At 35.9% G+C, this 57,671-nt stretch carries 50 protein-coding genes and 2 pseudogenes (1 of these 52 running past the window's edge); 43 read left to right on the forward strand and 9 right to left on the reverse strand.

Annotated features, from left to right (window positions below):
* Nucleotides 1–180: hypothetical protein (locus Q0093_RS07910; protein WP_297929521.1), on the forward strand; the 180-nt coding region annotated here is incomplete at its 5' end.
* A gap of 304 nt (nt 181–484) precedes the next feature.
* On the opposite strand, the gene Q0093_RS07915 is transcribed toward Q0093_RS07910, so the two are convergent.
* From Q0093_RS07915 to Q0093_RS07935, 5 genes are all read right to left on the reverse strand, one after another.
* Entirely contained in the window at nt 485–1,627 is a 1,143-nt protein-coding gene (locus Q0093_RS07915; RefSeq protein WP_297929524.1) for a hypothetical protein, read from the reverse strand.
* A gap of 28 nt (nt 1,628–1,655) precedes the next feature.
* Nucleotides 1,656–3,542, reverse strand: a complete 1,887-nt coding sequence (locus Q0093_RS07920) for a hypothetical protein (RefSeq protein WP_297929526.1) — start codon at nt 3,540–3,542, stop codon at nt 1,656–1,658.
* A 188-nt stretch (nt 3,543–3,730) separates the two neighbouring features.
* On the reverse strand, nt 3,731–4,123 hold the full coding sequence (locus Q0093_RS07925; RefSeq protein ID WP_297929528.1) for a hypothetical protein: 393 nt from the start codon (nt 4,121–4,123) through the stop codon (nt 3,731–3,733).
* A gap of 189 nt (nt 4,124–4,312) precedes the next feature.
* Nucleotides 4,313–4,639, reverse strand: coding sequence for a helix-turn-helix transcriptional regulator (locus tag Q0093_RS07930; protein WP_297929530.1), 327 nt, complete (start codon nt 4,637–4,639; stop codon nt 4,313–4,315).
* Nucleotides 4,640–4,898: 259 nt separating this feature from the next.
* On the reverse strand, nt 4,899–5,084 hold the full coding sequence (locus tag Q0093_RS07935) for a hypothetical protein (protein ID WP_297929532.1): 186 nt from the start codon (nt 5,082–5,084) through the stop codon (nt 4,899–4,901).
* 208 nt (nt 5,085–5,292) lie between these two features.
* On the opposite strand from Q0093_RS07935, the gene Q0093_RS07940 reads away from it, so the two are divergent.
* The 4 genes from Q0093_RS07940 (at nt 5,293) to Q0093_RS07950 (ending at nt 7,923) form a co-directional block, all read left to right on the forward strand.
* Nucleotides 5,293–5,751, forward strand: coding sequence for a hypothetical protein (locus tag Q0093_RS07940; protein WP_297929534.1), 459 nt, complete (start codon nt 5,293–5,295; stop codon nt 5,749–5,751).
* An 80-nt stretch (nt 5,752–5,831) separates the two neighbouring features.
* Nucleotides 5,832–6,086 (forward strand): hypothetical protein, encoded by a 255-nt coding sequence (locus Q0093_RS14865; RefSeq protein WP_367175058.1) that lies wholly within the window; start codon nt 5,832–5,834, stop codon nt 6,084–6,086.
* A 68-nt stretch (nt 6,087–6,154) separates the two neighbouring features.
* Nucleotides 6,155–6,952 carry a hypothetical protein gene (locus tag Q0093_RS07945; protein WP_297929536.1) on the forward strand — a complete coding sequence of 266 codons (798 nt, stop codon included), beginning with the start codon at nt 6,155–6,157 and terminating at the stop codon, nt 6,950–6,952.
* A 50-nt stretch (nt 6,953–7,002) separates the two neighbouring features.
* Nucleotides 7,003–7,923, forward strand: a complete 921-nt coding sequence (locus Q0093_RS07950) for a DUF4209 domain-containing protein (protein WP_297929537.1) — start codon at nt 7,003–7,005, stop codon at nt 7,921–7,923.
* Nucleotides 7,924–8,181: 258 nt separating this feature from the next.
* Here the strand turns inward: Q0093_RS07950 and Q0093_RS07955 are convergent, their stop codons facing one another.
* Nucleotides 8,182–8,460 (reverse strand): hypothetical protein, encoded by a 279-nt coding sequence (locus tag Q0093_RS07955; protein ID WP_297929539.1) that lies wholly within the window; start codon nt 8,458–8,460, stop codon nt 8,182–8,184.
* Nucleotides 8,461–8,546: 86 nt separating this feature from the next.
* Between Q0093_RS07955 and Q0093_RS07960 the strand changes: the two are divergent.
* Nucleotides 8,547–8,798 (forward strand): annotated as a pseudogene (locus Q0093_RS07960) (hypothetical protein); the annotation flags it as partial.
* Between the two features lie 92 nt (nt 8,799–8,890).
* On the opposite strand, the pseudogene Q0093_RS07965 reads toward Q0093_RS07960, so the two are convergent.
* A pseudogene (locus Q0093_RS07965) lies at nt 8,891–9,510 on the reverse strand (metallophosphoesterase); the annotation flags it as partial.
* Nucleotides 9,511–9,697: 187 nt separating this feature from the next.
* On the opposite strand from Q0093_RS07965, the gene Q0093_RS07970 reads away from it, so the two are divergent.
* The 32 genes from Q0093_RS07970 (at nt 9,698) to Q0093_RS08125 (ending at nt 49,044) form a co-directional block, all read left to right on the forward strand.
* The gene (locus Q0093_RS07970; RefSeq protein WP_297929541.1) at nt 9,698–9,907 is read left to right on the forward strand and encodes a helix-turn-helix transcriptional regulator; all 210 of its coding nucleotides are present in this window, start codon (nt 9,698–9,700) and stop codon (nt 9,905–9,907) included.
* A gap of 15 nt (nt 9,908–9,922) precedes the next feature.
* On the forward strand, nt 9,923–10,363 hold the full coding sequence (locus tag Q0093_RS07975; RefSeq protein WP_297929543.1) for a hypothetical protein: 441 nt from the start codon (nt 9,923–9,925) through the stop codon (nt 10,361–10,363).
* Nucleotides 10,350–14,018 carry a DUF6079 family protein gene (locus Q0093_RS07980; RefSeq protein WP_297929545.1) on the forward strand — a complete coding sequence of 1,223 codons (3,669 nt, stop codon included), beginning with the start codon at nt 10,350–10,352 and terminating at the stop codon, nt 14,016–14,018. Before Q0093_RS07975 ends, Q0093_RS07980 begins: the two co-directional genes overlap by 14 nt.
* 9 nt (nt 14,019–14,027) lie before the next feature.
* Nucleotides 14,028–16,661, forward strand: coding sequence for a DNA methyltransferase (locus tag Q0093_RS07985; RefSeq protein WP_297929547.1), 2,634 nt, complete (start codon nt 14,028–14,030; stop codon nt 16,659–16,661).
* Nucleotides 16,662–16,666: 5 nt separating this feature from the next.
* Nucleotides 16,667–19,435 (forward strand): DEAD/DEAH box helicase, encoded by a 2,769-nt coding sequence (locus tag Q0093_RS07990; protein ID WP_297929548.1) that lies wholly within the window; start codon nt 16,667–16,669, stop codon nt 19,433–19,435.
* The gene (locus Q0093_RS07995; RefSeq protein WP_297929550.1) at nt 19,428–20,894 is read left to right on the forward strand and encodes a PglZ domain-containing protein; all 1,467 of its coding nucleotides are present in this window, start codon (nt 19,428–19,430) and stop codon (nt 20,892–20,894) included. The genes Q0093_RS07990 and Q0093_RS07995 overlap by 8 nt, the downstream gene beginning before the upstream one ends.
* 1 nt (nt 20,895) lies before the next feature.
* Complete coding sequence (locus Q0093_RS08000) at nt 20,896–21,510, forward strand: hypothetical protein (RefSeq protein ID WP_297929552.1); 615 nt, start codon at nt 20,896–20,898, stop codon at nt 21,508–21,510.
* Between the two features lie 31 nt (nt 21,511–21,541).
* The gene (locus Q0093_RS08005; RefSeq protein ID WP_297929553.1) at nt 21,542–22,561 is read left to right on the forward strand and encodes a hypothetical protein; all 1,020 of its coding nucleotides are present in this window, start codon (nt 21,542–21,544) and stop codon (nt 22,559–22,561) included.
* A gap of 865 nt (nt 22,562–23,426) precedes the next feature.
* The gene (locus Q0093_RS08010; protein WP_297929555.1) at nt 23,427–24,869 is read left to right on the forward strand and encodes a lipopolysaccharide biosynthesis protein; all 1,443 of its coding nucleotides are present in this window, start codon (nt 23,427–23,429) and stop codon (nt 24,867–24,869) included.
* On the forward strand, nt 24,866–25,693 hold the full coding sequence (locus Q0093_RS08015; RefSeq protein ID WP_297929557.1) for an acyltransferase: 828 nt from the start codon (nt 24,866–24,868) through the stop codon (nt 25,691–25,693). Before Q0093_RS08010 ends, Q0093_RS08015 begins: the two co-directional genes overlap by 4 nt.
* Before the next feature lie 11 nt (nt 25,694–25,704).
* Entirely contained in the window at nt 25,705–26,589 is an 885-nt protein-coding gene (locus Q0093_RS08020) for an SP_1767 family glycosyltransferase (RefSeq protein WP_297929559.1), read from the forward strand.
* Nucleotides 26,590–26,593: 4 nt separating this feature from the next.
* Nucleotides 26,594–27,553 (forward strand): glycosyltransferase family 2 protein, encoded by a 960-nt coding sequence (locus Q0093_RS08025; RefSeq protein ID WP_297929561.1) that lies wholly within the window; start codon nt 26,594–26,596, stop codon nt 27,551–27,553.
* Nucleotides 27,550–28,728, forward strand: coding sequence for a glycosyltransferase (locus tag Q0093_RS08030; RefSeq protein WP_297929563.1), 1,179 nt, complete (start codon nt 27,550–27,552; stop codon nt 28,726–28,728). The genes Q0093_RS08025 and Q0093_RS08030 overlap by 4 nt, the downstream gene beginning before the upstream one ends.
* A gap of 12 nt (nt 28,729–28,740) precedes the next feature.
* Entirely contained in the window at nt 28,741–29,526 is a 786-nt protein-coding gene (locus Q0093_RS08035; protein ID WP_297929565.1) for a capsular polysaccharide synthesis protein, read from the forward strand.
* Between the two features lie 19 nt (nt 29,527–29,545).
* The gene (locus tag Q0093_RS08040; protein ID WP_297929567.1) at nt 29,546–30,808 is read left to right on the forward strand and encodes a glycosyltransferase family 4 protein; all 1,263 of its coding nucleotides are present in this window, start codon (nt 29,546–29,548) and stop codon (nt 30,806–30,808) included.
* A complete protein-coding gene (locus Q0093_RS08045) occupies nt 30,805–31,305 on the forward strand; it encodes a DapH/DapD/GlmU-related protein (protein ID WP_297929569.1) in 501 nt (166 codons plus the stop codon). The genes Q0093_RS08040 and Q0093_RS08045 overlap by 4 nt, the downstream gene beginning before the upstream one ends.
* Nucleotides 31,306–31,386: 81 nt before the next feature.
* Nucleotides 31,387–32,619, forward strand: coding sequence for an O-antigen ligase family protein (locus Q0093_RS08050; protein WP_297929571.1), 1,233 nt, complete (start codon nt 31,387–31,389; stop codon nt 32,617–32,619).
* 31 nt (nt 32,620–32,650) lie between these two features.
* The gene (locus Q0093_RS08055) at nt 32,651–33,757 is read left to right on the forward strand and encodes a glycosyltransferase (protein ID WP_297929573.1); all 1,107 of its coding nucleotides are present in this window, start codon (nt 32,651–32,653) and stop codon (nt 33,755–33,757) included.
* 13 nt (nt 33,758–33,770) lie between these two features.
* Nucleotides 33,771–34,790: an acyltransferase gene (locus Q0093_RS08060; protein WP_297929575.1), complete on the forward strand. Its 1,020-nt coding sequence runs from the start codon at nt 33,771–33,773 to the stop codon at nt 34,788–34,790.
* A gap of 1 nt (nt 34,791) precedes the next feature.
* A complete protein-coding gene (locus Q0093_RS08065) occupies nt 34,792–35,931 on the forward strand; it encodes a glycosyltransferase (RefSeq protein WP_297929577.1) in 1,140 nt (379 codons plus the stop codon).
* Nucleotides 35,924–36,721, forward strand: coding sequence for a hypothetical protein (locus Q0093_RS08070; RefSeq protein ID WP_297929579.1), 798 nt, complete (start codon nt 35,924–35,926; stop codon nt 36,719–36,721). The genes Q0093_RS08065 and Q0093_RS08070 overlap by 8 nt, the downstream gene beginning before the upstream one ends.
* Before the next feature lie 3 nt (nt 36,722–36,724).
* Nucleotides 36,725–37,279 carry a putative colanic acid biosynthesis acetyltransferase gene (locus tag Q0093_RS08075; protein ID WP_297929580.1) on the forward strand — a complete coding sequence of 185 codons (555 nt, stop codon included), beginning with the start codon at nt 36,725–36,727 and terminating at the stop codon, nt 37,277–37,279.
* A 10-nt stretch (nt 37,280–37,289) separates the two neighbouring features.
* Nucleotides 37,290–38,189, forward strand: a complete 900-nt coding sequence (locus Q0093_RS08080; RefSeq protein WP_297929582.1) for a glycosyltransferase family 2 protein — start codon at nt 37,290–37,292, stop codon at nt 38,187–38,189.
* 4 nt (nt 38,190–38,193) lie between these two features.
* Nucleotides 38,194–39,276 carry an acyltransferase gene (locus Q0093_RS08085; RefSeq protein ID WP_297929584.1) on the forward strand — a complete coding sequence of 361 codons (1,083 nt, stop codon included), beginning with the start codon at nt 38,194–38,196 and terminating at the stop codon, nt 39,274–39,276.
* Between the two features lie 79 nt (nt 39,277–39,355).
* Complete coding sequence (locus Q0093_RS08090) at nt 39,356–40,411, forward strand: acyltransferase family protein (RefSeq protein WP_297929585.1); 1,056 nt, start codon at nt 39,356–39,358, stop codon at nt 40,409–40,411.
* Between the two features lie 19 nt (nt 40,412–40,430).
* Complete coding sequence (locus tag Q0093_RS08095; RefSeq protein WP_297929587.1) at nt 40,431–41,432, forward strand: acyltransferase family protein; 1,002 nt, start codon at nt 40,431–40,433, stop codon at nt 41,430–41,432.
* Between the two features lie 10 nt (nt 41,433–41,442).
* Entirely contained in the window at nt 41,443–42,222 is a 780-nt protein-coding gene (locus Q0093_RS08100) for a glycosyltransferase family 2 protein (protein ID WP_297929601.1), read from the forward strand.
* Between the two features lie 853 nt (nt 42,223–43,075).
* Nucleotides 43,076–44,188, forward strand: coding sequence for an MraY family glycosyltransferase (locus Q0093_RS08105; protein WP_297929589.1), 1,113 nt, complete (start codon nt 43,076–43,078; stop codon nt 44,186–44,188).
* Nucleotides 44,189–44,594: 406 nt separating this feature from the next.
* Nucleotides 44,595–45,638, forward strand: a complete 1,044-nt coding sequence (locus Q0093_RS08110; protein WP_009319454.1) for a mannose-1-phosphate guanylyltransferase — start codon at nt 44,595–44,597, stop codon at nt 45,636–45,638.
* An 8-nt stretch (nt 45,639–45,646) separates the two neighbouring features.
* Nucleotides 45,647–46,783: an adenylyltransferase/cytidyltransferase family protein gene (locus Q0093_RS08115; RefSeq protein WP_009319453.1), complete on the forward strand. Its 1,137-nt coding sequence runs from the start codon at nt 45,647–45,649 to the stop codon at nt 46,781–46,783.
* Nucleotides 46,784–46,879: 96 nt separating this feature from the next.
* Complete coding sequence (gene gmd / locus Q0093_RS08120) at nt 46,880–47,956, forward strand: GDP-mannose 4,6-dehydratase (protein WP_022390150.1); 1,077 nt, start codon at nt 46,880–46,882, stop codon at nt 47,954–47,956.
* Nucleotides 47,956–49,044: a GDP-L-fucose synthase gene (locus tag Q0093_RS08125; RefSeq protein ID WP_297929590.1), complete on the forward strand. Its 1,089-nt coding sequence runs from the start codon at nt 47,956–47,958 to the stop codon at nt 49,042–49,044. The genes gmd and Q0093_RS08125 overlap by 1 nt, the downstream gene beginning before the upstream one ends.
* 246 nt (nt 49,045–49,290) lie before the next feature.
* Here Q0093_RS08125 and Q0093_RS08130 read toward each other — a convergent pair whose 3' ends face one another.
* Nucleotides 49,291–50,295, reverse strand: coding sequence for a hypothetical protein (locus Q0093_RS08130; protein ID WP_022390148.1), 1,005 nt, complete (start codon nt 50,293–50,295; stop codon nt 49,291–49,293).
* On the reverse strand, nt 50,295–51,983 hold the full coding sequence (locus Q0093_RS08135; RefSeq protein ID WP_297929591.1) for a DUF5689 domain-containing protein: 1,689 nt from the start codon (nt 51,981–51,983) through the stop codon (nt 50,295–50,297). Before Q0093_RS08135 ends, Q0093_RS08130 begins: the two co-directional genes overlap by 1 nt.
* Nucleotides 51,984–52,614: 631 nt before the next feature.
* On the opposite strand from Q0093_RS08135, the gene Q0093_RS08140 reads away from it, so the two are divergent.
* The 5 genes from Q0093_RS08140 to kdpB all read left to right on the forward strand — a co-directional run.
* A complete protein-coding gene (locus Q0093_RS08140; protein ID WP_009319448.1) occupies nt 52,615–53,175 on the forward strand; it encodes a 30S ribosomal protein S16 in 561 nt (186 codons plus the stop codon).
* Nucleotides 53,176–53,470: 295 nt separating this feature from the next.
* Entirely contained in the window at nt 53,471–54,817 is a 1,347-nt protein-coding gene (locus tag Q0093_RS08145) for a sigma-54 dependent transcriptional regulator (protein WP_297929592.1), read from the forward strand.
* Between the two features lie 291 nt (nt 54,818–55,108).
* Nucleotides 55,109–55,189 (forward strand): K(+)-transporting ATPase subunit F, encoded by an 81-nt coding sequence (gene kdpF / locus Q0093_RS14870; RefSeq protein WP_081705664.1) that lies wholly within the window; start codon nt 55,109–55,111, stop codon nt 55,187–55,189.
* A gap of 21 nt (nt 55,190–55,210) precedes the next feature.
* Nucleotides 55,211–56,923, forward strand: coding sequence for a potassium-transporting ATPase subunit KdpA (gene kdpA, locus Q0093_RS08150; RefSeq protein WP_122304115.1), 1,713 nt, complete (start codon nt 55,211–55,213; stop codon nt 56,921–56,923).
* A 13-nt stretch (nt 56,924–56,936) separates the two neighbouring features.
* Nucleotides 56,937–57,671, forward strand: the start of a protein-coding gene (gene kdpB / locus Q0093_RS08155; protein ID WP_022389980.1) for a potassium-transporting ATPase subunit KdpB. 1,302 nt of this gene lie beyond the right edge of the window; 735 of the gene's 2,037 nt are visible here — the first part of the coding sequence; it begins with the start codon at nt 56,937–56,939; its stop codon lies off the right edge, out of view.

Genomic DNA, 57,671 nt, shown 5'->3' on the forward strand with positions numbered 1-57,671 from the left:
AAGTTTGGTAAGGACTCTCCGACGGTTTTCATTTATCGTTTCAGCGGGATACCAGCATCATCGTATCCCCGATGTTCTATCAAACGTTCGTCGGAAAATGTCTCCAAGAGTATAGAATGCTCCAATGCCCGAAGTATGGACACACGACATTCTCTCAAGGCATTTTATGCCTCGATCTGATACGGTTGTCCAGTTGTTCATTCTTCTTTGCAGCATTGTAAGCTTTATGTTTTTATTCAATTGGGGCTGCAAAATTACGGATTTTCTTGAGGACCAGCAAATTTCTTTAGAATAGAAATATACCCATACAAGGTATTCGTAAATTTGCAGCATAAATCTTAATTATAAATTATTGATATTATATTTATATATGTAATCTTAAGTCAAAAGCTATTATAATTTATTATAGACGACAAGACGTTTCAAAATAATAACACGTCGAGTCTTAACCTTTCACTTTAAAATAACTTCCACTCGTGCATATTTATTTTTCAATAATTTTCGCTTCTATAGTAACCTCATCTGGTTTCATTTTCGATTTATCATGAACCTCTATTGTTTCTATGTGTTCCTCTACTATCGGATCTACATTGATAGTCAGGTATCCTTCTTTCTGATAGTCCTCACAAAGGAACCGCCAGATTAAAGGTAACCGCTTTATCCCATCTGCAGGAATTATACTCATCTGGAAATCTCGATAGTCCTTCTGTACAAAAACGGAATTTTTAGGTATATACTCTAACTGATTCTTATATGTTTGGAACACCTCTCTCCTCGCATCCCTTCCAGCATTAATCTGTGCTTTCGCCGCTTCATCTATACCAAAAGCATTGCAATAATAAAAATTGTCATCAATTTTGACAATATCTTCTGACCGGAAAGACACAACAAGCTTTGGTGTTTTAATAACAGTCTTCCCGATGTTTTCAATTCTTATACCTAGTTTACACCATCTTTTATCAACTTTAGTTGGTCTGTTCCATGACATAATTGATGCGCCAAAGTTCACAGCCTTCAAATCTTTTAACTGTGCTTGGCAAATTTGTTCTAATGGAGTCAATTCTTTATACTCATAATGTTTAATAACCCTAATATATTCTGGATGGACGGTTATTTCCGCCTTCCCACCAAAAGACACAGAAACATCTGTAGTATCCTTAAACTGACAGTTGTTCACATACCAATTATAAGTCGTTTTATATCGCTCCAATTGGTCAACAATATCTTCCCATGATGCAATATCAACAGCGAATAGCCCCTTCTCCCTATTTTCAACGTCTTTCTTTCTAATGTACCCTTCTATTTTTGCATCTTTATTCGCTGTAGTAGCAAAAACCAGCAACTTTAATTTAGGCTCAAAGCCTAGCGCCTTTTCTATTTCTGTATCAATCTCTCCTTCTGTTAATTGAGCATTCGTATAGTCATCCTTACCTTTGCACTGGATACCACAATATCCGCCATATTTTTCAACATACGAAAACACATCAACACCATGCTGATTTTGACCTTGGCGGCCATGTCGTTTAATAGAATCTTCACAAGACCATATTTCGCCCCACAATAGTTTGCAGAGTTTTTCAAAGTCTTGCCAATTACTTGGCTTTTTCAATTGAGTTTGTGCTATCATAAAAAACATATTCCTCGTTTAATGATTTTTATTTCATGCCAAATAGCTCACCCAATGTTTTCTGCGGCTTTATAGTCACATCTTGAGCTTCATAAGTATCATCAATAATGAATCTTACATATCCAGAAAAATCATTGGGAGTCGAAAATCGCAATACTGTCCCCAATATCAATTCATATATAGGTTCATTATATCCTTGAAAATTCTCAATATTACTGCAGATTGCTTTTCCCTTTTTTATTGGCTTAAGTTCCTTATTGTTCTCTATGGGTAATAATGTTACTAAAGGAATCTCGTTCTTTTTCATCACAAAAAAGCACTTAATATCCAACAAGACATTTAGAAGAACTGAAATATATGGCAATTCATCTATTTTTTCTGTAGCAATAATAGCATAATTTCCATTAAGTCCCATATCTTTTAGAACATTCGGAATCTGCTTTCTTGGCACTTTAAAATCGCCTAATCGCTTAAGGCTACACAAACAACGCAGGTATTTGTAAGCTATATCACTCCAGTAATTTGAAAAATGCACATATGGAATGCAACGACAGTCTATATCCTTAAAACTACCGTAATTGATTGTTTCCAAATTAAATGATCTGATAACATTAATGGATAATGTTTTTCCGTTTGCATATTCATTAGAATATTGAAGTATACTTTCTATCCTGCTAGCTTCAGTCTCTATACCATTAAACAACTCCTGATATTTCTGAATATTTACCACTGGATGTTCTTCTTTATCTTTCTTATCCATCTCACATTGCTGCTGGTATTTATTCAAAAGATTTTCAACTTCTGCCTTATCTACAAATCTTAACCTTGGAATATTTATAAACACCTTAGTATCATACCAAAAACCGACTTCATCCAACATCATTCTCATCATTTGAGCATCCCGTTCATTATCATTGAGTTTTAATGGTGATGCAGGTAAACTAAATAATTGCGTATTATCAGCCCCTCTTCCTTCAAGAGACCATAATCTGATGACTAATAGGCTTAGGTATTTTAATGCATCTCTGAAGAAATACTTATTATCTTTAACGCCACTCATTTGATCGTGATAGTAAAAGCCTTGTTGATAGAAATAGGTGAAGTCTGTACACATTTTATCTATCAGTTCCAACATGACTACAATCTCACTAAAAGAACTGGGTATTAGACCGTAATATTCAGGTTCAGAATGAGTTAAGAAAAATACATCATTTAGCCAATTGATTCTTCCATAATGTAACAGCATCCCACCAATCATGACATGACGCACCATAAACATTTGCTTGTCATGTCTTAAAGGAGAATCATAACTAACAAAATGGTATTTCATAGAGGCATAACTATCTGCGTATTGCCAATATTGGTTAAACCATGTATGATTGTTAAACTCTATAGCATCATTCAACAGGATCCACATCAGTTGATGGGATTGTAAACTAAGCCGTGAAGCAGATGTTTGATTATAAAATATTGAAGTTATTTCATTGTTGCCATATAAAAAATGATGCCCATCATCCATACGGATATATTCCTTCAATTTTCGTACGATATTAACAGTCACCTCATCATAGAAAGCGGGTGGTTTAATAGTATCAATTTTTTGATCAAATTGGTCTCCTTGCTGTTGTTGGATATATGAAAAAACTTTACTTAAACTTTTGACGTACAAATCCAAATTGTGCTGAGCATCCGCATAGATAGCTATATCAAGAATCTCCATAACATTGTTTGGGTCAATTTGTTCTCCTTCAACTCTTTTTAGTAATTCTCCTGCATTTGAGAAAAGTAATATTAGTTGGAACAACATAATACTGCATCCGATAAGAGCGACAACTAATACTGCTTGAACTGTTATGACTACTTGATTAAACCATCCAGCTTGTAATAAGAATGGGGCTAATATAGCAACAACCATATTGACTATCATCAGAATTTGAAAGACTTTATACACTGGTTCTTTCGAGAACCGGCATGAAAGCAAATCCGAGTCATATTGATTGTATATACTTCTAATAGTCTGTATTATTAAAGGATAACCAATACCGTAGATAGAGGCTAAAATAGAAAGAAGACCACTGAATGTATAGTTAGTAAAATCAAACATCATTTCTTACCTCCTTTCTGTTGTGCTTTTTTAAGGGTAATCGCAACATTGTTTAGGCTACTAATTTCCTGCTTCATATGCAAGTCCATACTATCAATTTTCACAGAAAGTGTTTTTAGGTTGTCCTTCATATTTATCAATGTGTGTGTCAAAATAGAATCTTTCTTCTTGTTTTGAAATTCTATACTATTATCTTGTTGTTGTCTCCTATTGAATGAAACTATAGAAAGAATAATAACTGAGGCTATTACCACTATCGTTCCTGCTATCAACAGAATATCATGTTTATACACATCTTTCTTTTTGTAGTCTATGTTTTTCACTACAACACTTTGTTGCGTATCTTCAGGCTTTAGCACTTCTTCCACAAATGGATTTTCGATTTCTCTCATATTTATAATTCAATACCTTTATCTCTTCTAAAGAATTTGCTGATTGCAAACAATAATATAATTATCACAAATATAGACGGTCTCGGCTCACTTACCACTATGACAAAATCTATAACAATCCGCTAAGAGTTCTCCAATTAACCGCAGGTTAGCTCTATTAATTAAAATCAACAAACATATCGAAGCGTTTCATGACTTATTTTTTTTAGATGCTCTCTCCCGCTTTTTCAAACTTAAATCTTGTAATACCTTTCCCATTGCGTCTTCTTTGGCAAGTAGAAGTATATCATCATCCAGTTGAAGCGCATAGAGGACTCTGAGATAAATGCCGATAGCCACTGTCGGTGCCCCCTTTTCAATCCGGCCAACCGTAAGCGGAGAGCAGGTTGCGCGTTCAGCAACCTGAGCCATGCTGAGATTCCTGCGCAGTCTAGCCAGTTTGATCTGCTCGCCGACTATCTGCATCTTCTGCTCCAGTTTTCTTGGTAACTTAGTGCCCATTGTATTCTTTGTCATATTCAACATATCATATAATATACAAATATACTACTTTTTACCTATTTAATGATGTGTTATAGGTAAAATTCGCAAGAATAGAAGATATGATATTTAAGCAGTTCAACACTTTTTCAAGCGAATAAATCGAATTCGTTACACTTTTTCCAACGAATCAGACTCTCATTATACACTTTTCCATCAAAATTGAGGTTTGAAAACTACACTTTTCCATGAAATCATCACCTTTACTTTATCCCCGTATTCATATATACGTTCATTAAAGTAAAGTCAAAATAAGGGAAGAAAAGAGATGGCTGCGCCATGGCAAAATGGCTACAGCCTTTTTCTTTTGGCTGCAAATCTTATAAGCAATCCGGTTGTAAAGGTCACTCCAATCAAGCACCAAATACATCACTTGGAATCCGAAAATATGCATGAATCTATTCTTGATTTTACAGTCCATTTTGGCTAAATAACCCCAGATATATCCTATCTTTGTAGACGAGGAGTTGTTGAGGTTTGAAAGGGCTATTTTGCCTCTTTCCCCTCTGTTCGGAGAGAGTCGATTAAATAATCTACCCTTTAAGACGAAAATATCCCAACTAATTAATAATTATTTTTACAATAATTTCCGCAATACAAAGAAAAACTAGTTGATATTGAATAATCACATGATTTCAGAAAAGGAGAAATTGATAAAAGCGATCCGGGAAAAAGGATTGCACAATAGCTTGATTTCCATATATTATAATATTGGAAGGGCATTGCCTTTCACTGCTCAGCGTTTTCCTGATGGACGAGTTTCAGGCTGGTATCGCTCGCAATATGTCGAGGTGCATAAAGTAAAGCCATCAGGGAAAGGTGGACAATATGGAGATGCCTTTGCCTTTTATTACAGGAATGGAGTGAGGGCAAATAGTTCTGATAATCCTAGCTATTGTTGGTGCAAGATAGATGACATAGAACCGCAGCCTGTCCCATGTGGAGCATGTGGATCTTGGGTGTTGCTTGATATTCTTGGAGACCCCACCCATGACCCAGTCAAAGTGTTGGAATTGGATGATGTTTTTGAAAGAGGCAAGCATAAGGGAGAGAAAGTCGTAGATGTAATCCATAGTGATTGGAACTAGATAAAATGGGCTAACGAAGAATCAAATTTCTTTTTCTTTGACATTGATGATGTAATTTCTGAGCACCGTAAAGATGTTCTATTCTACGTGCTGAAGATTCTTTCCCATTTGGTAAATATCAAGGCAAGACGATAAAGGAGGTGGCTGAAGAGAATCCAAACTATTTGAGATGGGTAAATGAGAACAGTGAATCAATTGTGATAGACATCAAGTCTCTTTTTCCAGACGAAGAAGTTTCAATATCCACTCCCGCAGGAAAACATCCCCTATTTATACCCACGTACAACTCCGAATCTTCAAAACTGAGTAAAAGAGAACATCAAGATGGCAAGTAAATTCCACACGCCATTTTCCTCTCAATACTTATGTATATTATATATTTGCTCAATTAATAATACTTTACATGACTATACAAGAAATACTATCAGAATTTGACATTGAAGGCAAACAATTCGATTATTTCGATTATGCATCAAAATATTCCAGTTGCAATGATGCAGAAAAAAGCTCTGTAGCATATCAAGCGGAAGTTATGGCTTCTGAATTGACAGAAGATTACAAAAGTGATAATGATGCTTTTAATGGCAAATTCTATTTTGGTCCTCATCTGGTTTTTCAAGACAACAATACAGGAGAATTCATAGAATATCCAGACAGGAAACTCATTACCCCGGAAATAATATCATATTGGGAAACTCGCATCAATAATGCAAAGAATTGTATATTGAAAGCTCGTTATGCTGGTCTAGTATGGGATTTTAAAGCTGCCACAACGGGAAAACAGTGCGATATTGAAATTGCCCGCACGTATATACAATCCTTAATTTGCATCATAAATAATGATTATTTATCTCATCCTATATTAGGGGTCAAACAAGCTGAGCGAGCAATAAAATTATCAAAAAAATTAAACCAAGTAGATTTGCTGGGAGAAGCTAAGTTGGCTTTATCTAACTTAATATCAAGGCATGGAAAAGAGAATGCAATAGGAATATGGGGGACTGCATATCGTATTAGCACAGAATGTCCTAATAGTTATACAAGTGAGGAGCAAACGGCTTTAATCGCTGATTTAGAAACTCGATTTATGCAAATATATAATTTGCCAGCATCTGGAGAGAAAAAACGAGATCCCTGGTTGCTGATGGACTTAGCAGATATTTTATCTGGATATTACAGAAAGTTTTCGCCAGATAAATAGAGGATTTATTTGCAAAAGTTGAAGAATCTCTTGATGCTATCATTCCCAATATGGCAAAATTACAATTAGTTGGGAATTATAGTCAACTTCACCGATTATTAGTCAAATATGGATTGCAAGATAAAGCTGCCAAACTAAGCATTAAGATAGCTAAATTCGGAGAGGGTATTCAAGATGAGATGACTGAATTTAAGCAAGAGTTTACTGTATCTAAAGAGGAAATGGATTTATGTGTAAACTCTATTTTGCATGAAAAAGATGTTGAAAAGTCATTAGGGTGTTTTACGCATTCATTTATCCCTAATAAAGAGCGTGAAAAAGAGAGTCTTGATCGTATTGTCAAAGACGCCCCATTCCTGCATATGATTCCTCAATCAATATTTGATGAAAGAGGCCGAGTAAAAGCTGTCGTAGGAGGTATTGGAACTGACCTCGAGGGCAACTTAATTGTGCATATATCTATGTCAATGAAATTTAATGCAATTTTTCTTAATGCTGTTATTGAGGAAGGGAAGCAAAGAGGTATTTTCACAAAAGAAAATATATTGTCATTTATTACTAAATCTCCAGCTATAAAAACAGAAAGAATTCCTATTATTACAAAGGGGCTTGAAGCCTATTTCAATCAAGATTATTTTGTTGCTCTCCATTTACTCATCCCACAACTCGAAGAGGCTATTAGAAATATTCTGGAAATAGGAAATATACCAACTCTTAAACCCAATAAATCAGGGAATGGTTTCCAATTAAGAATTTTGGACGACATGTTAAGAGATCCTATTGCTATTCAACTATTAACAGATGATTTCGCTAATTACCTTAGAATATTGCTGACTGATAATAGGGGGTGGAATTTAAGAAATGATATATGCCATGGAATTGCCTCCCCTCAGCTTTTCAATAAGATGGCATCGGACAGAATTATTCATGCGTTATTATGTTTTGGTGTTTTTAGGATTAAGCATGAATAATTAGAGGAGGACGCAAAGAGGGGAATTGAATATCAAGCCACATATAGGATATACCCAGTCAAGAGGATTGTCTTCACAGTTTTCTATTTCTGAAAGAATACAGTCCGCGACGCTACTAATTATATAAGTAAATATGCATTTACCTAACTAATAGAATGGTTACCGCACCTTTACTTTATCCCCGTATTCATATATACGTTCATTAAAGTAAAGTCAAAATAAGGGAAGAAAAGAGATGGCTGCGCCATGGCAAAATGGCTACAGCCTTTTTCTTTTGGCTGCAAATCTTATAAGCAATCCGGTTGTAAAGGTCAGTCCCCAACGGGCACTCCAATCAAGCACAAAATACCTCACTCTGAATCCGAAAATATCCGTGAATCCATACTCGATTTTACATCCCTTTTTGGCGAAATAAAACCCAACATGCTCTATCTTTGCAGACGGGGTCAGTCGGGATTCAAAAGGGCTGTTTTTGCCTTTTTCCCCTCTTTTCGGAGTGCGTCGATAAAAAAACGTTAAATCTTCGATTTTTCGCAAAAAAAACAAGTAAATTTTTGAGTAGTCTACCTTTTAAGATGTAAACTATTGATAATCAATAAGAATATGATGATGCATCGAAAAATATGGAAGTAAGAAAGATTTGCCAATGGTGCGGAAAACCATTTATAGCTCAAAAGACAACGACCTGTTATTGTAGCCACCAGTGTTCCAATCTTGGCTACAAAGAACGCATCCGGGAACGTAAGCGGCAGTTGAAACGAGCGCAAGAATTATTGCAACCTCGACAAGCTGCCGAGGGACAGGATTTCTTCTCTTACACCGCCGAAAAGATTGCCGAGAAATATAAGGTCAACGCCAAATGGGTGTGGACTTATATTATTACAGCAAGAAGCATATCGATGCCGTCTTCGCTAAATCAACAAAGAGTTTTCTATCTGTTATTCTTTCATTCATTGCTTTATGCTCATTAAATTTCAAGATGTTTTTTCGGTTCAAATCCATTCACAAAGTGCTCATTCGCAAAAATATATCCCATCTGGTTACAGATTAACCGTGTACCACCAATCTCGGTATCGATATTGCTATGCGAATGTCCATAACTCCAGGCATCTATTCGGCTGTGGGCAATTCAATCACCATATTCGCTCGCAAATGCACTGTTCAGTATGGAGTTCTTGTATTGTGGCGCAACCACCTCAAAAGTAGGCAAATGATGGGTAACCACCATGATATGACTCGCTGTACTCTTTTCAACGCTTTTCCGGATAAAGCCCATACAGGTCTTGTGTATCCGATTGAACTTCTCCACCTGTAGTAATTTCCTGTCAAACTTGATTTGGTGGAAGTCGTTCATACTTTTCTCGTCATTTGGGTTAATTCGCGATCATAACGTACTTAGGACAAAATCGGTATCATCGATACGGATTACCTGATTCTGATAGTACCCCACATTCTTCCGGAACATCCACTTCCATTGTAGCCCTCGTTCCATCACGTCCGAATAATTGTAATATTCGTGATTGCCGGGAACAATCAGAACCTGCTATAATTATCTGAAGCCCATTTCCAAAATTTCGTCATAGGAGCTCATATCATAAAAGATATTCTGTTTAAATTTAATAGTATGCAAATATGGCATTTATACTACTATCATTACGTGACAAAATTGAATTATTCGCAATTAAATTTATATCTTCAGTAAATTTATATCAAATAACATAACTTCATCGAAGAATAATTCATTATCTTTGCATTGAAGTAAATATACAGTGATATGACTAACAAAAGAATCAATCGGATAAAAGTAATGCTAGCAGAAAAAGGAAGGACAAATAAATGGCTTGCGCAACAAATCGGAAAAGATCCCGCTACAGTTTCTAAATGGTGTACTAATGCTGCTCAACCAGGATTAGAGACACTACTGCAAATCGCAAAAATATTAGAAGTTGATGTGAAGGAATTATTGAATTCTTCAATAGATTAATCTCAAAAAAAATTCATGATTAAACAAATATCTCAATATCTGTCTGTAGGACTACGACACAAATTATTCTTCGTGTCGGGTCAAGACCATGACATAAACTTTGCAGATATAGGATTTTATTTAAGCAAGGCTATTGAAAATAATCTTGACAATAAGCACTTATCCCTGTTTGCAGACGAGAGATTGGAAGAACTCATAAAAGACAACGTCATCTCAAATCCTGAAATAGGTAAATATGTGGCAATAAGAAATATAGGTATTCTATTTGAGCCGGAACTTAAATTAGATTTGAGAGCCAAGTTTGATTCGTGGGCTAAATCATATGTATTAATAGTAAATGCAAAAGAAGGTATGATAATTAACAATACTTTTTATCTTGCATCCGCATGCAATTCTTCATATTCTATAAATTTATCAGAAATCTCACATAAAACCATATACAATGAAATATCATGACCTCATACAATTCGACCCAATCGATGAGATTATCAAATTCGGGCAATTAGATAGCGAAGACTATCGTGCAAAATTGGTAAAAAACTTTGTCTGTTCCCAAACATTCGAAAATTATATCATACCACAGATATGCGGCAAGTTGGATCTGAATGCAACTACTGAGACTAAAGGTATTCAGATTGTTGGTAACTATGGTACAGGTAAATCTCACCTGATGTCACTTTTCTCTATCATTGCTGAAAATAGCGACTATCTCCCTATGGTGCAAAGCGAGAAGGCAAGAGAATGGCTGAAAACCATTGCCGGCAAGTATATGGTATATCGTTTTGAATTAGGAAACAGTCAAGAATTGTGGGAAGTCATTACTTATAAGATTGATAGTGCGCTTCAGACATGGGGTGTGGATTATTCGATATCTGATGATACATCTCCAAGATCATATTCAGAAAAACTGGAACTGATGATGGATGCCTTCGAAGAAAAGTATCCGGATAAAGGTTTTATGCTTGTGGTCGATGAGATGCTTGCTTACCTCAAAGGCAGAAGCGAACCATCTAAACTGAATAGAGACCTGCAAGTACTTCAAGCCTTAGGACAAATGAGCGACCGCACTCATTTCCGCATGGTATTTGGTGTGCAGGAGTTGATTTACCGTTCTCCGGAGTTTCAGTTTGCTAAAGATATGCTGGGGAGGGTAAATGAGCGTTATATTGACCTTACTATCCAGAAAGAAGACGTGCAGTTCATTGTGCAACAACGTCTTCTTCAAAAGGACGAGCACCAGAAAGCAAGAATACGTCAACATCTATCTCAATTCACCGGGATGTTCCCTCACCTGAGCAACAATTTGGATACCTATGTAAACCTGTTCCCTGTACATCCTTCATATTTTGAGAATTTTTCATTGATTCGTATCGGCAAGAGCCAGCGCGAAGTATTGAAAACCCTTTCACGGAAATTCAGTACAATGATGAATGATGAAGTCCCTACCGACAAGCCAGGATTGATTTGTTATGATTCATATTGGCAGGACATGCAGAACAATGTGGATTTGAAAGCCGATCCGGATGTACTGAAGGTAAGTACTGTCACAGAACTGATTGATCAGAAAATAGAAGAAAATTTCACAAAGGGACTTGCTCCGAAGAAACCTCTTGCCCATCGCATCGTCTCTGCAGCTGCAATAAAAATTCTACAGTCAGAGTTGAGTCATCAGAATGGCGTTTCGGCCGAAACATTGGCCAATGACCTTTGCCACATAGATATTACTTGTGAGAACTTTGACGAACTGGTAGATTTGGCATTTACTCGTGTGTTGGATTCTATTGTTTCGGCTACGATTGGCCAGTATTTCGAAAAAGGAGAAAACAATGAATACCATCTACGCATAGAAGGAGGTGTCAATTATGAGCAGAAAGTAAAAGATTATGCCTCACAAATGGGAAACAGTCAGAAGGATGAATATTTCTATATGTTTCTGGCAGAAGTCCTTCCTGTGGAAGGAGAATCTTACAGAACAAACTTCCGTATTTGGACGCATAACATAGAGTGGCTTTCTCATAAGTGTAACAGAGCCGGATATATCTTCATGGGTAATCCTAATGATCGTTCTACCACCTATCCGCAACAGCATTTCTATATCTACTTTATGCCGATATTCGATGCTGCAGCTAAAGCACATCCATGCGACAAGGATAGTGTATACTTCATAATGGACGATTTAAGTGATGAACTCAAGCAAAAGATAGTGCTTTACGGTTCTGCTCTATCACAAGAAGGAAGCGCAAGTAGCGACGAAAAACCAAGATACAAACAGTTACGCGATAAATATTATAGAGAAGCGCGTACACTTTTCAATACTGAATTTTTGAGCAAGACTCTCGTTGAATATTTGGGCGAAAAGCATCCTCTGCAAGGAATGCCTGGGGCTCAAAACGAGTCTAAAATAGATTCTGTAAGTGCTGTGACCTCCTACATTATGGAGAGTCAGTTTGAAGCAGAAAACCCTCATTATCCTAAGTTTACAGCACTGCCTCAGCCATTGACAAAGGAAAATAGAGAAAATATGCTGCGTTCTGCCAGAACCAAGATTGCCAAACCTGCCGATATGAACCGTAATGCCGAAGCCATATTGATGGGATTGGGATTGTGGGAAAACGGACGTCTCTCAACAGACCATTCCGAATATGCCCGCAGTATCAAGGCTAAATTAGAGGCCAAAAACGGACAGGTTTTGAACAGAGACGAGATTTTAATGGTGTTCTATGCCGAGAACAATGAATATATCTCATCCGACTATCATATTGAAGCCGATTTGGAAATGTTGGTGCTGGCAACCATGGCTGCTTTGGGCGAAATAGAGATAGTGCTCCAGGGAGGAAATCGCATCAATGCGGGAAACATTGCGGATATAACAAAAATCAGCTCGCAGGACAATTATAATTTCTCGAATGTATGTCCTCCAAAGGGAATCAACATACCATTGATTAGAGAAATCATGCTTGGACTATTGGGAGTGGACCGTACAAACGAGTTGGATAATCCAAACACCAGTGTTTTTGCCGACTTGCTTTCAAAAGCGCAGGAATTAGAATCAAAAATAGCTGTACTGCAGCATAAAATACATGGTGGCTATAGCTTTGCCGGTGATATAGAAATCATCTCTGACGATGAGGCAAGAAATTTGGATATTGAATTCTCCAGATTAAAGGGTATTTGCAATCAGCTTCCACGTTACAATACGAAAGCCAAGATGCGCAATATAGAGTGGCCTGTCGACATGGTTAAGACAGCCATGACAGAAACCTGTCGGAAGGTATATGAAACCAATGGGTTGCTTAAAGAGCTTGATGGGCTGAAGGATGTCATTTCCTACTTACGCACAGCCTTATCGAATATCAATGATGTAGATTTAAGAGACGATATAAATACTGCTATTGACGAATTGAAAGATGTGATCACCAAGGATAAGACGGCACGCGAAGCATATAAGTCTGAATTGGAAGCACTCAAGGGAAAATATGCCGATTGGTATATGAATGAATATCTGAAGGCTCATATCAGCGAGATAGATTATGGCAAAAAGCAGGCAATAATGTCGCAATCAAGTAAGTTGATATGTGATATTGTCCGCAATGCTTCTTTCATCAACCCGAGCAGATATGATAATTGGCAGAGAAAAATGAATCTCTTGCAGGTGGTCAATCCAAATGTAAGTAGAAATGCAATTCTTTCGATGCCAACATCGGTAGATGGGTTTAACCCAACAGTCAACCGTGAAGTGTTGCCTTCGCTGAGCGAACTTCAGGATGAGCTTAATGAAATATTTGCAGAGTTTGAGCAAAACTTCCATGAAGCATTGGAAGATCCTACAACATTCAAGAATCGCGAATTGCTGAATGAACAAGAAAAGGTAATTATAGAACAGTTTAAGAACGGTGTAATAGAATTGAACCAGCAGTATACCCGCATATTGATAGATATAATCAGCAAACTGCAAAGAAGTTTTACCAAGATAGAGATTGGTCATGATGAGATGATGAAGATTTTCTCACGACCAATGACCAAGCAACAGGCTTTGGATGCACTTGCTTCATATATTGACAATCAAAGTAGAGGTCATAAGCTTGAAGATGTACGAATTATTATTAAATAAAAATGCACTATGAGCAAAAATAAAATAAACCCATCTCTGTTTTTAGATGATGAATTTGAAGAAGTAAAGCTTACTCCTGAAAAGGTCATTTGCCTTGGAATGGAGTTTGAAAGCGAAGATGCTCGTAGAGCTTATTTTCGCGAAGAACTTCGTAAAAAATTGCCTGAACTGAAACAAGTAGAAGGTTTCCCTATTGGAGAGGATAATGATATTATCAATCTCTCAGATCCTCCATATTATACAGCATGTCCTAATCCTTGGTTGAATGATTTTATTGCTGAATGGGAAAAGGAAAAGGAGGAACTCGAAGCTCAAGGAAAACGAAAAAAGAACTTTGAGGTAAAGATGCCTTATGCGAGCGATGTGAGTGAGGGGAAAAATAATCCTATTTATATGGCACATGCATATCATACCAAAGTACCACATCCTGCAATTATGCGCTATATTCTTCATTATACTCAACCTGGAGATATTGTATTCGATGGTTTCTGTGGAACTGGCATGACCGGTGTGGCTGCACAAATATGCGGCTCAAAAAAAGACGTAGATGCTTTAGGAGAAAAAAAAGCAAAAATTGGAGTGCGCCATGCCGTATGTTCTGATTTATCACCCATAGCATCATTAATTGCAGCAAGCTACAACTTAAAATTCAACCCACAAGAATTTGAAAGAAAAGCAAATGCAATACTTAAGCAAGTAGAAGAGGAATTGGGATGGATGTATGAGACAGAAGTGAATGGAAAGAAAGCAAAAATTAATTGTACCATTTGGAGCGATGTGTTTATTTGTCCTTCATGCGGGAAAGAGATTAATCTTTGGAGTGAATCGGTAGATGTTAAAAATAGTACGATTAAGGATCAATTTTCATGTCCACATTGCGGTACATATTGTAGCAAAAAAAATATTGAGAAAGCCTGGGAAACCATATATGATTATGCGCTAGGGAAAACAATAACAGTTAACAAAAAAGTACCTGTAAGAATTAGTTATACTTGTAATGGCAAACGTGGAGAAAAAGATATTACAAAATTTGACATTGATTTATTAGAAAGAATAAACCAATTAGACACATCTAATTTAAGTACATTGAAATTAAAAGAGGGTTATAATACCATTCAACCAATTAAAAGTAATGGGATTACCCACATACATCAGTTCTATACTAAAAGAAATTTTATATATTTAAGTAGGGTTTTAGAACTTGCCCAAAAAGATATTCACCTTATTATATGGTTCACCTCTGTATGTCAGAGCACCTCTAAAATGAATAAATTTAGATTTACAGGTACAGGCATAACTACAGGTACTCTTTATGTTCCATCAATAAATTTAGAGTTTCCTGCAGGTCATACCTTAAGTAGAAAAATAACATCTTTTTTAGGGACATCCTATAATACTCGTAACAATACAACTATAGGTCTAAATTCTGCGACAAATATTCCAAATTTAAAAACTTCTTCCATAGACTATATCTTTACCGACCCACCTTTTGGTGCAAACATTATGTATTCGGAATTAAGTTCCATTTGGGAGGGATGGATAAAAGTCTCTACAAACAATAGGGAAGAGGCTATTATCAATGCGACACAAAGCAAAACGCTTTTTGAATATCAAACATTGATGAGTCGTTCTTTGAGAGAGTATTATCGTGTATTAAAGCCAGGCAAATGGCTGACAATGGAATTTAGCAATACCAGTGCGGCTGTATGGAACTCCATCCAGAATGCTATTCAAGGAGTTGGATTTATCATTGCTAATGTAGCTGCATTAGACAAAAAGCAAGGTTCATTTAAGGCAGTAACTACTACTACAGCCGTAAAGCAAGACCTTGTAATCACATGCTATAAACCAACAGATGAATTGATGTTGAAATTTGACCAATCAATTGATAAATCTGTCAATGCTATGGATTTTATTGAAGAGTTGTTAGTCCACTTGCCAGTACATTTAGAAAAAGACAATTCGACAACAGCCGTTATTGAGCGAAGTCCGAAAATCCTTTATGACAGACTGATATCATATTACGTTCAGCATGGCTATGCCATTCCTATGGATGCTCAAGAATTTCAAAAAGGATTAAGAGAGCGTTTCATTGAGCGTGACGGAATGTTCTTTACAGCATCGCAAGCTTTGGAGTATGAAGAAAAAAAGAAAGGGACAAATGGTATCATTCCTATGGCCTTGTTTATCAGTAGTGAAGCAGAAGGTATAGAGTGGCTTAAACGTGAATTGGAAACTCCACAGACCTATTCTGAAATTCAACCCGAATGGATGAAAGCTATGTCTACAACAAAGAAAGGAGATGTCCTTCCTGAATTGATGACAATTCTTGAAGAAAACTTTATTAAGGATGAAGATGGGAAATGGCGCAAGCCGGATACTGAAAAGGCTGCCGACCTTGAAATCATCCGTAGCCGAAAGATGATGAAAGAGTTTAATATGTATCTGGAACAAGCACAAAAGCCAAAAACTAAGCGCATGAAGAATACACGACTCGAAGTTCTGAGATATGGATTCAAGGAATGTTACAAACAGAAAGATTACAAATCCATCATTTTGGTTGGCGACCATATTCAGGAAGCATTGCTGCAAGAGGATGAAATATTATTGCAGTATTATGATATAGCATCAACAAGAGTATAAAAAGAATGAAATATAAAGGCAAAAGCGTTGAAATAATAGGAAGCAAGGTACTTTTTGGCAAAGAAACTGTCTGGATTCATATTTTGGAGGACAACAGTTTTGCCCAGGTGCTGCGTTCAGACCTCGAGGATGATATGGCGGAAGGGAATAATTCAGGCATATCTTATATTCGTTATATTTCCATTGCTGCCCGTATAAAGGAGGAGATGGCACAAAAGCGATTGCTTGCTCCATACGAGAGCAGTCTGATTCCTCTCCCTCACCAGATATTGGTACTGGAGAAGGTGATGCAAGGCATTCAAACCCGCTTCCTGCTTGCCGATGAGGTCGGTATGGGTAAAACAATTGAAGCTGGTTTGGTAATAAAAGAGAAAAAGCTTAGGGGGGAGGTAAAACGTATTTTGCTTATAGTGCCCAAATCAGCAATGCTACAATGGCAGCAAGAACTGAAGGAGCATTTTAAAGAGAGCTTCGTTATTTATGATAGTGAGTTTATCACTGGTATGGCAAGGACATTTGCCGGATTCGATGCTGAGGAGGAACTTAATTTCTGGACTCAGCATAATCAGATCATCGTATCTATTGATGTACTCAAACCGTTGGCGGCACGGCAAGGATGGAGTCAGGAGAAAGTTGATGAGTATAACAAATATCGTTTGGAAGCTGTAGTTAATGCCGATTTTGATATGGTTGTATTTGATGAAGCTCACAGAATGGGCGGAGCTACAGCACAAGTATCAAGGTATCAGTTGGCTGAGACTTTGTGTAATGCGGTACCGAATGTGTTACTGCTGTCAGCTACACCGCATAGAGGTAAAAGTGACCATTTCAGACGTGTGCTGCAATTGATTGATTCTGAGGCTTTCTCTGGTGAAGGTATGCCGGGCATAAATGAAATTGAACCTTATGTAATGCGTTCAGAGAAGCGTTTTGCTGTTGATTATGACGGGAAAAAACTATTCCGGCCACGAACTACTGTGCGATTCAATGTCCCGCTTGACGAGGTTAATCACAAGGCTCAGATTGAATTATATGAGCATGTGACGCAATATGTGAGATATTGTTTCGGAAGAGCTAAAAAGGGAAACCGTAATGCCACCGGACTTGTAATGGTTATGATGCAGAAACTTGCCAGCAGCAGTACTGCCGCAATTTTATCTGCCATGCAAACCAGATTGTGGAGGCTTCAGAATGGAGTGAGTGGTGATGATATTGAAGATTATGACGAAGAGGGTACTGTGGGATTTGATGACCTGGAAACCGGAGATTACTCTGTTGAGGGAGCTAATTATTCTTTTCAAAATGAGGAATCCGCTCTTTCTTCTCTCATTGTAGAAGCCCGACATTGTCTGGAGATAGAACAGGATGCGAAAACTACTGCTTTGATTCAAAAGATTTATTCCTTACAGAATGATTGTGCTGATCCCGACCTGAAGATTTTGGTCTTTACAGAATTCAGAAGGACACAAACTTACCTTCAAGAACAACTTGAAGCAGCCGGTCTTCCTACTGTTGGCATAAATGGTAGTATGGAATTGCAGGAACGACAAAAGGCCTTAATTGAATTTAAGAACAATGCCCGTGTAATGGTAGCAACCGATGCTGCCGGAGAATCTCTTAATATGCAATTCTGCCATATCGTTTTCAATTATGATTTGCCATGGAATCCAATGGCTATAGAACAGAGAATAGGTCGTGTTGACCGTATCGGACAAAAGAGTCCTGTCGTAGCGTTCAATATGTTGACTAATAATACGGTTGATACGCGTGTATATGAGATTATTGTTGATAAACTGGATGCCATATTGAATGAATTGGGTATCGACAAGAGCGGTGATGTACTTGACTCTACTATCGATATGAAGAAGGTAAACCACCTTTATTTGCAATCATTATTAGACCCGAAACGTTTTGATTTTGCCAGCGACAGTTGGCTATTTGAAATTAGAAAGAAATTGCACGATTATAAATCTACAGAAGGTGTCTTACCCTCATTTTCAGAAAATGACATAGAAAAAGAGAGTGCCGGAGAAATAAAATACAGCCCATTACCTGTGTGGCTTGAAGAACTGATGGATTTATATGTCGTGAGTGAGAACGGTAAAGTATCTAAATTGATTACCGGTGTTACTGAGTATGCGGTAGATGATCAAAAACTGAATGCTGTTTTCGACTCGACTGCTCATGGAGATAATCCGGATTGTGAATATCTGACACTTCAGCATCCTGTTGTGAAACGGATACTTGATGAAATTGATGGTAATACTCAGCAGGATGTTCCGGTAATGATGTCGAGAAACGGAAATGAATTGCCTGGATATCTGACTCTATGGAAAGTATTAGCAAAAAACAGTTATGAAACAAAAGTAACCTATACTGCTCAATTTATCGCAGATAACGGCAAGGTGTATGCCCCTTATGGAAATGATATATGGAACAGACTTGTACAGAATAAGAGTGATTTCTTATGTACCGGAGAAGCAGTTCCGATGACTGAACTGGATAATAATAACCAGTTACAAAGCAATCTTCATGCAATATTTCATAGAATGGAGATGGATATTGATTCCAATATGAAGAATATGTCTGAGAAGAAGTTGCGTGCGTTGCAATATGCAGAACAAAGAATAAACAAGATAGGCATTGTAAATATACGCAATGCCAAATTGAAGAAACTGAATTCAGAAAAAGAAGTATGGGAAAAAGCTTTTAGTAAAAGAAAAAGTGTTGTTCCCGACGTATCGATGATTTTGATAGTAAGAGTGAATGGATAGATTTATAGAGAAAATAGTAGAAAATGTAGGATATGACGGATTCAGACTGACGGCAGTTATAAATCCGGATAGCTTTTTATATAGAGCGGATACTCAAGAGAATGTTTTTCGAGAATCCGGTTTATTCCTATTGCCTGTACATTCTTCACTGGAACTAAGGGTAAGATATGAAACTACAGACCGGTGGTCGGATGAAAGAGTTTGCTATATTATAGAAGATTCGAGTTGGATTCTGCCCGATTTGATGCGGAAAATACATCTGCTTCCTACTTTCAGCTTGACTAAGTTGCTGCCGGCACTCAATTCTAATGTATTGCTCAACAATGAGCTATTATACTTTTCGACAGCATCTTATTTATACAATAAACGCTATACATATAATCTCTCTGCAACAGAAACAAAGTCTTTGATAAATGAAGCACGAAGTGCGTTTGGAGTATCAAAAGAGGAACTTATTGAGGAATTTGGTAAGATAAAACTTAATTGGGACGATGTAATTACAATTGAAACAATTTCAAGAATTATAAACAAAGCACTTAAGCAAGACCGGTATAATGACATTGAGAACAGCCTGTCTGAAATCAATGATGATTTTCAAGAGTACATAAGCAACAGTTACTTCTCAAAGATATCTTCGTCTGCAATACAGAGACCGAAGATGGTTAATAGGATTCTGCCGTTTATAGATAGAAATCACTATAGAAGTGAAAAGGTAGCATTAGCGGTTATAGACGGGATGACTTACTGGCAATATCTATTACTGGAAAAAGAACTTCAGTTGTTAGGTATATCTGCCATTAATTCATTTACCTTAGCTTGGCTTCCTTCTATTACAAAGTTGTCGCGTCAAGCTATATTCAAGGGTGACATACCCGATATAAGATACAAGCAATCACCCTATGAAGAACAGAAATTATGGGAGAATTTCTGGGTTTCGCAAAGCAGATTTAAGAACTTTGAATCATGCAATATAAGTTATAATCACGGTAGTTTTACTATAGACAATTCTGATAAAACCAGACAAGCATTCGTGGATACTACTCTGGATGAACGAATGCATGCTGTTGGAAATATCAGGGAGTTATATCTCCTGTCTGAAGAATGGGCCAAAGATACTGCATCATATATAAAAGATATTCATGAGATGGGATATCAGATATATATAACAACAGACCATGGCAATATTCAGGCATCACCATGGAGATTGCTCAATTCGCATGAAAAGACATTCCTGTATGAAAAGGAAAGCCGTGGTAACAGGCATCTTATATATTCCAACAATGGTTATTTAAATCAGTTTGTTGCAAAAAATGAGGATATAAAGAGTGAATTGCTTATCAAAGATAATTGGGCTGTTTGGCGCAATACAAAAAGTTTTAGTAATAATTTTGGAATTACTCATGGAGGAGCTCATTTTCTTGAAGTTGTCATTCCATTCATCATAATCAATAAGAAATAAAATGAGAAAGACAGTAGGCATAAATCAACGAATCGGTGTTAACGTTATTGAAATGGCAATGAAAGCAGCTCTTGATGGGAGTTTTTCATCAGAGTATGCAGCGGATTTAGCTTCTGGAGAATATGAGGGAGCAAATAGAATCACTAAAGCGCGAAGCATCATAGGGAGGCTTTCTGTTCGCAATCCCTTATTTGATTATATTGCAGAACATAAGCAGCAGTTCAATGCGACTATGAAACGCAAAGGGGATAGAGCAATTATATTCGCAGCACTTATTAATGCTGCGTATGGTTTTGGTTATGATGCAATGGTTATATTAGGCAAGTTCTTTCATGTGCAGACTGAAGTTTCCACGCAGCTTATTATAAGCCGAATGTCTTCTATATATGCAAGTAACAGATCATTGCCTAATGGTTTGTACTGCATTATGCCGATGTATATCGAAGCTGGACTATTAAACAGGCCTAAACCTGGAGTTTATACGAAGAACTATTATGATGAAGTATCTACTTTTGCCAAAACACTATACAAGAAGTCATTCATTGTACATAATCCTATGATGTTTGAAGAAGACTTGGAATATACTGAGCATCCATATTTTGAGTTTATATCGTAGATTAAAAGATTTAATGATTGAGGATTAACGGATGAAAAAGACAATTAACGGAGAACAATATTATCTTCCGAGCGATTTAGCCTCGGAACAAAAAGCTATTTATGTCCATATCATAGACTGGAAGCGCAAAAATATCACTACAGAAAGAGGTATGTATAAAGGACATGAATACGATGCCATTTTCCCAAATGAAACAACTATTCCGGCAATGATGTACAAACCGATAATACCATTGCTGGAGGAAATGCAACAGAGTGATTTTGCTTATAAGCCACATAAGTTTGCATATCACGCAGTAAGTTCTCAGACTGCCTGCATCAATCTTTTCATGCCATTACTCCTTTCTGAAAATGTTGACTGCATATTACCTATGATTCCCGAATGTCCTTCAGATTTTAGTAAGATAGCAAGAGACAAACTGTTCCGTGGATTTTGTTTTGAATATTGGGGACAAGATATTAAACAAGGAGCTGGCGTTTTAAATGACCATTCCAAACGTGCCGGAACGGATGCTGATGTAGCCATTGCTTATTATAACATGGAAGGCAAATTATGTCTGTGGCTGATAGAGCATAAACTGAGCGAGAAAGAGTTTACAGTATGCGGAGCATACAAAAGCAAAGCAAATAGATACAAAAACAATTGTACTCAATGTAATCTCATGAGTATAGCCAAAAAACCTCAGAAATGCCATTATCACATGATAGGATATAAATATTGGGATATTCTAAAGAAGAATCTGGATAGATTCCAAGGTTCAATTGAGATTAAAGGTTGTCCGTTCAAAGATGGACTCAACCAACTATGGCGCAATCAGGTGCTTGCCTTCGCCTTGCAAGAGACAGGAATATACAGTAGAGTAACTTTTTCGGTATGTCATCATGCAAAGAATATGATGTTAGATAAGTCTATCAATCAATACAAAACCTTGACCAACGAAGACAAAATGTTCAGTTCTTTCACCAATTACGATGTGTTGAAAGCTGTAAATACTCTTGATTCAGAATTACAGAAATGGAATCAATGGTATAAGGACTTATATTGCTTCTGAGATATCTATTAAATCTTTTTAGAATATATAAATTTTATATTCAAAGTATCATATCTCAATGCACTGAATTTAATATGAGAACTAATATCTATGTCATTATTCCAATGTTGCTTCATAGAATATTTTATGAAGCATTTTTATTATACGAACAATAAAGCAACATATTGAGGAATTATATTGTGTACATTTAGACAGTCTTGCCGGCACTTCCAATGATTGTAAAAGCAACATGGGGTATAGGATTCTATTATAGAAGAATCTCAATATCTAAAATATATCATTATAAATCAATGATATAAATATTAATTTTAGGTGTAGAAAAAATAAGCATTATTCTAAAAATGTCACTATAATGTCACGATTTTGAACGGAATAACAATAAACAGAAATTTCAAATACTCATGTCCGGATTCGGAAAGAGTTCGAAACCCTCGCACCGTTCAAATATGCTTTGGAGGCCTATTGCTTGGATAATATACAGACTTTCAGCCTATTGATAGTCAATTAACATAATATGCTGCATCGTAAGTAATTATTTGATTATCAAATATAAAATGGACTATAATCAATTAATATGACGCTCTATATTGAGAAACCGCAATTTATTTCTATTCTGCGATAGATAAAATTCCGGACAATACTTTTTTGGTACTCTTAAATAATTTTTGAGAAAAGTTTAATTATTATTGATTTACCAAAAAATATCTCGAATATCGGTTTTTTAGAAAAATTTGAATACCTTTGTATCTGAATATTAGATGTGTAATTTAGATAGGGGTGTGTATTGTTGTAAGGCCGGTAATTATTAGAAATTAAGTAAAGGTCTTTTATATTTGTTTGTTTCCCCTATTTTTATGTAGATTATATGGCAGCTTCTTTACAGAGAAAGGCCTTTTGGGGAATGGTTTGGAATTTTGCAGAGAGTTTTTCTTTGCAGATTATACAGTTTATTATAGGCATTTTTATGGCCCGTATCCTCCAGCCTTCAGATTATGGGATGGTTGGTATGTTGTCGATATTTTTGACAATATCTAATATGTTGATTACTTCGGGCTTCTATAGAGCATTGATACAGAAAAAAGATCGTACGGCAATCGATTATTCTACTGTATTTTATTTTAATATTGTGGTGGGATTAGTCTTATATTTGATATTATTTTTTTCTTCTCCTTATATTGCTCTGTTTTATAATGTACCTGTTTTAGAAGATCTTACTAAAGTTATAGCAATTCCTCTCATTTTAAACTCATTATCCCAGGTTCAAAATGCTAAGTTCACTATTGAAATGAATTTTAAGATGTTGGCCAAAATATCCATTATAACTGCTATTATTACCGGTATTTCTAGCTTGTATATGGCTTATTCGGGATTTGGTGTTTGGTCGATAGCCTATTCTTCTGTTATCGGAGAATCTTCTCGATGCATTCTATTGTGGTTTTTTGCAAACTGGATTCCGTTATGGAAATTTTCTTGGAAATCTTTTAGGGAAATGTTTTCATTTGGTTCTAAAATGTTTGCATCTGGTTTGTTAGAGTCTATTTATAATAATCTATATACTTTGATAATTGGTAAAAAATTTGCGGCTACAGAATTGGGGTATTATACAAGGGCGAATGGGTATGCCCAGTTACCTGTTGCTACATTCAATAATGCGTTATCTAAAGTTACTTTTCCGATGTTTTGTGAAGTACAGAAGGACGATGAAAGGATGATTTTATTATACCATAAATTATTACGCTTTACGGCATTTATTATATTTCCTATAATGATGCTGTTCATTGTATTAGCCCGACCGTTGATATTATTTATGATAACAGACAAATGGGAATCATGTGTGATATTATTACAAATACTTTGTCTTTCTTATATCTGGCATCCTGTTCAAATTGTAAATATAAACCTGCTACAAGCTAAGGGACGGGCCGATGTAACTTTAAAGATTGATATTTTAAAAAAAGGTATAGGAGTGTTGGTTTTATGTCTGACTATTCCTTTAGGGATTGTTGCGATGTGTATAGGGTTGATAGTCGTTTCTTTGATAAGTACTTTAATAAATATTTATTTTACCAAGAGAATAATACATATCGAAATATTGTCGCAAGTAAAAGATTTATGTCCTCCATTGCTCTGTTCTCTTTTTATGATGGTTATAACATATTTTGTAACATCGTTGATCCCTCAAAATGGGCTGAGGATATTGGTAGGGGGAGTAGTCGGTATTGTGACTTATTTTTTTGTTGCATATTTATTTAGGTCAAAAGAGCTTCAATATCTGTTTGAGTTTATAAATAAAAAGAAATCGATATGAAATCACCGGTAAACAGAATGTTGAGATTTATATCAAGTATTATTGTAAATATAAAGTTGGGTATAAATATTTATAAAACTATTTATATCAATTTTCGATTTTTGCCGTTTAAGCAAGCCTGCAAATTACCTATTTGGGTTTATGGGAAAATGAAATTTGGTTATAAATCAGGGTCGATAATCATTGATGCTCCGGTTAGTCGAAAAATGATAGTGATCGGTATAAATAGAGATCGTTTTATGGCACCGCAAGGAACTTTCTTTATAGATGTTGCCGGAAAAATAATTTTCAAAGGATCTGTAATTATGGGGAGAGGGTGCACTCTCGCTAGTCAGCAGAATGCGGTTTTGATTTTAGGTAAGGCTGTGAGAATATCTAGTTTTGTTAAAATAAGGGCTTATAAAAGAATTGAGATAGGCAATTTTACTGCGGTAACTTCCGAATGTCAGATTTTTGATACCAATTTTCATTATATGCGTAATACAAAAACCGGGAAAGTAGATCCTATATCAAAAGATGTTTTTATCGGGGAATGTTGTTGGATAGGGAATCGGACGAATATTATGAAAGGAACTGTTTTGCCGGATAATACAATTGTTTCATCTAATAGTTTATTAAATAAAGATTATACCTCTACCGTACCGCCATATTCTATTATTGGCGGTATGCCGGCACATTTGTTAAAGACCGATATGGCTCGAGTTTATCATTGGGAAATATATGCCGAATTGGAATCGCATTTTTCGGCCTCGGAAGATTCTTATTTTACATATACCGGAGTAGAAGACGAAACTCCTTATATTGAAAAATCTATGTTTATTTAATATGGGATAATATGAGAAAGCTTATACGAAGTCTGTATATATTTTTTTTGCAAGTAATAAAGATGTGCCAAAGCTTTATTCTACTTCATTTTTCTGTCCCGAAAGTAGAAAACTCTTTAGATACGATAGATTATATATTACAAAATAAATGTTCTGTCAGCCGTTTTGGCGATGGAGAATTCCTTATAATGCAAGGTTGGCATATCGGATTCCAAAAAGAAGATATAGCATTGTCTCTGCGGCTTAAAGAGATTATCCGTTCCGAGTTCCCGGGTCATATTGTTTGTCTGCCTAATGTATTCAATGGTTTAAATATTTATACCGATAAAGCCCGTATTTTTTGGAAAGGCCATTTGCTTCATAATTATGTTGATTGGTACAGATATATAAGTATTAATAAACAATATTATGATACGGAGATTTCTCGCTTTTATATCGATCGTAAAGATAAAACCCAATCGCATTTGATTATCGATAAATTAAAGCAGATATGGAATTTTCGTGATGTCATATTGGTCGAAGGCGAAAAAAGTAGAATGGGTTATGGTAATGATCTGTTTAGCAATGTAAGCAGTCTTAAGAGAATTTTATGTCCGTCAGAGAATGCTTTTTCCGCATATTCTCAAATTTTGGAAGAAGTGTCAAAAGTCGATAAATCCCGGTTAATATTAATTGCATTAGGTCCTACTGCAACAGTATTGGCGTATGATCTTAGTAAACAGGGTTATCAAGCTATTGATATAGGGCACTTGGATGTAGAGTATGAATGGTTTTTGCAATCGGCTTCAGATAAATGCATTATAAAAAATAAGTATGTTAATGAGGTTGATAATCGAGATGTACCGAATATTTTAGATCCAGTTTATCAAGATCAAATTATATCTATTATAAAATAGTATTATGCCTAAAATATCTGTTATAGTTCCGATATATAATGTCGAAAAGTATTTAGATAAATGTTTGGATTCTTGTCTAAACCAATCTTTTAGAGATATTGAAATCATATGCGTAAATGATGGTTCTCAGGATAATAGTATTAAAATAATAGAACAGTATCAAAGAAAAGATAATAGGTTTATATGTATAAATAAAAAGAATGAAGGTCTCTTATTAGCTCGAAAATCAGGAATTAATATAGCAAAAGGTGATTATATTTTCCATCTTGATGGGGATGATTATCTTCCGAAAAATGCTCTTGAATTATTGTATGAAAAGGCATTGTTAACAGGTGCTGATATTGTAAGAGGAAATGCTAATCATGTAACAGAAGATGGAGTTTATATTTCGACATTTAAATATCCTTATTTTGATGATTTTACTGGATTGCAATTTTTATCATATATGCTTAGATATTCATATCATAGTATATGGGCAGCTTTAGTTAAAAAAGAATGTTATGTTTCTAATTTTATATACCCTGAGAATGTAAGTATTGGAGAAGATCTTATATATATGTCTCAATTATCCCTATTTGCACATAAGGTAACTTATGTTGAAGCTGTGGTATATTATTATATAAAACGTGGAAATTCTATGATTAATTCGGAACAAAAAGAAGATTTACAATGTCAATGTGATAGATATGATCAATATGTGAATTTTTGTTGTGCATTGGATTCAATTTTAGTTACGTATAAGTCAGAATTTTCTGAAGAAGTATCAAATCAATTGCAATTATATCTTAATGATAGAATTGATGAGAGATTATTTTCTTTACCTATAAAAATAAAAGAGAGGAAACGTATAGTATTCTCTTTATATAAAAAATATTTTTTGTTTAATATCCAGGTTCAGAAATTAGTTTTTAAAAGGTCATGGAAGTGTTATTTGTCTCAGTTATATAAAATCAGATTTTTATGAATATCCTATTTTACTTTGATCGGCAAATAAATCCTGAACGAGGAGGAACTGAGCGTGTAACTTATAATTTGGCACATTATTTTCAGGGAAAAGGCAATCGGGTTATGTATCTGGCGAAATATAAAGTAGAGGAGGCGGATGCTTTTATTAAAACATTCTTTTTACCCGATAATGGATCTGTTGTTTCTGATGAAAATATTTCTTGGTTAGAAAATTTTCTGCGTGAAGAAAAAATAGATTTTTTGATAAATCAAGGGGCTAATGGCGATGATATATATTTATTATCTCATAAAACATTAGATACCAAAACAAAAATTATTTCGGTATTGCATTTCTCGGTTTATCAAGGTCTGAATTTTTTCTCTGCAATGCAACCACTCTTTTTACACCATACTCCGGTTGCTTTATTGAGTGATTTTGTGAGGTATGTGAAAATGCCGTACAATAAATATAAAGCATATAAACAGAAGAAAATCCGATATCGTTATTTACAAGATAATATGGATGCGGTTGTTCTTTTAGCACCGCAGTATGTCGATGATATGGTTAAGATAGGATGCTTGAAAGACAGACGCAATTTGTATGTAATCCCGAATCCGAATTCTTTTGAATTAAAAGACTCTGTTAATTGGTCCGAAAAAAAGAATGAAATTCTGTTTGTCGGTCGATTGAGTTATTCAGAAAAACGTGTAGATCGTCTTTTGAAAGTATGGAAAAAAATTTACAAAAATTTCCCTACTTGGAGTTTGAATATTGTCGGTGATGGTGACGACCGGAAAAGATTAGAACAAATTGCTGTTAAATATAAGTTGGAGAGGGTGTTTTTCCGAGGATATCAGTCTCCCGAAATTTATTACCGACAGGCAAAAATGATATGTTTGACATCCAATCATGAAGGATATCCGATGGTACTTATCGAAGGAATGCAATATGGCTGTGTACCTATTGTTTTTGATAGTTTTGGCGGGGCTTCCGATTTGATATCGAATGGTAAAAATGGTTTTTTGGTAAAAGCTTTTGATATGTCGGCTTATGCTACAACTATCTCCAATTTTATAAAAAATGTGAATATACAAGAGTCTATGTCTCTGAATGCCGTTTCTTCTTCGAGAAAATATGATATAGAAGATATTTCATTTTTGTGGCAAGATCTGTTAACGAAGATAAAGAATTAGCTTTTTAGTAGAATGGAACAAAGAAATAAAATACCTAAAATTATTCATTTTTGTTGGTTGAGTGGAGAAGAAATGCCTGCAAAATTGAAAGAGTGTATTCAGACATGGAAACGGATTATGCCGGACTATGAATTGAGATGTTGGGATATGAATAGCTTCGACATACATTCGGTTCGTTTTGTAGAACAAGCGTGTTCGATGAAAAAATGGGCGTTTGCAGCAGACTATATTCGACTTTATGCTCTTTACACGTGTGGAGGAATATATTTGGATTCGGATGTTTTAGTTTTTCGCCGTTTCGATACATTTTTACATAATTCGGGTTTTGCTTCTGTTGAGTCTTATTTATATCAAGCAAAACCGGGAGAAAAATATGATTTTTGGATAGATGCTGCTATGATTGCTTCAGAAAAAGGCAATCCTTTTATAAAAGATTGTTTAGATTATTATCAGGATAGAGATTTTATAAAAGAAGACGGTTCTTTTGACGAATCGATAGTTTGTCATATTATCGCGGATATTGCAGAAAATAAATATGGATTTAAAAGAGGGGTATACCAGAGTTCTCCTATTGAGTTGAAGGATGGAGTTTTTTCGATATATCCTCCTTATGTCTTTTCTCATTTAAGGGGAGATATACGAACATCTACTTATGCAATTCATTTGTTTAATGGAAGCTGGCGGGATAAAAAAGGACAGAAATCATTGTCTTTAATAGAAAGAATACATAGACTATTCGTAAAAATATTTAATGAAAAAATATGGGGTATTTTATATTTTAAGATTAGGAAAGTTTGATATTTAATATTATGGGATTATGGAATCACTTGATCGATCAAATATAAAGAAAATTCTTTTAACTACTACAGGTCTGTCATCTGTCGGTCAGGGGGGCGGTATTTCTTCTTATGTTCATGATTTGGCAACTAATTTTGTAAATAAGGGATATAAGGTGACAGTGTATCTTGTCCGTCAGTCTGAACCTGTTTTTCCTACTGCAAGTGTATATGACTATTCTTTTTTTCAAATTCCAAATAAAAGATGCGATGAATCTGTTTTAGTTTCAGAGATTTATAAATCGATTCTTGCGTTAAATCCTGATGTTATAATTAATAATGACGTGTCTTATATTGCTGGTTTATGGCCGGTTTTGGATACGAAAATTATTCGCATATCCGTAATGCATGGTTTCAAAGAAGGGTTTACTTGGTCTAATTTTGGCATTCAGGGAAAAATGGCAATATATAATTGGAAATATATCGATTATATTGTTTGCCAAAATGAGGCTATGGTTGTAGATGCTTCAAAAAAATATCATATACCGGAACAAAAATTTTGTTGTATACATCAAACTGTGAATTTTGTACCAGTCCAAAAACTTGGGAAGAGCAGTTTTTCTATTTTGTTTGCAGGAGGAGCTTCTTACTCAAAAGGGGCAGATATTGCTTATAATATAGCTAAGGAATTAAAAAATACGAGTTTGAATTTTGAGTTTCATTGGTGTTTACCGGCAGGTAAATATAAAAAATATTTTGAAAGTGACCGGCGTTTTGTTTTTCATGGGGCGTTATCTCGAGAGTCTTTTTTACAAACATTGGGGAATTCAGACTGTATTTTGATTCCGACACGAATGGATACCGGTCCGCTTCTTTTGGTCGAGGCATTAGCACAAGGGGTGATTCCTTTGTGTAATGACGTAAAATCTGCGATACCTGATTTGATAAAATCAGGGAAAAATGGATTTATTGTCAAAAAAAATCGGGTTCGAGAATATCTACGAATAATCGAAGATTTGTCAAAAAAAAATATCGTGTCTATATCTGATTTAGCAAAAGAAAGCTATCAAAAAACTTTAACGCCAGAATGTCAGGTCTTATCGTTCGAGCAGCTTTTTAGAAAAAATACGGATTTAATGCAACGCTCTTTTTCTTCTCAAAATGTAGTTCATTTTCATTTGTATAATACAGCCTTATATCATAAAGTTTCGTATGTAAGGATTCTGAACAAAGTGATTAACGCTTTTGAAATAGTAATGACAGACAGATTATATAAAAACTGTTTTAAATATTTACTGAAATGAAGCCGCTTATAAATTATATTAATAGTCTCTTGTTTCCCTTATTGCCTGAGACATCATGTTTTGCTTTGAAACGACGGCTATTGCGTCTTGCCGGTGCAAAAATCGGAAAAAATGTCCGTATTTGTTCTTCTGTGCATATAATAGGGTGCGGAGAATTGGTAATCGGAGACGATGTGTGGATCGGTCATGAGGTTTTTATATCGACGACTTCCCGAATAGAAATCGGTAGTTATGTAGATATTGCTCCAATGGTTTATTTAGGCACCGGAACGCATCGTATCGATACCGATGGCTTGCATTCGGCAGGAGAGGGCATATCAGGAAATATAAAAATTGAAGATGGGGCATGGTTATGTGTTCGTTCTACCTTATTGCCGGGAGTCGTTATCGGTAAAAATTCTGTTGTTGCAGCTGGAGCAGTTGTTACAAAAGATGTTTTTCCCTATTGTTGTGTAGCAGGTATTCCTGCGAATGTAATAAAGATTTATGATAAATAAATTTTTATACTACATGATGAAAAAAGTATGTTATAAACTAAACGGAATTATTGGATAAGCGTAAATAAATATTTTCCAATTATGAAATTTTTTGCATGGGCTATAGCTATTTTGAGCGTTAATCAGATAATATGGCAAACACCTAATCTTCCTCAGATGGTTTATTATGCTATATTTTTGCTTATGGCTATTGTTATGGTATTTTACCATCCGAATATAAAAATTAATGTTTGCATGCTATTTTTTATAATAGCTATAGTCTGTTCGATTTTTGTGAATTATATTCCGGACTATTTTATGCCTTGGGATAGATTCTTTTCATTTCTTATGGTAATATTATGTGTCAGTCCGTTTTTATATAATTCCGAATTGATGATTTTCCGTAAGGAAATATTCGATAAAGTAAATATTTTATTTGTTACTATTGTGATAATTTCCTTTTTAGGTTATTTGGCGGGAATTTATTCTACAACTGATTTTTCAGGTTTTAGGGGATGTACAAGTCAGTCGATGATTTTAAGTCCAGTATCTGCTTTGACATCTTTATTTTGTTTACATAGGGCATTTTGTCCCGATATTTCAAAAAAAGAGAAGTCTTTGTTTTTGGGAATGATGACCATAGCTTTTTTAATGTGTTTATTGGCGGGTTCGAGAGCTTCTTTAGCTGGAGGAATAGTTGGAATATTGTATTATCTCAAAGTCAGGTATCGTAGAAATATGAAACTGTTTCTTAAAGTTCTTTTTTCGATGCTTATCGTTATTTCCGTTTCATATCCTTTATGGGAATCTTATTTAGTCACGGTAGCCGGTAAAATAGAGCGTTCGAGAGAGGTTGGCAGTATGACTACTACAAGAGATGCCCTTTGGCAAGTTCGTATGATGGAATTTAAGAAATCGCCGGTGTGTGGTATCGGATTTAATTATGTAGATGAAACTATATTACCGCCTGTATATAAGGTAGCGGCTAAAAATGGGGTGATAGAACCCGGTTCGGGGTGGTTATTTTTATTGTCGTCGTTAGGAATTATGGGAACAATACCCTTTTTGTTGTTGTTTGGGAAACCTTTATTTCGAATTTATAAAAAAGCAGAATCATATTCGGATGAGATATTGATAGGGGCATGTTTATCCTTTTTTGCGGTACATTTGATTGCTGAAGGGTATATAACGTCATCCGGATCTTTTTTATTTTTTTATTTGTGGTTATTGATATCGTTAGCACAAATGCCAGTGCGTAAACAATGTTTTATAAAAAAAACTGCAAATAGAGAGCAGAAACAACGAACTTGTTCGATTGATTTTGGCGAGGTGTAGTGTTTATTCTAATGAAATTAAAATAGGAATTATGCAGTTCGTTTTTTGGCAAAATATAATAAGTATACATCAATCTGCATTTCTTTCGACATTGTCGAATAGACATTCGATTTTATTAGTTGTTGAACAACGGTTGGATCAGGAAAGAAAAGGGGATGGGTGGAGTATTCCCGATATGGGAAAAACTAAAATTGTCGTTGCTCCTGATGATAAGACGATAGATAACTTGATCTTGGAAAATAAAGATGCGGTTCACGTATTTTCGGGAATAAATGCTTTCCCGATGGTATATAAAGCTTTTAAAAAAGTCGTTGCGTTAAACTTGAAGATATTGGTATATGTCGAACCGTATGTGTGGTTCGGGATAAAAGGCTTTTTTAGAAGGTTAAAGTATATGGCTTTGAATTTATGTTATGGTAAAAATATTGACGGCTTGTTGGTTACCGGACAAACCGGACGTCGATGTTTCTTAAAAGCAGGATTTGAGAAAAGTAAAATTTTTGATTGGGGATATTTTACTGCTCAAAGGGCTTTTCATGAAGTAGTAATATCGAATGAAAACAGACAAAAACCTGCAATTTTGTATGTCGGAAGAATAGATTGCAATAAAAATATATTGTCCTTAGTGGATATTTGTTTAAAACATGTTGGAAAATATGCCTGTTTAGATATTATCGGAGCTGGTCCATTAACTGATTTGCTGATAAAAAAAATAGATAGGGTTGAAGATATAAAATATTTAGGGAGTAAGACAAATAGTGAGGTGCTAGATTTGATGTGCCGTTATGATATATTGGTTTTACCGAGTTTGTATGATGGTTGGGGTGCGGTAGTTAATGAAGCTTTACAAAGTGGGATGAGGGTGATTGCTTCTGAAAATTGTGGAGCATCAGTCCTTCTTGATGGTAAGGACAGAGGAGAAGCTTTTTCTTTTGTTAATAAAGAAAAATCGTTGGAGAAAATATTATTAAAATGGCTTGAAAAGGGACCGGTTTCTTTGGCTGACCGTCAGGACATCGCAGAATGGACACGTTATTCGATATCGGGAGATTCGGTAGCTGCATATTTTGAAAAAATTTGTTCTTGCATATCAGGTGATTGTACACATAATGAGGTTATAGCACCGTGGTTGAGTTAAAATAATATAGATTGTGAAAGTATCGGAGTATCAGAGTTGGAAATTTAAAGTATTATCATTTTTTGCGATGATCTTGGTATTGTATGCTCACGCATATATACCGGATGTCGCACAATATAAAGTCTTTTATATTTTTGAGAAAAGCGTTGCCTTCTGTTGGGGACGACTGTTTTTTCCATTGTTTTTTTTCATATCAGGTTATTTGTTTTATGTAAAATTATCTGATCCGGATTGGAGCGTTTGGAAACAAAAGTATCGAAGTCGTGTAAAATCTTTATTGATCCCATATATTATTTGGAATATTCTTTGTCTGTTGCAAATGTTCATATTAAAATATATCCCTGTTGCCGGAAAATATATGAATAGTGATTATACTCAATTGATACATGGTGGCTTATGGGAATGGATTTATACATTATTTATTGTTCCGGGCGGTTTTCACCTTTGGTTTATACGAGATTTGATTCTGATTGTCGTTGTTTCTCCATTCTTGTATTTTTGTATCAGAAAAATGATATTTATCTATTTCCCGTTAATAATATTCTTTTCGTTCTATAATTCATGGTTTCAGTCTTTAACCATGTTCAGTATAGGAGCAGCATGTGCAATTTACAATATATCTTTAGAAGTTAAGCTTAAACATAAATGGGGGCTTGTCTTGTTGGGAACGGCTTCTTTGCTTTTAATGTTATATTGTTCTATGATCTTTATTCCAGACACAAAAGAATTATATTTAGTTGCAATCCTTTTTCTGTTTGTATGGTTTTTATATGACTATTTATATCGTAAAGGCTGGCGTTTTGATTTTATAAAAAGATGGATTCCATATACGTTTTTCATTTATTTATTCCATATTCCGGCTCTTAGTATCGTTAAGAAAGTTATGCTGTTGGTCGGCAGAGGAGAAGAGTGGAGCTATTGGATAACATTTCTGGTATCTCCGTTTATAATGGCTGCTGTCGCTATATGGATAGGAGGTTTATTAAAAAGATATTTACCAAAGTTATATTCCGTTTTGACAGGAGGACGATAAAATGAAAATATTACATACGATATCAGGATTGAATATCAGTAGTGGTGGGCCTACGTCTTGTACTTATAATCTTATTAAAGGTCTTCGGGATGAGGGAATAGATGCAGATATTCTAACATTGATGCCTCGGGACGATTCGGATAAGATCATTGCAGACGATTCATTTATCAAGGCTTTGCCGAATGATGCCCGCACACCGTTGGTTTATTCGTCCAATTTCAGACGTTATTTGAGTTCCCATATCGGATACGATTTATATCATGCAAACGGATTATGGACATGTCCGACGCATTTTACGGCAGAAATAGCAAAAAAACAGAATAAACTCTGTGTGATAGCTCCCCATGGAATGCTGTATCCGCAGGCTTTGCAAGTTTCTACATGGAAAAAGAAAATCGTATCGACGGTATTTCAGCGTAAAGATCTGGAAACGGCATCATGCTTGCAGGCTACTTGTATGGCAGAACTGGAACATATTCGGGCATTCGGGTTGAATAACCCTGTTGCGGTCATACCTAATGGTTTGGCGATAGATGATTCGTTAGAAATACGTAAAACTTCGAATTCGGTCCGTCGTTTTGCTTTCGTCGGGCGGTTGAATCGAATCAAAAATGTAGATCTCCTATTGTCCGCATGGAGCAAATTAGGAGACAAAACACGTAATTGCGAATTGTTGATTATCGGTGACGGAGATACTGCTTATAAAAAAGAATTGGAAGAGTTTGCAACTGCAAATAAACTGAATAATGTTCGTTTCTTAGGGTTTATTACCGGGAAAGATTTACAGAAATTGGTTCATTCTATCGATTTCCAGATATTACCGAGTAAATCCGAAAATTTTGGAATGGTAGTTCCTGAAGCCCTAATCCAAGGTGTTCCGGTAATAGCCTCTAAAGGTACTCCGTGGAGTGACCTGAAAACATTCAATTGCGGCTGGTGGGTTGATAATGACATCGATACGTTAATTAGTACTTTGTTGATTGCAATTAATTTATCGGAGCAAGATCGTTTAGGAATGGGGGAACGAGGTCGGACATTAGTACTGAGACATTATTCTATAAATTCGGTCTCATTGAGAATGAAACAATTGTATGAATGGTTAGTGTATAAAAATATTAAACCTGAATATGTATATGAATAAATTACCGCTATTGATGACCGCATCTGTCAGTACGAGAGGAATGGTAGGAGCTTGTTTTACAGATGAGGAACGAGAAAAGATGTATCGAGAGAGTTTAATGATATATGAAAAAATGTTAATAGGGGGGGGTAAAACGTATAAAATAGTATTTGTCGATAATTCGAGCTGGGATTTATCTTCTATAAAGTCGTCAGTAAAGGAAAATCCTTCTATCGAGTTTTTATCATTAGATTCTGAGGATTTTGATGTGACGAAGGGCAAAGGGTATAATGAGCTTCTACTTATAAATAAAGCGGTCGAAAAATCAGTGTTTATAAGGGAGGCGGGAGGTTTCTTTAAAGTAACGGGTAGATATCCGATATATAATATTAAATATTTTATCGATTATGCAAGTAAATTTATATTGGAGCGCAGAGGGCATTTATATATAGATATTAAAGACCATAACCTGTATGATAGACTCGGTTTGGGATGGTGCGGTCATTCTGCAGATGTAAGGATGTTTGCTGCGAGTCTCTCTTTTTACAATGAGTTTATCGGGAATAGATATGTAGAATTGAATGATTATAAAGGTTTATTGTTGGAAGGACTGATGTATGATATTGTAAAATCCTTGATTCACAGGAGCGATGTTATTTGTCGTTTCAAGAAAGAACCTCATTTCGGAGGTTTGGAAGGCAGTAATGTAGCCGCTCTTTCTTTTTCGAAGAATCAAGATTCCTTAAAAGGAAAACTAAAACGTTTTTTAGGAAATATCATACGATTGTTTTTCCCTCGTTTTTGGTTTTAAATAATGGAACAGCAAATAGATTTATCTAAATATAAAAATGCTCTGACGCGGAAACATCAGATGATCAGAATGCTTTGGTCTGTTGTCTGGACGATTTTTGCCCGGCCGTTACCACGTAGTATAGGAAGTGGCTGGAAACGTTTTTTGTTGCGGTTGTTCGGTGCGAAATTAGCTTCGACGGCAATTGTATATTCTTCTGCTAAAATCTATTACCCTGCAAATTTGATAATGGAAGAATATAGTTGTCTTGCTTCCGGAGTGGATTGTTATAATGTGGCTCTCATAAAAATCGGGGCTAATACGACAGTGTCTCAGGGGGCATATCTTTGTACGGCGAGTCATGATATATCGGATTCTTTGAATCCTCTGGTAATAGCACCTATTATTGTCAAAGATCAAGCATGGATTGCTACTGATGCATTTGTCGGTATGGGAGTGACGGTTGGACAGGGAGCTGTAATCGGTGCTCGGGCTTGTGTATTTAAAGATGTGGAATCTTGGACGGTAGTCGGTGGAAATCCTGCCAAGTTTATAAAGAAAAGAGGAATAAAGAAATAAATAGAGGAATATGTTGGATATTTCGGTAATCATATTGACCTTAAATGAGGAGCTTCATATCCGTCGTTGCATAGAAAATGTAAGATCGGTGGCGAAGCGGATATTTGTCGTAGATTGTTTTTCAAAAGATCGGACAGTCGATATTGCAAAAGAATTGGGGACAGAAGTGCATCAGCATGAGTGGCCTGGAAATCAGGCTACACAATTCAATTGGGCTTTAGAGAATTTGCCGATAACAACCGAATGGGTATTGCGGTTGGACGCTGATGAATATTTGACTCCTGAACTGATAGCCGAGATGAATGACCAATTACCGAAATTGTCCGATGATATAACGGCTGTGGTTTTCCCTTTAGGACGAGCCTTTATGGGGCGTGTTCTGAAACATGGAATTGTAAATAGTGTGAAAATGATACGCCTTTTCAGATATGGGAAAGCTTGTTATGAACAGCGTTTAATGGACGAGCATATTGTTGTGAAATCGGGTCGGACAGTTCCTTTTAAAAATAAATTTATAGATGATAGTCTTCTTTCTATAAAGCAATTTGTAGACAAACACAATCACTATTCTTCTCGAGAAGCGGCTCTGTTACTTGATGCGGAATATCACCTATTCGATTTGGATACAGATGATGCGTCATATTGTGAAGATGTACGGAAAAAACGTGCACAGAAAATGAAATATGCAAAGATGCCTATATTTTGGCGTTCGTTTGCTTATTTCTGTTACCGCTACATATTTAAACTCGGTTTTTTAGATGGTAAAGAAGGATTTCTTTGGGATTTTTTACAAGGTTGGTGGTATCGCACTCTTGTCGATGCAAAAATATTTGAAGTAAAAAAGGCCTGTGGACAGGATACGGAAAAGATAAGAAAATATTTGAGGGATAACTATCAGATAACATTTTGAAAACATGGGGGAAAACAAGGTTCATTATTATTGGTTGGACTTAGTCCGTTTTACTGCGGCATTTTTGGTTTTGATTTGCCATTTCAGAGGTGCGTTTTTTGTCGAATATACATTGCTGCCTGCAGAGCAGAAGAATCCTTTGATTTTTGCATTTTATTCATTAACAAGGTTAGGAAACGAAGCTGTTCTTATCTTTTTTGTTATGAGTGGATTCTTGGTAGGAGGAAAAGCGATAGAGAGGTTGCAGCAAGGTGTCTTTGATATTAAAGGATATGCTATTGACAGAACTGTTCGTATCATGTTGCCTCTAATATCGGCATTATTGTTATTTATTCCGGTTTCTATTATTCAAAGTTTTTGTATTGATTGGAAAGCTTGGTTAGGTAATCTTTTTTCTTTACAAGGCATTTGCACTTATTCTATAATAGAACCGCTTTGGTCGCTTTCCTATGAAGTTTGGTTTTATATATTAATGGGTATAATATCTTTGTTTTTTGTGCGTCAAAAGATTGTATTTTATAAAATCTTTGCTATTCCGCTCTTATTAATATGTTTCCTTGTTTTTACAAAATTATCTCTTCATTATTTATTTATGTGGTTTATGGGAGCATTAGCATATCTTATCATTCCGAAAAAAGTTGATAAGATATTTTTGTGGGGAGGTTTTATTATGATGGTATGTTTTATAGTATTACTTCAATTAACAAGCGGATCAAGATTGAATGAGGGAACAGCTATATCACAATATTTACCTAATCGACAAGCTCTTGAGTTATTGTTCGCTTTTTTCTTCAGTTTGTTCCTTCAACAGCTTGTAATTATTAAACCGACTAAAAAATGGACTTTAAAGCTTAATGAGATAGGTACAAAATTGGCGGCTTTTTCTTATACTCTTTATTTAACACATATATTGGTATTGCGTATGTTGGAATATTATAATGTTCCTAAAAGTGAAAGTGTCGATTTTATTTCTATTTCTTGGTATATAGGAGAGTTGAGTATAGCTTTATTGGTTGCCTATGTAGTGTATTGGTGTTTTGAGAAACGGACGGCAGAAGTGAAAAGTTGGGTTAAACGTAAATTGTAATATAGAAATTAACTTATAAAGTATTGAATTTATAAGATCGGTGTTTTTAGCAATATTGTTATAAATAAAGTGTGAATTAATGAAAGATATTCAAAAGACGAAAAGATTGCCCGGATTAGATGTAGTGAGATCTTTAGCTATTTTATTTGTTGTTGCGCAGCATTTTAATTTGAATACGGAGTTCCGCCAGACTGTTTTTGATGGAACAAATCTTTTTTTTCAAGGAATGTGTGCATCAATGTTTTTTGTTGCAGTGCCGTTATTCCTTTTATTGACGGGATATTTAAATATCAATAAACAATTATCATTCGGGTATTATAAAGGAATTGTACGTGTCTTAGAAGCATATTTGATATATTCATTGTTGACGATTGCGTATAGATATTTTGTTAACGGAGAACATTTGAGTGTTTTATTATGGATACGCCAGATTTTAAATTATGAAGTGATTCCTTATGGTTGGTACATTGAAATGTACATTTGCCTGTTTCTTTTGATTCCGTTTTTGAATGTTATATATAAATGTTTGGATACACAGAGAAAAAAGCAAATATTGATTGTTACTTTTTTAGCTCTGACAGCGATTCCAATTTCTCTTAATTGGTCGGCAACTCAATTATTCCCAGCTTATTTCACTTCATTATATCCGGTATCATTTTATTTTATAGGAGCTTATATTCATGAATATAAGCCAAAGTTTTCTAAACTTTGGCTATGTGTTATACTTCTAATTTTATGTATCGTAGATCCTGTTTTTAATTCGATTGTACATTTAAGAGAAGGTTTTGTCTCGTTGTTTATGATACGGAACGGTCTTTTTAATACGATAACTGCAGTTATTGTTTTTCTGTTGTTTTATGATGTCGATTTCAAGTCGAAATTGATAACAAAAATATCGCTCTTGTCGTTGGATATGTATCTGTGTTCATGGATATTCGATAACTTATATTATACCTATTTTAAGGCTCATTATTTTGAAAGCCAACAACAGTTTTTCGCATTTTTCCCGATTATCGTACCGTTGGTGTTTTTTTCGTCTTTCGGAGTAGCATGGTTACGGGAAAAAGTAAATTGGGGAATAAAAAAAATTATAAGTTTTTGGGATATTGGTAAACAGCTGACAATAGAAAAATAAATTACCTATATTAGATAAAATGATAAGAGAAAAGAGGTTGGCCGGATTGGATATAGTGAGATCTTTGGCTATTTTATTTGTTGTTGCACATCATTTCGATTTGCATACTGAATTTTTGATAACACCTTTTATAGGTGTTAATATGTTTATACAGGGAGCATTTGCATCTTTATTTTTGGTAGCTGTTCCTTTATTTCTGTTATTGACGGGATTTTTAAATACAAATAAAAAATTGACATTAACCTATTATAAAGGCATTATCCGAGTATTATCGGCTTATTTGGTATATTCTATTGTTACGATTTTATATAGAATAATTATCAATGGAGAACATTTAAGTGTTTTTTTATGGCTGTGTCAAATATTCAATTATACGGCCATTCCTTATGGATGGTATATCGAAATGTATATAGGATTATTTCTTTTAATCCCGTTTTTGAATATAATTTATAATAACTTGCAGGAAAAGAAAAACAAACAAATTCTTATATTGACTTTTTTAGTATTAACAGCTTTACCTCCGTTCTTTAATCAGGCAGGATATAAATTTGTGCCAGATGATTTTGTTGTGTTATATCCGGTAACTTTTTATTTTATAGGTGCTTATATTCATGAATATAAGTTTAAGTTTTCCAAACTTAAACTATCGCTTATTTTATTGTTTTTGTGTATGTTAGATCCAATAATAAATTTAATGATGGGAAATACTTATAGATTTGTTCTTGGTGGTCGCGATTCTCTTTTTTATACAGCCATTGCAGTTATTGTTTTTCTGTTGTTTTATGATGTCGATTTCAAGTCGAAATTGATAACAAAAATATCGCTCTTGTCGTTGGATATGTATCTGTGTTCATGGATATTCGATAACTTATATTATACCTATTTTAAGGCTCATTATTTTGAAAGTCAACAACAGTTTTTCGCATTTTTCCCGATTATCGTATCGTTGGTGTTTTTCTCGTCTTTCGGAGTAGCATGGTTGCGGGAAAAAGTAAATTGGGGAATAAAAAAAATTTTGTAATATGAAATCTATGAAAGTTTCTATCATAACATGCACATATAACAGTGCGGCAACAGTAGCCGATACGATACGTTCGGTCAATCGGCAGACCTATGACAATATCGAACACATTATCGTTGACGGGCTTTCTAAAGACGATACCATAGCCGTTGTAAAAGCCAATGCCGGAGACAGACAGCAGATTATAGAAGGGAAAGATAAGGGAATATACGATGCCTTCAACAAAGGAATATTGGCTGCTACCGGAGACATAGTGGGAGTCCTTAATTCCGACGATTTTTTTACCGATGATTATGTTGTAGAGATGGTGGTGAAAGCGTTTTTATTACGTCCCGGAATCGATGCCGTGTATGGAGACATTCATTTTGTAAACCCGGATAATCTTTCGAAACCTGTACGATATTACTCTTCGAGAATCTTTCGTCGGGGATTGATGCGCTTGGGATTTATGCCGGCGCACCCGTCTTTCTATATTCGTAAAGCTTGTTACGATAAATTGGGGATTTATAAGATCGATTATAAGATCGCTGCAGATTTTGAGCTTTTATTAAGATTTATTTTTTTGAATCATATCCGCATTCATTATCTCCCTATCGATTTTGTAACAATGCGTACGGGAGGAGCGAGTACCGAGTCTATGGGAAGTCGCAGGTTGATTATGAAAGAGCAGTTGAGAGCTTGCCGTGAAAATAATATATATACTAATATATTTATATTAAGTCTGCGCTATTGGTATAAAATTGCAGAACTGTTGGTTTCTAAACTGGTTTTCAAATTATCCGGTAAATAGTCCGATCTATAATATCGTAAATCTCATGTCCTATCTTGGTTTATTATTGTCGAAATCGAATAGTTTCCGGCAGACATTCATAGATTGTGCACATTTAATTGAAAGAAAGAGAATGCGTTAGAACCTGTCTAAATCCTCCGATATGGGAACTATATGTCTGAATTTTAAGACTTTGTAGTCTTTTTTTATCTGTTTTCCACTCTGTACGCTATTTACCCGATATGTCCCTTAAACACCTTTGAGAACAGCTATCCAAAAATGTTTGTGTAAAATTCAAATAAGCTTTTAGAGAAACCGTTATTATTTTCCTGAAAAAGTCGGTATGTTATGAAATAGGTATTTTATTCAATCTATAATCGCTTTTTTGGGGAAAGGCATAAGGTGTACCGTACGTATGTCATCTTTATATAGGTATTTTTTCGGCTTCACCCCTGTTTTCATTAAAGAATTTTTTTTAGAGAAAATAGATCGTAATCCGAAAAGTCCTATGCTTATCTTGATCTTGTTCCTGCAAAATTTAAAACAGTCCGTAAGAATATTTTAAAAAAATATTTTTTAAAGATTTGTGAAATACAAATTAAATATTTTCTTATATTTGCCGACGGTGTAAGGTGATATATGATTTTGGAGCATTTTTTTGAGTTTATTCGATTTTTTGCAGAAAATAAAGGAGAGAGGTATTCTAAGCACTTTTGAGAAAATATGTGAATGGATTTTTTTCTCTGAGTGTAAGATGCAAAAAGATAATTTCTTAAGAAATGTGTTCAAAACTATTATCTGTGAAAATTGTTTATCAAATAATAGGGATAAACTCTTAATATTGTTAATAGGTGTGTGAAATAAATTTGATCGTATGTTACAACTTTTTTCATTGTTGGCCTTGGTGTTATCCGCTTACCTTTCATTTTTGGTAATACCACGACTTGTGTTCGTTTCGGTAAAGAGAAGGTTATTTGATGTGCCGAATAGCCGGAGTTCACATACGAGGGCAGTTCCCCGTTTAGGCGGAATAATATTTTTACCTTGTATGATGTTTTCGTATGCTTTTGTATTAGGGCTTCGTGAACTGAATGGAGTCGGTGTGGCAACAGAGTTGAGGGAGTCGCTATTACTTGAAATGCTATTTTTGATATGTGGTCTGACAACGATCTACGGGATTGGAGTTTTGGATGATCTTCGAGGGGTTACTTTTCGTAAAAAATTTGTGGCGCAGATTCTCGCTGCAATCTTTTTCCTTTTCGGGGATATTCATATAGACAATTTACACGGAATATTCGGGATATATGAGTTACCGGTAGCAGTATCTTATGTGTTGACGATATTTATAACGGTTTTAATTATAAATGCGATCAATTTGATCGACGGTATCGATGGCTTAGCGTCTGGATTGAGTAGTGTAGCTCTTGCGGTATATGGATTTTGGTTTCTTTCTTCAGAATTGTATGCCTATGCTATGTTGGCATTTTCACTGTTAGGATCGGTTATGATATTTTTCTTGTATAACGTTTTTGGTAAAAGAATGAAGTTGTTTATGGGAGATACCGGATCTCTGATTTTAGGTTACTGTCTTGCATTTCTTGCCATACGATTTTGTCAGCTTAACGCTACACCCGAATTCGGAGTAGTAGGTGCTCCGATTGTTGCATTTTCGACACTGTTTATTCCGATTTTTGATGTTTTCAGAGTGTTTATTGTCCGAATAAAACATGGTAAATCGCCTTTTCTTCCGGATAAAAATCATATTCATCATAAATTATTGGCATTAGGTATGTCCCATCGGCAGGCGATGTTAACGCTGGTGATATCATCCTCTATGTTTATAATTCTCAATTGGTTTTTAGTTAAGATTCTCGGGGAAACCGTAATGTTTCTGTTCGATATATTTTTGGGATTATGCTTGGTATATGGCTTGCAGCGTTTTATAGTCGATAAAGAGCGTAAATTGGTAAAGCGTAAAGTTCGGTAAGAAAAATTTTATTCCTAAAAATCGATTTTTCAGAATATTTCCATTGTTTTAAAACATAAAAATACAACCAAAGTCGTATGTTCGTTAATCAGAAATGTGAAAATGATTTTGTTGAACCGAGATTGGGAAATAAAAAATGTTTTTATAAAGTTGGTAGTATCCGGATTTTAAATATGTCAGTTTTTATTATTTAGAGTTTGTTTTTACTCGGGTCAGGTTGGGAGTTTCTTTCGAGGATGTTTTTTCAGTTTTTACGGGGATGATAGTTGGGCTATTTGACGAGAAAAAACGGGAAAAAAAGCCGGAAGAAAACATAAAAATGATCTGATAATATTTTTTGTTGGAAAATTTAGACAGGCTCTTAAACTTTTATTTATATCTTTGAATATTTTGAGATAAGTATATAATGCAAAATAATCATGTGGTAATAATGGCCGGAGGAGTAGGCAGTCGTTTCTGGCCGATGAGTACACCCGAACATCCCAAGCAGTTTATCGATGTATTAGGATGCGGACGCACATTGTTACAGCTTACTGTTGACCGTTTCAGCGGGCTTGTTCCCATGTCCAATTTTTGGGTAGTTACCTCTGCCCGATACAAATCGTTAGTAGAAGAACAACTTCCGGATATTCCTCGTTCCAATATATTGTTAGAACCATGTATGCGCAATACCGCACCCTGTATTGCTTATGCCGGTTGGAAAATAAAACGACGTTATCCCGATGCTAATATAGTAGTAACATCTTCGGACCATGTGGTAACCGATGTTGAAGAATTTCGCAGAGTTATTGTAAAATCGCTTGATTTCACGTCAAAATCGGAATCTATACTTACATTGGGAATGAAACCTACTCGTCCTGAAACCGGATATGGATATATTGCGGCAGGAATAGAGGATGGTAGCGAGATAAAACCTGTAAAGGCATTTAAGGAAAAACCGACTCTTTCTGTTGCAAAAGAATATTTATCGGCCGGTAATTATTTTTGGAATGCCGGAATTTTTATATGGAATGCACATACACTTGAACAAGCCTTTCGGACCTATTGCCCGGCTATGGCTTCTGTTTTCGATCTGTTGACACCTTGTTTTTACAGAGATGATGAGCAAGAAAGGGTTGATGAACTTTTCCCGACTTGTGAAAGTATCTCTATCGATTATGCCGTCATGGAAAAAGCGTCCGGGATTTATGTCTTCCCGGCATCATTCGGTTGGTCAGACTTGGGCACATGGGGATCTCTTCATACCCGTTTGCCCCATGATAATCATCATAATGCATGTGTCGGAGAAAATGTGAAGTTGATAGAGTCTCAAAATTGTATAGTGCATGTCCCTAAGAATAAGAGGGTTGTTATTCAAGGATTAGACGGATATATTGTCGCGGAAAAAAACGGGACGCTTCTGATTTGTAAACTTCAAGATGAACAGAGAATTAAAGAATTCTCAAAATAATTTCCGGGATGGGAAATAAAAAGGTTTTTGTATCAGGCTGTTATGATATGCTGCATAGCGGACACGTCGCTTTCTTTGAAGAAGCTGCCCGGTATGGCGATTTGTATGTAGGCATAGGTTCGGATAAGACGATATTTGAATTGAAAGCCCGGAAAACGATCAATACCGATGCTGAGCGTCTTTATATGGTAAAGGCTCTTCGTGTAGTTAAAGATGCGTGGATCAATAGCGGAAGCGGGCTACTGGATTTTGAAAAGGAATTGAGAGAACTCAAACCCGATATATTTTTTGTAAATACCGATGGCAATACCCCTTTGAAAGCGCAACTTTGTAAAGAATTGGGTATCGAATATATTGTGAGTAAAAGAATTCCTCATGGAACTTTGCCTGTACGTTCGACAACGATGTTGCGAAAAGAATGCCGCATTCCCTACCGGATCGATTTGGCCGGAGGATGGCTCGATCAGCCTTATGTCAGTAAATATTATCCGGGTCCGGTATTGACCATTTGTATAGAACCGGATTATGAATTTAATGATCGTAGCGGGATGTCCACAAGTTCGCGTAAAAAGGCGATAGAGTTATGGCAGACCGATATACCCGAAGGAGATAAGGAAAAATTAGCCAAAACTCTGTTTTGCTATGAAAATCCGCCCGGAACTCCTTATGTAAGCGGTTCTCAAGATGCTTTGGGAATTGTTATGCCGGGATTGAATAAATATGAATATAACGGAGACTATTGGCCGGAGTCGATAGAAAGCAATCTTGATTCGGATATTTTGGAATGGCTTGAAAAATATATTTGGTTAGTACCTCTATATCCGAGAGGTCAGTCTTATAATGTTCTTGCCGATACGCATATCGATGCGGTTTCGGCAAAAGCGTTGAGTGATGCTGCCCGTTGTTGTTGGGATGCAATCCTTAATAAAGACTTGCAAAATTTCGGTGTGCAAGTAAAGGCCAGTTTCGATGCCCAAATAGCAATGTTCCCCAATATGGTGAATGATGATATCTTGGCTCAGATAGAAGAATATCGGGATTCTGTATTAGGTTGGAAATTAAGTGGTGCAGGCGGTGGAGGATATTTGACCTTTATCAGCGAAAAACCTGTGGAACATGCTTTGCAGATTCGTATTCGCAGATAAAAAATTTTGCTTTTGATGTGTATAGATTTCTTATATTTGCAACGAAAGTTCGAGTATGGAAATTTGAGGGATTAATAATTAATTTTTAGCTTAGAAATGAATACTAAAGTCGCTTTGATTACGGGAATTACCGGGCAGGACGGTTCGTTCCTTGCTGAGTTTTTATTGCAAAAAGGATATGAAGTTCATGGCATCTTGCGTAGATCTTCGTCATTCAATACCGGACGCATAGAACATCTTTATTTTGATGAATGGGTGCGCGATATGAAACAGCAAAGAACCATTAATTTGCATTATGGAGATTTGACCGATTCAAGTTCTTTAATTCGCATTATACAAGAAGTGCAACCTGATGAAATTTATAATCTGGCAGCACAAAGTCACGTAAAAGTAAGTTTCGATGTCCCCGAATATACGGCCGATGCCGATGCGATCGGTACGCTTCGTATGTTAGAAGCCGTTCGTATTCTTCATCTCGAAAAAAAGACCAAAATATATCAGGCGTCCACTTCGGAGTTATTCGGATTGGTTCAAGAAGTCCCGCAGAAAGAAACAACACCGTTCTATCCCCGTTCTCCGTACGGTGTAGCGAAACAATACGGGTTTTGGATTACCAAGAATTATAGAGAAAGTTATGGTATGTTTGCCGTGAACGGTATTTTATTCAATCACGAAAGCGAACGTCGTGGAGAGACTTTCGTTACCCGTAAAATATCCTTGGCAGTAGCCCGTATCAAACAAGGAGTACAAGACAAACTTTATATGGGAAATCTCGATGCCCGTCGGGATTGGGGATATGCCAAAGATTATGTACAGTGTATGTGGATGATTCTTCAACATGAAACACCCGAAGACTTTGTGATAGCGACAGGAGAGATGCATACTGTCCGTGAATTTTGTACGCTTGCTTTTGCAGAAGTCGGCATTAAGATTCGTTGGGAAGGGACAGGAGTCGAAGAAAAGGGAATAGATGAGGAGACCGGACGGGTGTTGGTCGAGGTCGATCCCAAATATTTTCGTCCTGCAGAAGTCGAGCAGTTGTTAGGAGATCCTACTAAGGCCAAAACTTTATTGGGATGGAATCCTACTCAGACACCATTTCCCGAATTAGTGAAGATTATGGTAAAACATGATATGGAAAAAGTTGCCCGGATGATCAAAAATAAACATTGATGGAAAAGAATGCCAAAATATTCGTAGCCGGTCACCGTGGATTGGTGGGATCTGCTATATTGAAAAATTTACAAGAAAAAGGATATCAAAATTTTGTACTCCGTACCCATAAAGAATTGGACCTTTGCGACCAACTTGCCGTAACCCGTTTTTTTGATGAAGAAAAACCCGAGTATGTTTTCCTTTCGGCGGCTTTTGTCGGTGGTATTATCGCAAATAGTTTGTACCGGGCAGATTTTATTTATCGTAATTTGCAAATACAGAATAATGTAATTTATAATTCGTATCGTACCGGAGTAAAAAAACTGCTTTTTTTGGGAAGTACTTGTATCTATCCTCGGGATGCCCGACAGCCTATGGATGAGAACGTATTGCTTACTTCTCCACTGGAATATACGAATGAGCCTTATGCAATAGCCAAGATTGCCGGATTAAAGATGTGCGAAAGTTTCAATCTTCAGTACGGTACTAATTATATTGCGGTCATGCCTACGAATTTATACGGGCCTAATGACAATTTTGATTTAGAACGCTCCCATGTTCTTCCTGCTTTGATTCGTAAAATTTGTTTGGGACGCTATCTCGAGACCGGAAATTGGTCGGCTATACGTTCCGATCTCAATAAACGTCCGGTAGAGTCGGTCAATGGAGAATCTTCAGAAAAGGATATCCTTGCCATATTGAATAAATATGGAGTGCGTAAGACAGAAAAAGGTAATGTTCAGGTCGAAATATGGGGAACAGGAAGCCCGATGCGTGAATTCTTGTGGAGTGAAGAAATGGCGGATGCCTGTGTTTTCGTAATGGAAAATATCGACTTTGAGGATCTTAAGCCTAAAAATACGAAAGAAATCAGAAATTGCCATATCAACATCGGTACCGGAAAAGAAATCAGTATTGGAGATGTTGCCCGTTTGATAAAAAAAACTGCAGGATTTGAAGGCGATTTGTATTTCAATGCCGATAAGCCGGACGGGACGATGAAGAAACTGACTGATGTTTCGAAATTAAATGCATTAGGATGGCATCATAAAATCGATATTGAAGAAGGTGTACAAAAAATGATCGACTGGTATAATAATAATTAGAAAAGAGCCTGATTAGATTTTTCGATAAGAAAATATTATCAAGATATTTTTGTGTTTTTTTTCGGTTTGCTACTTATCAGATAGTTCGCTATCTCTCCGGAAAAATATATGAATACACCCCAATCCTTTCTCGGAAGAAGAGGTTGGGGTGTTTATTGTAGTAAATTTTCTAATGGTAGATTTTGTCGATTGTCGTAATATTTTCTTTTCCTGATAGAAAATTTAGACGACTATCTCTTGAAGTATTTAAAAAAGCACTTTTCCTTTTTCTTTTCCTGCTGTAACGAAATATAACCCTTTATTAAGAATCGGAATACGGTTGATTCCGGTATTCCCTTTGACCGAGAAAAGAAGTTTTCCGTTTATTCCATATATGTTTATCTGTTCTTCTTTGGGTAAAGTTATGAAGATATTTTGAGAATCTTTCTTGATTTTCAGTCTATTGTTTATTGATTCTTTTGATATCCCCGATGAGGAGGAAGATATGATACTTTTCCATGTAGTACCAATTCGTATTCCATCGACAATAATATCCTGCCCGGTATGGCTTGCACGGAACATCAATCCGGCAGGGTATATATCTCCTTTAGAAGCATTATCGGATAACGGCCCTAATAAAGGTTGCTCTGGTTCTTGATCCTGTATGCGATCTAAAAGATATAAAGAAACTTTATCATTGTTATCTCCCGGTACTATTTCATATTTGATTACGAGGAGATAAGTTTCTCCGATTACAACGGGTTTATCGGTCGTGTAGACCGCTTTTTGATTATCATAAAAAGATAAGCCGATATTTAACCTTGAATCGAAATCAGAATTCTTCTCACCGTATATTCGTCCGTTAAAGGCAAATTTGGTATCTGTCCCGCCAGCCCAACTCGGCATATTTCCGTCCCATAAAGTGAAAAAATACTGGCTTTTAAGATTGCTGTTGAACTGAACGAGAAAAGACACATAGACACACCCTTCCGATATTTGCGGGAATGTATGCCGGGCGGCATTTTTATTTTCCTCTTCTATCTGTAGTCCGTTTCCGATACCTGATCCGGCATATCCTTCGAATGTCAGTCCCGGACAAACTTTCAGATATGGATTATCGTTTTCGAACAACCAGCCATGTTTACCTATTTCATCACCTATAGGATATTCAAAATTTTCTGTCCATACAGGGGTTTGAGCGATGATACTGAAACTGAAAATGAAAAAAGCGTGGAAAAGCCACGCTTTTTTCGAAAATATAAATTGACTCATTATTTGACAACTTTAACTACTTTAGAACCTACTTTTACAAGCGTGATATCATAAACTGCATCAAGAACATTTATTCCGGAAACAGCGACTTTTTCGGCAACCTTTTGACCGGTAATGTTGAATAGTTCGATTTTTTCACCGCCAATGGCATTGACATAAATTTTACCATTCGAGCTGTAAATAGTTATATTGTCATCTGTTGTAGCGGCTTTTACTCCGTCGAGTTCAGAATCTATAATACTAATAGGTACGATTTGAATATCACTATTGTATACTAAAACAACTCCAGTGATGTTTTGAGCAGTAGCAGGTATTTCAGTTCCGATGATTGCAAGATCTGGATATTGGATACGAAGTACTGCTTGAGTGCCTTCTACAAAATTGTAGGTTACACCACTTTTTCCAGACTCTCCACCAAATGCGATTTTTCCATTACCGCCATCTACGTCTTGAATAGTTACATTTTTTAATTTAACCAATTTCCCTTGATCATTAACAGAAATTGTTTCAAGAGTCCTTTCAATCGGGTTTACTGTGTTTCCTGAAGTTCCTTTTGTTGCATCGACAGTTGGTATAAGTTGCAACATACCATTGTACGATTGCAGTGTTCCTTTTAAACCGGATATTTGATCTCCTGCAGTATAATTTCCTGTTATTGTTTGATTTGCATCATCAATTAAGATTGCTCCGGTTGCATCTTGAACATATTTGGCGTGGCGCAAATAATAATCATTGATTCCATTTTTATCATCGCTGGCAGCTAACGTAACAATTGCATTACCAGATAGAGAATATTCGGTAGTATTATCTGCATCGAATGTTCTGAGTTCTTCAATTGTTGCAGCAGTTAATTTTTTACACTCTCCTTTTAAATTGATTATAACATCCTCAGCACCAGTGCTACTTAAAGTAATAGTTGCGGTGTGCTCTCCTAATTCAGAAGGTGTATAGGTGACTGATAAATTACCGCCTTCATTTGTCAAATCTCCTGTACAAGAAAAATTTGTTTTGTCAGATAATGTTGCGGTAATAGCATCTGTAAGTTTAGTCCCTTCTACAGTAATAGTTTGAGTTTCTGATGAAGTCCCTATAGTTTCGATGATTCCAAAATTTATGTTTAACCCGTCTGTAACACTAATTGCAGGTTTCGAAGGATCTACAGAATAACTGTTCCAAGTAAAATTATCAATACACGTTTGTGCATTTTTTGTGCCACTGCCTTTCAGTTTTATTTCTAAGGAAAATTCTCCAGCTATTGTTAAATTTGATACGGTTAAAATTCTAAGCTCTGTATCATTCTTACATTCTTCTCCAGAACCTACTAATTCTCCATTAATATAAACTTCTATAATTCGTGACGCAGAAGTTCCTGTATATGCTCTTTTATATTGTAATGAAAAAGATGATATGCCTCCCTGAATTGTGGCAGACATTTTTGAACTTGGATGTCTCAATATTGGAGTTACTCCATCAATTGTATATGGTTCATTTTGTTGTGCTCCATCTTGACATGCTGTCCAACTCCATACAATATTATTTACACCGGTGAAACTTCCATCTGTGTATTTTTGATTTCCTCCAAGGTCTTTTGCATTACTGAATGTTTCAGTCGTTTGTGCTTGGATATGGCTCGTTGCTCCAATGATAAACAACAAACTAAATAATAGTTTTAGGTAGATTTTTTTCATAATCGTTTTATTTTGGTTAGTAAATAAAAATACTTTTAAATTTTAATTTGAGTTTAAATAAAAAGGGAAGAGAAATAAAATAGGTATTTCGATTTTTTCATCCTATCCAAACAAACGTTCGTTTTTATCATCCCTTTAAAATCTAAAACACATTCTTCAATTGTTCAGAACAATTATCTATGCATGAATAAGATAAAGTTCTGTATTTACCATATACAACTTTTATTTAGACTGTCCAATTAAACGAAGGTTTATTTGGACAAGAGACTATTTCCCGTAGTCTGTTCATTTATTTTACAAAGATAGCATATATTTTTATCTTTTTTACTACAATTTCATTGCAATTTTATGTCATTTTTGTATTCCTGTATGATGATGAACTTTAAATTTTGTTTGGGATTTTAGAGCCTTTCTGAGTAAAATTGATCATAAGTTTTTTAGAAAGTCTAATAAAAATTTGGAAGACTTAGAGTCGGTCGTATAAATGTACGATAATAAAGGTATATTTGTTTTCAGAATAGGTAAATTTTATGGATTAAGGAAGTTTCTTAAAGTAAATATTTTGTATATTGAAACATTTAACGTACCTTTGCGCCGCTAATGCAAGTAATAACAATTTAAAAAATTTCAAATGGCAACTAAAATTAGATTACAGAGACACGGTCGTAAAGGTTATCCGTTCTATCACATTGTAATCGCCGATAGCAGGGCACCACGTGATGGTAAGTTTATTGAAAGGATAGGTTCTTATAATCCGAACACTAATCCTGCTACAATAAATTTGGATTTCGAAAGAGCTTTGTATTGGCTTCAAACCGGTGCTCAACCCACCGATACAACTCGTAATATCTTGTCTGCACAAGGCGTGTTGATGAAAAAACACTTGTTAGGCGGTGTCAAAAAAGGTGCATTCTCTTTAGAAGAAGCTGAAACCCGTTTCCAAGCCTGGTTGAAAAACAAACAAAATGCTGTTGAAGCTATAAAGGCTAAGCTTGCCGATGCTAAACAGGCTGATGCAAAGAAACGCCTTGAAGCAGAAAAAGAAGTTAATAAGGCTATTGCTGAGGTTGTCGCTAAGAAAAAAGCTGAAAAGGCTGCTGCTGAGGCAGAGGCTGCTGCGGCTGCGACAGAAGAAGCTCCGGTCGAAGAGACTCCTGCTGCTGAAGCTGCTCCTGCAGAAAGTGCTGAATAATATTTACAGCATATACAGAAAAACGCTCCGTTTTCGGAGCGTTTTTTTTGTGGCTTGTTTGGCGAATTTGGAAGATTGTCAATATTCCCGGATAGAATAGTTTATTTGGGAGTAAGATAAATATATGATATATTTGCCGGTTAAGAACCTGTCGTCTAAATTTTACTCAGGGCAGGTTTGTGTGTTTCTTTTAAGGATGATAATGGGTTATCTGACAAGTGAAAATGTAAAAATAACCTTATTAAATCTGTTTTATCGGAAAATTTTAAACAGTCTGTAAGATAATTTTATGAAGATGAGTAAGATTTTGATTGTCGATGATGAAGACCAGATACGGAAGCTATTGGCAAGAATGCTCGAATTAGAAGGTTATGAAATTTATCAGGCTGCCGACTGCAAAACAGCTTTATCCGAAATGAAAAGAGCTGTCCCGGACGTCGTGTTGTGTGATGTTTTTCTTCCTGATGGGAATGGCGTAGACTTTGTTGTCCGTCTGAAAAAAGAGTTTCCTATGTCGGAGGTGATATTGTTGACGGCACATGGTAATATTTCTGATGGTGTACAGGCGATTAAAAACGGTGCATTCGATTATATAACCAAAGGGGATGATAATAACCGGATTATACCTTTATTGAGTCAAGCTTCGGAAAAAGCCGCTAAAAATAAGTCGGTAAATAAAGAAGACCGAATGGATGAGAGACAATATTCGTTTGACTCTATTATCGGAAGTTCCCGTTTGCTTTCAGATGCGGTATCTTTGGCCAAGAGAGTAAGTATGACCGATGTTCCGGTATTGTTGACCGGAGAGACCGGAACGGGAAAAGAAGTGTTTGCTCAAGCAATACATAAAAATAGCTTGAGAAATAAGAAGTCTTTTGTTGCAGTCAATTGTTCCGCTTTTAGTAAAGAATTATTGGAAAGTGAAATGTTCGGGTATAAAGCTGGAGCTTTTACCGGTGCATTAAAGGATAAAAAAGGTTTATTTGAAGAGGCTGATAATGGTACTATCTTTTTAGATGAGATCGGAGAGATGGCATATGATCTTCAGGCAAAATTACTTCGTATTTTAGAATCAGGAGAATATATAAAGATTGGGGAAACGAAGCTGACGAAAGTAAACGTCCGGGTCATCGCTGCAACCAACAGGGATTTGGTACAAGAAATCGAAAACGGAAGTTTTAGGGAAGATCTCTTTTACAGGCTGTCGGTTTTTCGGATACAGTTACCTGCATTAAGAGAACATCCCGAAGATATTCCTTTATTGGCAGATAGTTTTATACGATCATTCGCTGAGAAACTACGTATGTCGATTCCGAAGATCGACTCTTCTTTTTATGAGGTGTTGTGTCGGTACACATGGAAGGGAAATGTACGGGAATTAAGGAATGTAATAGAACGTAGTATGATTGTTTGTAATGGGGAGATTCTGACATCGACAGACCTTCCTATTGATATTCAACAGATAAGTGAAAACAAGAGTATCGGAAGTAGTTCATGTTCTGATTTTGAGTTGGCGTCAATAGAAAAGCTACATATTATTCGTGTTCTCGAATATACTAAAGGAAATAAAACCGAAGCGGCTCGATTACTTAAAATCGGGTTGACTACCCTTTATCGCAAGATAGAAGAGTACGGGTTATAGAGTGAAATTACATTTTTCAAAACGGGGTGCAGCCTTTTCATTTTGAAAAGGCTGCACCCCGTTTATTATAATAGCCTAATTATATAAAGTGTTCATTTTTAGTATAGTAGTATTTTGCTTCCCATTTTGGCACATCATTCGCTATAAAGCTGGCATGTTTAATTAAAAAGAATGACAATATGAATGAAGTGCTATCATTTATTATTATGTGTTTAAGTGGAGCTGCATGTTTTTGGCTCTTTTTAAAGTGTATAGATTGGTTTGAGAAAATCTGAAAAGAAAGGAGTTTTTATGTACACAATTTTATTTATTATTAGTTTGGTTTTGTTCGGGTATTTGATGTATGTGCTAGTCAATCCCGAAAAGTTTTAAAATTCGTAACAGTTAATAGAAATGAATACGGAAATATTAGGATCTGTTTTGCAAATTGTGATTTTGCTGGTATTTAGTTATCCGCTGGGGAAACATATTGCAAAAGTATATAAAGGAGAAAAAAGTCGTTGGGATTTCTTTACTCCTGTAGAAAATTTTATTTATAAGCTGGTAGGGGTTGATCCGAAAGAAGAAATGAACTGGAAACAATTCCTGAAAGCATTATTGGTTTTAAATTTAGTTTGGTTTTTCTGGGGAATGATATTGTTGTGTACCCAGCATTGGCTGCCGTTAAATCCGGACGGGAATGCTAACCAGACGGCTGATCAGGCATTCAATACATGTATCAGTTTCATGGTAAATTGTAATCTTCAGCATTATAGCGGAGAGAGCGGTTTGACTTATTTCACACAATTGTTTGTCATTATGCTTTTCCAATTTATAACTGCGGCAACCGGTATGGCGGCAATGGCAGGAATAATGAAAGCGATGGCAGCAAAAACGACAAAAACAATCGGGAACTTCTGGTATTTCTTGGTACGTAGTTGTACACGTATTTTATTACCTCTTTCCTTACTTGTCGGTTTTGTTTTGATTCTTGAAGGAACACCGATGGGATTTGACGGAAAAATGGAGGTAAATACATTAGAAGGCGGAACACAAATGGTTTCGCAAGGACCTGCCGCAGCAATTGTTCCTATTAAGCAATTGGGTACTAATGGAGGTGGATATTTCGGAGTGAATTCCTCTCATCCGTTGGAAAATCCGACATTCTTGACCAATATTTTCGAATGTTGTTCGATATTGATTATTCCGATGGCTATGATATGGGCTTTAGGATTTTATCTGAAACGGAAAAAGTTCGGAGCAAGTATTTTTGCCGTAATGTTCTTTGCTTATATTGTCGGGGTAGGTATTAATACCTATTACGAAATGAATGGGAATCCTGCAATCGATAACATGGGAATAGCCCAGGAAAATGGTGCTATGGAAGGTAAGGAAGTTCGTTTGGGTGCTGCCGGAACAGCATTCTGGAGCGTTACCACAACTGTAACATCGAATGGTTCGGTAAACGGTATGCATGACAGTACGATGCCGTTGAGCGGATTGATCGAGATGTTGAATATGCAGATCAACACTTGGTTCGGTGGAGTCGGCGTCGGTTTTATGAACTATTATGTATTTATTATCATTGCAGTCTTCATCAGTGGTCTTATGGTAGGGCGTACTCCTGAATTTTTAGGAAAGAAAGTCGAAGCCAAAGAAATGAAAATCGCAACGATCGTGGCTTTACTTCATCCGTTCGTTATTCTGGTAGGAACAGCTTTAGCATCTTATTTATATGTTCATAATCCGGCTTTTGTAGAATCGGAAGGAGGTTGGTTGAATAACCCGTCTTTCCATGGGTTGAGTGAAATGTTGTACGAATATACTTCTTGTGCAGCCAATAACGGTTCAGGATTCGAAGGATTAGGAGATAACACGATGTTCTGGAACTATACCTGTGGTATCGTATTGATTCTTTCTCGTTTTATTCCGATAGTCGGACAGGTTGCAATTGCCGGATTGCTTGCTGAAAAGAAATATATTCCGGAAAGTGCCGGAACGTTAAAAACCGATACTGCAACATTCGGCGCTATGACATTTGCCGTTATCTTTATCGTTGCAGCACTGTCTTTCTTCCCGGTTCACGCATTAAGTACTATTGCCGAACATTTAAGTTTATATATTTAATTAAGAGTCTGAGATGAAAAAGAATATTTCAACTTCGCTCTTTCAGAAAGAGCAGGTTTTAGCAAGTATAAAACAATCGTTCGTAAAACTCGATCCGCGCATGATGATTAAAAATCCGATCATGTTCACTGTCGAAGTCGTTACGCTATTAATGTTGCCTATAACGTTCTATTCGTTAGTTGATCCTACTCAGGGTTCATTTGGGTATAACATGACTTTATTTATAATCTTGTTTGTGACTTTACTGTTTGCCAATTTTGCAGAAGCGATAGCCGAAGCAAGGGGGAAAGCTCAAGCCGATAGTTTGAGAAAGACAAGAGAGGAAACTCCGGCAAAGAGGTTGTCTGGAGATAAAATTAAAGTCGTACCGAGTTCTGAATTGAAAAAAGGAGATATCTTTTTGTGCGAAGCCGGAGATGTTATTCCGGCAGACGGGGAAATTATCGAAGGTTTGGCTTCTATCGATGAGAGTGCAATAACTGGAGAAAGTGCCCCAGTCATTCGTGAAGCCGGAGGAGATAAGAGTTCTGTAACAGGCGGTACTAAGGTCCTTTCCGATGTTATAAAAGTTTTGGTGACGAGTCGTCCCGGTGAAAGTTTTTTGGATAAGATGATTGCCCTTGTTGAGGGGGCTTCTCGTAAAAAAACACCGAATGAAATAGCTTTGACTATATTGTTGGCAGGATTTACTCTTGTTTTTGTGATTGTTTGTGTAACCTTAAAACCGTTTGCAGATTATAGCGGTGCT

The organism is uncultured Coprobacter sp. (assembly GCF_947855755.1).
In the GTDB taxonomy this organism is placed as follows: domain Bacteria; phylum Bacteroidota; class Bacteroidia; order Bacteroidales; family Coprobacteraceae; genus Coprobacter.

Excerpts from the sequence above, each read along its gene's own strand:
- Q0093_RS07915 (WP_297929524.1), bottom strand. The coding sequence starts at position 1,627 with ATGATAGCACAAACTCAATTGAAAAAGCCAAGTAATTGGCAAGACTTT.
- Q0093_RS07920 (WP_297929526.1), bottom strand. The coding sequence starts at position 3,542 with ATGGTTGTTGCTATATTAGCCCCATTCTTATTACAAGCTGGATGGTTT.
- Q0093_RS07925 (WP_297929528.1), bottom strand. The coding sequence starts at position 4,123 with ATGAGAGAAATCGAAAATCCATTTGTGGAAGAAGTGCTAAAGCCTGAA.
- Q0093_RS07930 (WP_297929530.1), bottom strand. The coding sequence starts at position 4,639 with ATGACAAAGAATACAATGGGCACTAAGTTACCAAGAAAACTGGAGCAG.
- Q0093_RS07935 (WP_297929532.1), bottom strand. The coding sequence starts at position 5,084 with ATGGACTGTAAAATCAAGAATAGATTCATGCATATTTTCGGATTCCAA.
- Q0093_RS07940 (WP_297929534.1), top strand. The coding sequence starts at position 5,293 with ATGATTTCAGAAAAGGAGAAATTGATAAAAGCGATCCGGGAAAAAGGA.
- Q0093_RS07945 (WP_297929536.1), top strand. The coding sequence starts at position 6,155 with ATGACTATACAAGAAATACTATCAGAATTTGACATTGAAGGCAAACAA.
- Q0093_RS07950 (WP_297929537.1), top strand. The coding sequence starts at position 7,003 with ATGGCAAAATTACAATTAGTTGGGAATTATAGTCAACTTCACCGATTA.
- Q0093_RS07970 (WP_297929541.1), top strand. The coding sequence starts at position 9,698 with ATGACTAACAAAAGAATCAATCGGATAAAAGTAATGCTAGCAGAAAAA.
- Q0093_RS07975 (WP_297929543.1), top strand. The coding sequence starts at position 9,923 with ATGATTAAACAAATATCTCAATATCTGTCTGTAGGACTACGACACAAA.
- Q0093_RS07980 (WP_297929545.1), top strand. The coding sequence starts at position 10,350 with ATGAAATATCATGACCTCATACAATTCGACCCAATCGATGAGATTATC.
- Q0093_RS07985 (WP_297929547.1), top strand. The coding sequence starts at position 14,028 with ATGAGCAAAAATAAAATAAACCCATCTCTGTTTTTAGATGATGAATTT.
- Q0093_RS07990 (WP_297929548.1), top strand. The coding sequence starts at position 16,667 with ATGAAATATAAAGGCAAAAGCGTTGAAATAATAGGAAGCAAGGTACTT.
- Q0093_RS07995 (WP_297929550.1), top strand. The coding sequence starts at position 19,428 with ATGGATAGATTTATAGAGAAAATAGTAGAAAATGTAGGATATGACGGA.
- Q0093_RS08000 (WP_297929552.1), top strand. The coding sequence starts at position 20,896 with ATGAGAAAGACAGTAGGCATAAATCAACGAATCGGTGTTAACGTTATT.
- Q0093_RS08005 (WP_297929553.1), top strand. The coding sequence starts at position 21,542 with ATGAAAAAGACAATTAACGGAGAACAATATTATCTTCCGAGCGATTTA.
- Q0093_RS08010 (WP_297929555.1), top strand. The coding sequence starts at position 23,427 with ATGGCAGCTTCTTTACAGAGAAAGGCCTTTTGGGGAATGGTTTGGAAT.
- Q0093_RS08015 (WP_297929557.1), top strand. The coding sequence starts at position 24,866 with ATGAAATCACCGGTAAACAGAATGTTGAGATTTATATCAAGTATTATT.
- Q0093_RS08020 (WP_297929559.1), top strand. The coding sequence starts at position 25,705 with ATGAGAAAGCTTATACGAAGTCTGTATATATTTTTTTTGCAAGTAATA.
- Q0093_RS08025 (WP_297929561.1), top strand. The coding sequence starts at position 26,594 with ATGCCTAAAATATCTGTTATAGTTCCGATATATAATGTCGAAAAGTAT.
- Q0093_RS08030 (WP_297929563.1), top strand. The coding sequence starts at position 27,550 with ATGAATATCCTATTTTACTTTGATCGGCAAATAAATCCTGAACGAGGA.
- Q0093_RS08035 (WP_297929565.1), top strand. The coding sequence starts at position 28,741 with ATGGAACAAAGAAATAAAATACCTAAAATTATTCATTTTTGTTGGTTG.
- Q0093_RS08040 (WP_297929567.1), top strand. The coding sequence starts at position 29,546 with ATGGAATCACTTGATCGATCAAATATAAAGAAAATTCTTTTAACTACT.
- Q0093_RS08045 (WP_297929569.1), top strand. The coding sequence starts at position 30,805 with ATGAAGCCGCTTATAAATTATATTAATAGTCTCTTGTTTCCCTTATTG.
- Q0093_RS08050 (WP_297929571.1), top strand. The coding sequence starts at position 31,387 with ATGAAATTTTTTGCATGGGCTATAGCTATTTTGAGCGTTAATCAGATA.
- Q0093_RS08055 (WP_297929573.1), top strand. The coding sequence starts at position 32,651 with ATGCAGTTCGTTTTTTGGCAAAATATAATAAGTATACATCAATCTGCA.
- Q0093_RS08065 (WP_297929577.1), top strand. The coding sequence starts at position 34,792 with ATGAAAATATTACATACGATATCAGGATTGAATATCAGTAGTGGTGGG.
- Q0093_RS08070 (WP_297929579.1), top strand. The coding sequence starts at position 35,924 with ATGAATAAATTACCGCTATTGATGACCGCATCTGTCAGTACGAGAGGA.
- Q0093_RS08075 (WP_297929580.1), top strand. The coding sequence starts at position 36,725 with ATGGAACAGCAAATAGATTTATCTAAATATAAAAATGCTCTGACGCGG.
- Q0093_RS08080 (WP_297929582.1), top strand. The coding sequence starts at position 37,290 with ATGTTGGATATTTCGGTAATCATATTGACCTTAAATGAGGAGCTTCAT.
- Q0093_RS08085 (WP_297929584.1), top strand. The coding sequence starts at position 38,194 with ATGGGGGAAAACAAGGTTCATTATTATTGGTTGGACTTAGTCCGTTTT.
- Q0093_RS08090 (WP_297929585.1), top strand. The coding sequence starts at position 39,356 with ATGAAAGATATTCAAAAGACGAAAAGATTGCCCGGATTAGATGTAGTG.
- Q0093_RS08095 (WP_297929587.1), top strand. The coding sequence starts at position 40,431 with ATGATAAGAGAAAAGAGGTTGGCCGGATTGGATATAGTGAGATCTTTG.
- Q0093_RS08100 (WP_297929601.1), top strand. The coding sequence starts at position 41,443 with ATGAAAGTTTCTATCATAACATGCACATATAACAGTGCGGCAACAGTA.
- Q0093_RS08105 (WP_297929589.1), top strand. The coding sequence starts at position 43,076 with ATGTTACAACTTTTTTCATTGTTGGCCTTGGTGTTATCCGCTTACCTT.
- Q0093_RS08110 (WP_009319454.1), top strand. The coding sequence starts at position 44,595 with ATGCAAAATAATCATGTGGTAATAATGGCCGGAGGAGTAGGCAGTCGT.
- Q0093_RS08115 (WP_009319453.1), top strand. The coding sequence starts at position 45,647 with ATGGGAAATAAAAAGGTTTTTGTATCAGGCTGTTATGATATGCTGCAT.
- gmd (WP_022390150.1), top strand. The coding sequence starts at position 46,880 with ATGAATACTAAAGTCGCTTTGATTACGGGAATTACCGGGCAGGACGGT.
- Q0093_RS08125 (WP_297929590.1), top strand. The coding sequence starts at position 47,956 with ATGGAAAAGAATGCCAAAATATTCGTAGCCGGTCACCGTGGATTGGTG.
- Q0093_RS08130 (WP_022390148.1), bottom strand. The coding sequence starts at position 50,295 with ATGAGTCAATTTATATTTTCGAAAAAAGCGTGGCTTTTCCACGCTTTT.
- Q0093_RS08135 (WP_297929591.1), bottom strand. The coding sequence starts at position 51,983 with ATGAAAAAAATCTACCTAAAACTATTATTTAGTTTGTTGTTTATCATT.
- Q0093_RS08140 (WP_009319448.1), top strand. The coding sequence starts at position 52,615 with ATGGCAACTAAAATTAGATTACAGAGACACGGTCGTAAAGGTTATCCG.
- Q0093_RS08145 (WP_297929592.1), top strand. The coding sequence starts at position 53,471 with ATGAGTAAGATTTTGATTGTCGATGATGAAGACCAGATACGGAAGCTA.
- kdpF (WP_081705664.1), top strand. The coding sequence starts at position 55,109 with ATGTACACAATTTTATTTATTATTAGTTTGGTTTTGTTCGGGTATTTG.
- kdpA (WP_122304115.1), top strand. The coding sequence starts at position 55,211 with ATGAATACGGAAATATTAGGATCTGTTTTGCAAATTGTGATTTTGCTG.